At 64.3% G+C, this 54890-nt stretch carries 55 protein-coding genes and 1 tRNA gene (1 of these 56 running past the window's edge); 27 read left to right on the forward strand and 29 right to left on the reverse strand.

Annotated features, from left to right (window positions below; translation table 11 throughout):
- From coxB to RN01_RS19530, 6 genes are all read left to right on the forward strand, one after another.
- Positions 1-28, forward strand: partial view of a cytochrome c oxidase subunit II gene (coxB, locus tag RN01_RS19510; protein WP_008642668.1) — the 3' portion only. The gene continues 1241 nt to the left of window position 1, outside the view; 28 of the gene's 1269 nt are visible here — the last part of the coding sequence; its start codon lies off the left edge, out of view; the stop codon is at positions 26-28.
- A 42-nt stretch (positions 29-70) separates the two neighbouring features.
- The gene (ctaD, locus tag RN01_RS19515) at positions 71-1681 is read left to right on the forward strand and encodes a cytochrome c oxidase subunit I (protein ID WP_011515154.1); all 1611 of its coding nucleotides are present in this window, start codon (positions 71-73) and stop codon (positions 1679-1681) included.
- Positions 1682-1744: 63 nt separating this feature from the next.
- Positions 1745-1891 (forward strand): cytochrome oxidase small assembly protein, encoded by a 147-nt coding sequence (locus tag RN01_RS34355; protein WP_017511745.1) that lies wholly within the window; start codon positions 1745-1747, stop codon positions 1889-1891.
- 36 nt (positions 1892-1927) lie between these two features.
- On the forward strand, positions 1928-2524 hold the full coding sequence (locus RN01_RS19520; protein ID WP_017511744.1) for a cytochrome c oxidase assembly protein: 597 nt from the start codon (positions 1928-1930) through the stop codon (positions 2522-2524).
- Positions 2525-2526: 2 nt separating this feature from the next.
- Positions 2527-2754, forward strand: a complete 228-nt coding sequence (locus RN01_RS19525) for a DUF2970 domain-containing protein (RefSeq protein ID WP_011515156.1) — start codon at positions 2527-2529, stop codon at positions 2752-2754.
- A gap of 97 nt (positions 2755-2851) precedes the next feature.
- Positions 2852-3712, forward strand: a complete 861-nt coding sequence (locus RN01_RS19530; protein ID WP_008642679.1) for a cytochrome c oxidase subunit 3 — start codon at positions 2852-2854, stop codon at positions 3710-3712.
- Positions 3713-3812: 100 nt separating this feature from the next.
- Here RN01_RS19530 and RN01_RS19535 read toward each other — a convergent pair whose 3' ends face one another.
- A complete protein-coding gene (locus tag RN01_RS19535) occupies positions 3813-4022 on the reverse strand; it encodes a twin transmembrane helix small protein (protein ID WP_008642681.1) in 210 nt (69 codons plus the stop codon).
- A 99-nt stretch (positions 4023-4121) separates the two neighbouring features.
- Between RN01_RS19535 and RN01_RS19540 the strand changes: the two genes are divergently transcribed.
- The 5 genes from RN01_RS19540 to RN01_RS19560 all read left to right on the forward strand — a co-directional run bounded on the left by RN01_RS19540 (position 4122) and on the right by RN01_RS19560 (position 8249).
- The gene (locus tag RN01_RS19540; RefSeq protein ID WP_029700036.1) at positions 4122-4841 is read left to right on the forward strand and encodes an SURF1 family protein; all 720 of its coding nucleotides are present in this window, start codon (positions 4122-4124) and stop codon (positions 4839-4841) included.
- A 7-nt stretch (positions 4842-4848) separates the two neighbouring features.
- Entirely contained in the window at positions 4849-5505 is a 657-nt protein-coding gene (locus RN01_RS19545; RefSeq protein ID WP_008642686.1) for a hypothetical protein, read from the forward strand.
- Positions 5506-5511: 6 nt separating this feature from the next.
- Complete coding sequence (locus RN01_RS19550; RefSeq protein ID WP_017511742.1) at positions 5512-6615, forward strand: heme A synthase; 1104 nt, start codon at positions 5512-5514, stop codon at positions 6613-6615.
- Between the two features lie 8 nt (positions 6616-6623).
- Positions 6624-7550, forward strand: coding sequence for a heme o synthase (gene cyoE, locus RN01_RS19555; RefSeq protein WP_080672752.1), 927 nt, complete (start codon positions 6624-6626; stop codon positions 7548-7550).
- Positions 7551-7634: 84 nt separating this feature from the next.
- A complete protein-coding gene (locus RN01_RS19560) occupies positions 7635-8249 on the forward strand; it encodes an SCO family protein (protein WP_017511741.1) in 615 nt (204 codons plus the stop codon).
- Between the two features lie 53 nt (positions 8250-8302).
- Here the strand turns inward: RN01_RS19560 and rpoH are convergent, their stop codons facing one another.
- On the reverse strand, positions 8303-9238 hold the full coding sequence (gene rpoH / locus RN01_RS19565; RefSeq protein WP_008642691.1) for an RNA polymerase sigma factor RpoH: 936 nt from the start codon (positions 9236-9238) through the stop codon (positions 8303-8305).
- Between the two features lie 331 nt (positions 9239-9569).
- Here rpoH and RN01_RS19570 point away from each other — a divergent pair, with 331 nt between their 5' ends.
- The gene (locus tag RN01_RS19570; protein WP_017511740.1) at positions 9570-10445 is read left to right on the forward strand and encodes a pirin family protein; all 876 of its coding nucleotides are present in this window, start codon (positions 9570-9572) and stop codon (positions 10443-10445) included.
- A 40-nt stretch (positions 10446-10485) separates the two neighbouring features.
- On the opposite strand, the gene ybiB is transcribed toward RN01_RS19570, so the two are convergent.
- The 5 genes from ybiB to RN01_RS19595 form a co-directional block, all read right to left on the reverse strand.
- On the reverse strand, positions 10486-11475 hold the full coding sequence (gene ybiB / locus RN01_RS19575; protein ID WP_024569519.1) for a DNA-binding protein YbiB: 990 nt from the start codon (positions 11473-11475) through the stop codon (positions 10486-10488).
- 109 nt (positions 11476-11584) lie between these two features.
- Positions 11585-12388 carry an ABC transporter ATP-binding protein gene (locus RN01_RS19580; RefSeq protein WP_017516012.1) on the reverse strand — a complete coding sequence of 268 codons (804 nt, stop codon included), beginning with the start codon at positions 12386-12388 and terminating at the stop codon, positions 11585-11587.
- Between the two features lie 16 nt (positions 12389-12404).
- Positions 12405-13274 (reverse strand): nitrate ABC transporter permease, encoded by an 870-nt coding sequence (ntrB, locus tag RN01_RS19585; protein WP_051385285.1) that lies wholly within the window; start codon positions 13272-13274, stop codon positions 12405-12407.
- A gap of 110 nt (positions 13275-13384) precedes the next feature.
- Positions 13385-14689 carry a CmpA/NrtA family ABC transporter substrate-binding protein gene (locus RN01_RS19590; RefSeq protein WP_017514458.1) on the reverse strand — a complete coding sequence of 435 codons (1305 nt, stop codon included), beginning with the start codon at positions 14687-14689 and terminating at the stop codon, positions 13385-13387.
- A 377-nt stretch (positions 14690-15066) separates the two neighbouring features.
- Positions 15067-15702: an ANTAR domain-containing response regulator gene (locus RN01_RS19595; protein ID WP_024569516.1), complete on the reverse strand. Its 636-nt coding sequence runs from the start codon at positions 15700-15702 to the stop codon at positions 15067-15069.
- A 174-nt stretch (positions 15703-15876) separates the two neighbouring features.
- Here RN01_RS19595 and RN01_RS19600 point away from each other — a divergent pair, with 174 nt between their 5' ends.
- Together RN01_RS19600 and maiA are read left to right on the forward strand one after the other, a co-directional pair.
- Positions 15877-16578: a fumarylacetoacetate hydrolase family protein gene (locus RN01_RS19600; protein ID WP_017514460.1), complete on the forward strand. Its 702-nt coding sequence runs from the start codon at positions 15877-15879 to the stop codon at positions 16576-16578.
- A 4-nt stretch (positions 16579-16582) separates the two neighbouring features.
- Positions 16583-17230 (forward strand): maleylacetoacetate isomerase, encoded by a 648-nt coding sequence (gene maiA / locus RN01_RS19605; RefSeq protein ID WP_011515169.1) that lies wholly within the window; start codon positions 16583-16585, stop codon positions 17228-17230.
- 71 nt (positions 17231-17301) lie between these two features.
- On the opposite strand, the gene ftsY is transcribed toward maiA, so the two are convergent.
- Positions 17302-18564, reverse strand: a complete 1263-nt coding sequence (gene ftsY / locus RN01_RS19610) for a signal recognition particle-docking protein FtsY (protein WP_024569515.1) — start codon at positions 18562-18564, stop codon at positions 17302-17304.
- Positions 18565-18624: 60 nt separating this feature from the next.
- Here ftsY and RN01_RS19615 point away from each other — a divergent pair, with 60 nt between their 5' ends.
- From RN01_RS19615 to RN01_RS19635, 5 genes are all read left to right on the forward strand, one after another.
- On the forward strand, positions 18625-20139 hold the full coding sequence (locus RN01_RS19615; RefSeq protein WP_024569514.1) for a pitrilysin family protein: 1515 nt from the start codon (positions 18625-18627) through the stop codon (positions 20137-20139).
- A gap of 8 nt (positions 20140-20147) precedes the next feature.
- Complete coding sequence (locus RN01_RS19620; RefSeq protein ID WP_024569513.1) at positions 20148-21512, forward strand: pitrilysin family protein; 1365 nt, start codon at positions 20148-20150, stop codon at positions 21510-21512.
- 108 nt (positions 21513-21620) lie between these two features.
- Positions 21621-22253, forward strand: a complete 633-nt coding sequence (gene rsmD, locus RN01_RS19625; protein WP_024569512.1) for a 16S rRNA (guanine(966)-N(2))-methyltransferase RsmD — start codon at positions 21621-21623, stop codon at positions 22251-22253.
- Between the two features lie 211 nt (positions 22254-22464).
- Complete coding sequence (gene coaD, locus RN01_RS19630; protein ID WP_011515175.1) at positions 22465-22950, forward strand: pantetheine-phosphate adenylyltransferase; 486 nt, start codon at positions 22465-22467, stop codon at positions 22948-22950.
- Between the two features lie 66 nt (positions 22951-23016).
- Positions 23017-23277 carry a YfhL family 4Fe-4S dicluster ferredoxin gene (locus tag RN01_RS19635; protein ID WP_017511014.1) on the forward strand — a complete coding sequence of 87 codons (261 nt, stop codon included), beginning with the start codon at positions 23017-23019 and terminating at the stop codon, positions 23275-23277.
- 122 nt (positions 23278-23399) lie between these two features.
- On the opposite strand, the gene pth is transcribed toward RN01_RS19635, so the two are convergent.
- The 7 genes from pth to RN01_RS19670 all read right to left on the reverse strand — a co-directional run bounded on the left by pth (position 23400) and on the right by RN01_RS19670 (position 29628).
- Positions 23400-23996, reverse strand: a complete 597-nt coding sequence (pth, locus tag RN01_RS19640) for an aminoacyl-tRNA hydrolase (protein WP_011515176.1) — start codon at positions 23994-23996, stop codon at positions 23400-23402.
- Between the two features lie 174 nt (positions 23997-24170).
- Complete coding sequence (locus RN01_RS19645; RefSeq protein WP_017511015.1) at positions 24171-24782, reverse strand: 50S ribosomal protein L25/general stress protein Ctc; 612 nt, start codon at positions 24780-24782, stop codon at positions 24171-24173.
- Positions 24783-24952: 170 nt separating this feature from the next.
- Positions 24953-25906: a ribose-phosphate pyrophosphokinase gene (locus RN01_RS19650; protein ID WP_008650936.1), complete on the reverse strand. Its 954-nt coding sequence runs from the start codon at positions 25904-25906 to the stop codon at positions 24953-24955.
- A 95-nt stretch (positions 25907-26001) separates the two neighbouring features.
- A tRNA-Gln gene (locus RN01_RS19655) sits at positions 26002-26078 on the reverse strand.
- A 67-nt stretch (positions 26079-26145) separates the two neighbouring features.
- Entirely contained in the window at positions 26146-27024 is an 879-nt protein-coding gene (gene ispE, locus RN01_RS19660) for a 4-(cytidine 5'-diphospho)-2-C-methyl-D-erythritol kinase (protein WP_017511016.1), read from the reverse strand.
- On the reverse strand, positions 27021-27635 hold the full coding sequence (gene lolB, locus RN01_RS19665; protein ID WP_024569511.1) for a lipoprotein insertase outer membrane protein LolB: 615 nt from the start codon (positions 27633-27635) through the stop codon (positions 27021-27023). Before lolB ends, ispE begins: the two co-directional genes overlap by 4 nt.
- Before the next feature lie 85 nt (positions 27636-27720).
- Positions 27721-29628, reverse strand: coding sequence for a tetratricopeptide repeat protein (locus tag RN01_RS19670; RefSeq protein WP_017511018.1), 1908 nt, complete (start codon positions 29626-29628; stop codon positions 27721-27723).
- 270 nt (positions 29629-29898) lie between these two features.
- On the opposite strand from RN01_RS19670, the gene mutM reads away from it, so the two are divergent.
- From mutM to mutY, 3 genes are all read left to right on the forward strand, one after another.
- Entirely contained in the window at positions 29899-30792 is an 894-nt protein-coding gene (mutM, locus tag RN01_RS19675; protein ID WP_011515181.1) for a bifunctional DNA-formamidopyrimidine glycosylase/DNA-(apurinic or apyrimidinic site) lyase, read from the forward strand.
- Positions 30793-31123: 331 nt separating this feature from the next.
- Positions 31124-33067 carry a dynamin family protein gene (locus RN01_RS19680; RefSeq protein WP_017511020.1) on the forward strand — a complete coding sequence of 648 codons (1944 nt, stop codon included), beginning with the start codon at positions 31124-31126 and terminating at the stop codon, positions 33065-33067.
- A gap of 131 nt (positions 33068-33198) precedes the next feature.
- Positions 33199-34350, forward strand: a complete 1152-nt coding sequence (gene mutY / locus RN01_RS19685) for an A/G-specific adenine glycosylase (protein ID WP_017511021.1) — start codon at positions 33199-33201, stop codon at positions 34348-34350.
- Positions 34351-34371: 21 nt separating this feature from the next.
- Here the strand turns inward: mutY and RN01_RS19690 are convergent, their stop codons facing one another.
- From RN01_RS19690 to RN01_RS19740, 11 genes are all read right to left on the reverse strand, one after another.
- Complete coding sequence (locus RN01_RS19690; protein WP_011515184.1) at positions 34372-35025, reverse strand: LON peptidase substrate-binding domain-containing protein; 654 nt, start codon at positions 35023-35025, stop codon at positions 34372-34374.
- Between the two features lie 46 nt (positions 35026-35071).
- Positions 35072-35962, reverse strand: coding sequence for an RNase adapter RapZ (gene rapZ / locus RN01_RS19695; RefSeq protein WP_024569510.1), 891 nt, complete (start codon positions 35960-35962; stop codon positions 35072-35074).
- Positions 35963-36076: 114 nt separating this feature from the next.
- Entirely contained in the window at positions 36077-36418 is a 342-nt protein-coding gene (locus RN01_RS19700) for a PsiF family protein (protein ID WP_017511023.1), read from the reverse strand.
- A 205-nt stretch (positions 36419-36623) separates the two neighbouring features.
- A complete protein-coding gene (hprK, locus tag RN01_RS19705; protein ID WP_008650955.1) occupies positions 36624-37595 on the reverse strand; it encodes an HPr(Ser) kinase/phosphatase in 972 nt (323 codons plus the stop codon).
- 68 nt (positions 37596-37663) lie between these two features.
- On the reverse strand, positions 37664-38119 hold the full coding sequence (gene ptsN, locus RN01_RS19710; RefSeq protein WP_017511024.1) for a PTS IIA-like nitrogen regulatory protein PtsN: 456 nt from the start codon (positions 38117-38119) through the stop codon (positions 37664-37666).
- 475 nt (positions 38120-38594) lie between these two features.
- A complete protein-coding gene (gene hpf, locus RN01_RS19715; protein WP_008650960.1) occupies positions 38595-38948 on the reverse strand; it encodes a ribosome hibernation-promoting factor, HPF/YfiA family in 354 nt (117 codons plus the stop codon).
- Between the two features lie 50 nt (positions 38949-38998).
- Positions 38999-40477: an RNA polymerase factor sigma-54 gene (locus RN01_RS19720; protein WP_017511025.1), complete on the reverse strand. Its 1479-nt coding sequence runs from the start codon at positions 40475-40477 to the stop codon at positions 38999-39001.
- Positions 40478-40600: 123 nt separating this feature from the next.
- Positions 40601-41392, reverse strand: a complete 792-nt coding sequence (lptB, locus tag RN01_RS19725) for an LPS export ABC transporter ATP-binding protein (protein WP_011515190.1) — start codon at positions 41390-41392, stop codon at positions 40601-40603.
- Positions 41393-41417: 25 nt separating this feature from the next.
- The gene (gene lptA, locus RN01_RS19730; protein ID WP_011515191.1) at positions 41418-42062 is read right to left on the reverse strand and encodes a lipopolysaccharide transport periplasmic protein LptA; all 645 of its coding nucleotides are present in this window, start codon (positions 42060-42062) and stop codon (positions 41418-41420) included.
- Between the two features lie 62 nt (positions 42063-42124).
- Positions 42125-42751 (reverse strand): LPS export ABC transporter periplasmic protein LptC, encoded by a 627-nt coding sequence (gene lptC, locus RN01_RS19735; protein WP_017511026.1) that lies wholly within the window; start codon positions 42749-42751, stop codon positions 42125-42127.
- Positions 42752-42754: 3 nt separating this feature from the next.
- Positions 42755-43738, reverse strand: a complete 984-nt coding sequence (locus tag RN01_RS19740; protein ID WP_024569509.1) for an SIS domain-containing protein — start codon at positions 43736-43738, stop codon at positions 42755-42757.
- Positions 43739-43888: 150 nt separating this feature from the next.
- Between RN01_RS19740 and RN01_RS19745 the strand changes: the two genes are divergently transcribed.
- Positions 43889-45868 carry a monovalent cation:proton antiporter family protein gene (locus RN01_RS19745; protein WP_017511028.1) on the forward strand — a complete coding sequence of 660 codons (1980 nt, stop codon included), beginning with the start codon at positions 43889-43891 and terminating at the stop codon, positions 45866-45868.
- Here RN01_RS19745 and RN01_RS19750 read toward each other — a convergent pair.
- Both RN01_RS19750 and RN01_RS19755 read right to left on the reverse strand, forming a co-directional pair.
- A complete protein-coding gene (locus tag RN01_RS19750) occupies positions 45858-46286 on the reverse strand; it encodes a ribbon-helix-helix domain-containing protein (protein ID WP_017511029.1) in 429 nt (142 codons plus the stop codon). The two genes, RN01_RS19745 and RN01_RS19750, sit on opposite strands and share 11 nt — an antisense overlap.
- A 58-nt stretch (positions 46287-46344) precedes the next feature.
- The gene (locus RN01_RS19755) at positions 46345-46923 is read right to left on the reverse strand and encodes a DJ-1/PfpI family protein (RefSeq protein WP_017511030.1); all 579 of its coding nucleotides are present in this window, start codon (positions 46921-46923) and stop codon (positions 46345-46347) included.
- A gap of 126 nt (positions 46924-47049) precedes the next feature.
- Between RN01_RS19755 and RN01_RS19760 the strand changes: the two genes are divergently transcribed.
- Positions 47050-47622, forward strand: coding sequence for an adenine phosphoribosyltransferase (locus tag RN01_RS19760; protein WP_011515197.1), 573 nt, complete (start codon positions 47050-47052; stop codon positions 47620-47622).
- Between the two features lie 279 nt (positions 47623-47901).
- On the forward strand, positions 47902-49578 hold the full coding sequence (locus RN01_RS19765) for a Na/Pi cotransporter family protein (RefSeq protein ID WP_011515198.1): 1677 nt from the start codon (positions 47902-47904) through the stop codon (positions 49576-49578).
- Positions 49579-49631: 53 nt separating this feature from the next.
- Here the strand turns inward: RN01_RS19765 and uvrA are convergent, their stop codons facing one another.
- Positions 49632-52499 (reverse strand): excinuclease ABC subunit UvrA, encoded by a 2868-nt coding sequence (gene uvrA / locus RN01_RS19770; protein WP_024569508.1) that lies wholly within the window; start codon positions 52497-52499, stop codon positions 49632-49634.
- A 274-nt stretch (positions 52500-52773) separates the two neighbouring features.
- On the opposite strand from uvrA, the gene RN01_RS19775 reads away from it, so the two are divergent.
- The gene (locus RN01_RS19775; RefSeq protein WP_024569507.1) at positions 52774-54030 is read left to right on the forward strand and encodes an MFS transporter; all 1257 of its coding nucleotides are present in this window, start codon (positions 52774-52776) and stop codon (positions 54028-54030) included.
- 182 nt (positions 54031-54212) lie between these two features.
- Entirely contained in the window at positions 54213-54764 is a 552-nt protein-coding gene (locus tag RN01_RS19780; RefSeq protein WP_017514424.1) for a single-stranded DNA-binding protein, read from the forward strand.
- The last annotated feature ends 126 nt before the right edge of the window (positions 54765-54890 follow it).

Raw genomic sequence — 54890 nt, forward strand, 5'->3', positions numbered from 1 at the left:
CCTCGCGGGCAACCGCGTCGCAGGCTGACCCGCGGTAGCCCCGCATTCAGGAATTGATGGAGTCATTGCGATGAGTACCGCTACCCCGGAGACACTGGGCCATCCGCACGACCACGCGCACGATCACGATCATGCGCACGATCACCCGCATGGCTGGCGCCGCTGGCTGTTCGCCACCAACCACAAGGATATCGGCACGCTGTACCTGCTGTTCTCGTTCACCATGCTGCTGTCCGGCGGCGTGCTGGCACTGCTGATCCGCCTGGAGCTGTTCGAGCCGGGCCTGCAGTTCTTCCGCCCCGAACTGTTCAACCAGTTCACCACGATGCACGGGCTGATCATGGTGTTCGGCGCGATCATGCCGGCATTCGTCGGCTTCGCGAACTGGATGATCCCGCTGCAGATCGGCGCCTCTGACATGGCGTTCGCGCGCATGAACAACTTCAGCTTCTGGCTGATGCCGCCGGCCGCGCTGCTGCTGGTCGGCTCGTTCTTCGCGCCGGGCGGCGCCACCGCCGCGGGCTGGACGCTCTACGCGCCGCTGTCGGTGCAGATGGGCCCGGGCATGGACATGGCGATTTTCGCCATGCACATCATGGGCGCGTCGTCGATCATGGGCTCGATCAACATCATCGTCACCATCCTCAACATGCGCGCGCCTGGCATGACGCTGATGAAGATGCCGATGTTCTGCTGGACGTGGCTGATCACCGCCTACCTGCTGATCGCCGTGATGCCGGTGCTGGCTGGCGCGATCACGATGGTGCTGACCGACCGCCACTTCGGCACGAGCTTCTTCTCGGCCGCCGGCGGCGGTGACCCGGTGATGTACCAGCATATCTTCTGGTTCTTCGGTCACCCCGAGGTCTACATCATGATCTTGCCGGCGTTCGGCATCATCTCGCATGTCGTGCCGGCCTTCGCGCGCAAGCGCCTGTTCGGCTACAGCTCGATGGTGTACGCCACGGCCTCGATCGCGATCCTGTCGTTCATCGTGTGGGCGCACCACATGTTCACCACCGGCATGCCGGTGACGGGCCAGCTGTTCTTCATGTACGCGACGATGCTGATCGCGGTGCCGACGGCCGTGAAGATCTTCAACTGGATCGCCACGATGTGGCGCGGCTCGATGACGTTCGAGACCCCGATGCTGTTCGCGATCGGCTTCATCTTCGTGTTCACGATCGGCGGCTTCACGGGCCTGATGCCGGCTGTCGCTCCGATCGACATCCAGCTGCAGGACACCTACTTCATCGTGGCGCACTTCCACTACGTCCTGGTGGCGGGCTCACTGTTCGCGCTGTTCGCGGGCTTCTACTACTGGGGTCCGAAGTGGAGCGGGTTCATGTATGACGAGATGCGCGGCAAGATCCACTTCTGGGGCTCGCTGATCTTCTTCAACGTGACCTTCTTCCCGATGCACTTCCTGGGCCTGGCCGGCATGCCGCGCCGCTATGCGGACTACCCGACCCAGTTCACGGACTTCAACGCGATCGCCTCGATCGGCGCGCTGGGCTTTGGCCTGATGCAGGTGTACTTCTTCTTCTGCGTGGTCCTGCCGTCGTACCGCGGTGGCCAGGCCGCCGGCGACAAGCCGTGGGATGGCGCGGAAGGCCTCGAGTGGACCGTGCCGTCGCCGGCACCGTTCCACACGTTCGAAGAACCGCCGGTCGTCAAGTAATCCAGTAACACCGGCCGGATGCCAGCCCTCGGGGCAGGTATCCGGCCCGCTAACCAGATGCTCATGCAGCCCTCGGAAACAAGCCCATCACCGCAGGATCGCAAGGCCGCCCAGCGGGCCGCCAACCGCCGTCTTGGCTGGATATTGCTCTCGATCGTGGTGGTCTTCTTTCTGGGATTCTTTGCCAAGATGGTGTTCCTTGGCGGCTGATGTCCCGATGAGAACGATGAAGTAGGAGGCAGACGCGTGGACGGGCAGGACAAGGCAATCGAGAAGCGTTTCAACCGCGGCATGATGTTGCGCCTGCTGGTGGTGGTGACGCTGATGTTCGGCTTTGGCTACGCGCTGGTGCCGCTGTACAAGGCGATCTGCGAGGTTACCGGCATCAACGTGCTGACCACGCGCGATCTGTATGGCGGGGCGGCGTTGAAGAACTCGCAGGTGGACACGAGCCGCACGATCACGGTCGAGTTCGATTCCAACGCGCGCGGGCCGTTTGCATTCCGGCCGGTGAAGCATTCGATGGAAGTGCATCCGGGCGAGCTGACGACGATCGTGTACGAGGTGGCCAACGGGCAATCGCGGGACATCTCCGCGCAGGCGATTCCGAGCTACGCGCCGAAGCAGGCCACCGAGTACTTCAAGAAGATCGAGTGCTTCTGCTTCAAGCAGCAGACGCTCAAGTCGAAGGAAGCGCGCGAGATGCCGGTGGTGTTCGTGATCGACCCGAAGCTGCCTAAGGACGTGAAGACCATCACGCTGTCGTACACGTTCTTCGAGGTGGGCACGCCGGTGGCGCAGGCGCCGCAGGATGAGCAGGCCTCGGTGCAGAAGGGGAGCTGACGATGACCAACCGCGACGATTCGGTGGATCCGGTGCATCGCAAGGCGTCCTTCGCGCAGACCGTGCGCGCGGTGCTGTGGTCGTTTATCGGGCTGCGCAAGGGATCGGAGCATGAGTCCGATATGGCGCGGCTGAACCCCGTGCACGTGATCATCGCCGGGCTGATCGCGGCGGCAGTGTTCGTGACGGTGCTGATCCTGGTGGTGCGCACCGTGGTGAGTCAGTCGTAGCAGGAAACTAGCAGGGAAAAAGGACAGAGCCGCTGGCAACCGAAGCGAAGCGGATCTGGCGAATAACCATTAGAGACTCTGAGCTGGAGATAGAAGAATGAGTGCGAATCGCGCAAACGCCCCGTACTACTTCGTGCCGGGCCCGTCGCGCCATCCGATCACGGCGGCATTCGGCCTGCTGATGACCGGCGCGGGAGCCGCGGGTTGGGTCAACGGGCAGCCGTGGGCGCCGTACCTGTGCGGCTTCGGCCTGTTGTGGTTCCTCTTCGTGCTCAAGAGCTGGTTCGGTGACGCCATCCGCGAATCCGAAGGCGGCATGTACGGCAAGAACATCGACACCTCGTTCCGCTGGTCGATGGGCTGGTTCATCTTCTCCGAAGTGATGTTCTTCGCGGCGTTCTTCGGCGCCCTGTTCTACGCGCGCACCATTGCCATGCCGTGGCTGGGCGACCTGAACAACAAGATCATCTGGCCGGACTTCGCGGCCGTGTGGCCGAACATGGGCCCTGCCGGCACCGTGGAAGACTTCCAGACGATGGGCCCGTGGCCGATCCCGACCATCAACACGGCGCTGCTGCTGACCTCGGGCGTCACGCTGACCTGGGCGCACCACGCGCTGCTGGCCGGCAAGCGCAGCCAGCTGATTCAGGGCCTGGTCCTGACGATCCTGCTGGGCGCGATCTTCATGTGCCTGCAGGCCTACGAGTACATGCACGCCTACAGCGAACTGAACCTGAAGCTGACCTCGGGTGTCTATGGTTCGACGTTCTTCCTGCTCACGGGCTTCCACGGCTTCCACGTGACGATGGGCGCGATCATGCTGACGGTGGTGCTGATCCGCGTGCTGAAGGGCCATTTCACGCCGGAGCATCACTTCGCATTCGAAGGTGCAGCCTGGTACTGGCACTTCGTGGACGTGGTCTGGCTGGGCCTGTACGTGGTGGTCTACTGGCTGTAAGGATTTCGCCGCGCCCCCTGCGGGCGGCGTGCGGTATCGAAGAAAGCGAAGCGCCGCGGGAGAGAAATCTCGGCGGCGCTTTTTTTCGCGAGGATGCCTGTCAGGGCGACGTATGGATGCCCGTGCTCTGGATCCAGCCCATCCAGTGCGAGAACAGGATGAACAGGAACAGCGCCACCGAGAAGCCGACGCGGAACATCAGCGAACGCATCATGTTGGGCGTGCGGCCACGGTCGCGCATCATGAAGAACAGCGCGGAGGCCAGGCTGCCAATGATCAGGATGAAGGCGACAAGGATGACGAAGCGCATGTGGGGGCCCGTTCTGCGAAGCGCCCATTATCGCACTGCGATGCCCGGAGGGAACCCGTGACGACCCGCACGCTCTGGCGTTCGCCGGGCACGGTGCCGATGGTGGCCGCGCTCGTGGTGATCGTCGTTACCTGCGCGCTCGGCAACTGGCAACTGCGCCGCGCGCATGAAAAGATCGACCGTGCGGAGCGGCTGGCCACGCTGGCGAAGCAGGCGCCCGTCGAACTGCGCGCGGCCCAGACCGATGCCGCGCAACTGGTCGAGCGCCGCGTGCGCGCGCGCGGCACGTTCGACGCGGACAAGACAGTGCTGCTCGACAATCGTCCGCACGGCAACGGTACTGACAGCCGTGCGGGGTTCCTCGTGCTCACGCCGTTGCGCCTCGCGGACGGTGGCAGCGTGCTGGTGATGCGTGGCTGGCTGCCGCGCGACGCGCAGGACCGCACGCGCATCGCGCCGTTCCCGACGCCCGCGGGGGAAGTCACTGTCGAAGGCACCGCGCTGGCCGCTGTGCCGCGCGTCTACAGCCTCGGGCAGGATGCTTCCGCGGAGGCCGGACGCAAGATCCGTCAGAATATCGACCTTGCCGCTTTTTCTCATGAGATCGGGGCGTCACTCCTGCCGGTGGTGGTAGAACAATCGGGCGATGCCGGAGACGGACTGGCCCGCGATTGGGCCCCCGCCGATTTCGGCGCGGACCGACACTACGGGTACGCTGCCCAGTGGTTCGGGCTGGCCGTATTGACGCTGGTGCTGGTGGCCGTGCTCGGCTGGCGGCGCGCCCGGCTGGACCGGGCAGACGGCAATGGAAACCTATAAACGAACGATGAACGCACAGACGAACGCCATGCCGCAGCCAGATCCCACGGCTTCGCCGGACCCCCGCATCGACGCGCGCACGCGCCGCGGCCGCCTGCAGATGCTGATGCTGCTGCTGGTCTGCGCATCGCCCGTACTCTTTTCGTACTTCACGTACTACGTGATCAAACCGACCGGCGGAAGCACCAACTACGGCGTGCTGATCGACCCGCAACGGCCCATGCCGCCCGTGCAGGTGACCAATGAGCGCAACGAGTCGGTGCCGCTAGCGTCCATGCGCGGCAAGTGGCTGATGGTGATGACCGACCCGTCCGCCTGCGACGAGACCTGCGCGAAGAAACTGTTCACGGTGCGCCAGATCCGCGTCGGACAGGGCGAGGACCGCGAGCGGATCGTGCCTGTCTGGCTGATCCAGGACCGGGGCGATGTGGACGACCGGCTCGCCGCCGCCTACAACGAACCTTATGCGGGCGTGCGTTTCCTGCGCATGGACCGGGCCACGATTGCCCAATGGCTGCCGGCCGAGGACGGCGCGCGCGCCGAGGATGCGATTTACCTGGTCGATCCGCTCGGCAACCTGATGATGCGCTGGCCGAAGGACCCCGACCCCAAGAAGATCAGCAGCGACCTGAAGAAGCTGCTGAAGTATTCCCGTATTGGCTGAATTCCCATGCTGCTTCAGTTGGCCATCATTGGCATCCTGATTGCGCTGCTGCCCCTGTCCTACGTGATGGTGCGCGGCAATCGCGACAAATATCGCAGGCTCGTCTGGATCACGGCGTTCCTGACGCTGGACCTGATCATGTTCGGCAGCTTCACCCGGCTGACCGACTCTGGCCTCGGCTGCCCCGACTGGCCCGGCTGCTACGGCCACTCGAACCCGCACGCGGCGATGGAGCCGATTCGCGCGGCGGAAACGGCGCTCCCGAGCGGCCCGGTCACGCTGATGAAAGCGTGGATCGAGATGATCCATCGCTATTTCGCCATGGCGGTCGGTGTGCTGATCATCTCGCTGATGGTGCTGGCATGGGTCAAGCGCCGGGAACTGAAGCAGTCGCCGTGGTTCGCCACCGGTGTGTTCCTGCTGGTCTGCCTGCAGGGCGCGTTCGGTATGTGGACCGTGACGATGAAGCTGCAACCGATCATCGTCGTCACCCACCTGCTGCTGGCGATGGCGCTGCTGGCGTCGCTGATCCTGCTCGGGTCACGTAACGAACCGCCGCATGTCGTGGCGCCACAGGCGGCTTCGCTGCGCTGGGCCGGCCTGCTGGCCCTGGTGCTGCTGGTCGTCCAGATCTTCCTGGGCGGCTGGGTCAGCACCAACTACGCGGTGCTGGCCTGTACCGACTTTCCGCTCTGCAACGGCCAGCTCGTGCCAGAGATGGACTTCCGCCATGGCTTTACGCTGTGGCGCCAGCTCGGCATGACGGCCGACGGCGACTACATTCCGCACGCGGCGCTGGTGGCTATCCACTGGGTGCACCGTGGCTTCGCCTTCGTCGTGCTCGGTTTCCTGCTCTGGTTCGCGTTGCGCGCGCGCCGGATGGAAGGGCTGGCGCGGCATGCGCGGTGGTTGCTGGTCGTGCTGACGCTGCAGTTGTGCACCGGCATGTCGAACATCGTTTTCGACTGGCCGCTGGTCGCGGCGGTGGCCCATAACGGCGGAGCAGCCCTGCTGCTGATGTTGTTGCTCCGTCTCAACTACAATATCGGCCTCGCCACTCGCTCCGCCGGCGCCGCCTCGCAACCCTCGATTGCCGCGCGCGCCACATGAAGGACAAGATGCCCCCCGTCGTAACTGCTACCCACTCCCAATCCTCCGTGGGCCGATTACGCCATCTGGCCCGCCAATACGCCGCGCTGACCAAGCCGCGGGTGACCCAACTCGCCGTGTTCTGCGCCATCATCGGCATGTTCCTGGCCACGCCGGGCATGGTGCCGTGGTCGGTGCTGATCGGTGGCGCGGCCGGTATCTGGCTGCTGGCCGGCGCGGCTTTCGCCATCAACTGCCTGGTGGAACAGAAGATCGACGCGCTGATGCGCCGCACCGCGTGGCGCCCGTCGGCCACAGGCGAGATCACTACCACCCAGACGCTGATCTTCTCGGCCGTGCTGGGCGGTGCTGGCATGTGGCTGCTGCACGTCTTCGCCAACGACCTGACAATGTGGCTCACCTTCGCCACGTTCCTTGGCTATGCCGTGGTCTATACGATCCTTCTGAAGCCGGCGACGCCGCAGAACATCGTGATCGGTGGCCTGTCGGGCGCCATGCCCCCGGCGCTGGGATGGTCCGCGGTATCGGGCACGGTGCCTGCGGAGGCCTGGTTCCTGGTGCTGATCATCTTCACCTGGACGCCGCCGCACTTCTGGGCGCTGGCCCTGTACCGCCGCGCCGACTACGCCAAGTCCGGCCTGCCGATGCTGCCGATCACCCACGGCGAGCGCTACACGCTACTGCATATCCTGCTGTACACGCTGATCATGATCGCGGCCACGCTGCTGCCGTTCGTGTACGGCATGAGCGGCTACATCTACCTGGTGGCGGCGCTGGGGCTGGGCCTGGTGTTCCTGGGCTATGCCTGGAAGCTGTACCGCAACTACTCGGACGGTCTCGCCCAGCGCACCTTCCGTTATTCGATCCTGTACCTGTCGCTGCTGTTTGCGGCGTTGCTTGTGGATCACTACTTCAAGTTCGTGCCGCAGGTCTGACCGCCTGCGGCATCTTGCCGCGCCCGGAAGTCATCGCCGGCCCAATCGGCGATACTTTCGGGCAACTCCTCCCAATTCTTGCGCATGTCGACCTCTTCCCAAGGCCTCTGGGCCGCATTCCGCCGCTTTTGCCTGCTCGCGCTCTGCACGGCCCTGCTGGCCGCCTGCGGGCAGCCAAAGCCGTCTTTCCGCAACGTCGATATCTCGGGCGCCACCGAATTCGGCAAGGACTTCGCGCTGCTGGACCCCACCGGCAAGACCCGCACGCTGGCCGATTTCAAGGGCAAGGTGGTGCTGATGTTCTTCGGCTACACCCATTGCCCGGACGTGTGCCCGACCACGATGGTGGAGCTCAAGCAGGTGATGGAGCAGATGGGGCCGGATGCGGACAAGGTGCAGGTGTTGTTCGTCACCGTCGATCCGGAACGCGATACGGCGGCGCTGATGGCCCAGTATGTGCCGGCCTTCGACTCGCGCTTCCTGGGCCTGCGCCCGGCCGACGAGGCCGCGCTCAAGAAGGTGACCAAGGACTTCAAGGTCTACTACGCCAAGGTGCCGGGTTCGTCGCCGGACAACTACACGATGGACCACTCGGCCGGCAGCTACGTGTTTGACCAGAACGGCCAGTTGCGGCTGTTCATCCGCCACGGCCAGGGGCCGGAGCCGATCGCGCATGACCTCAAGCAGTTGATGTCGTAAATAAGAAAAGGCCGGTCGAATGACCGGCCTTTCTCATTGCGGGGTGCGTGGCCTCAGGCGAATGCCGCCAGCGCGCCCTTCATCTTCTTCATTGCCGCCGATTCGATCTGGCGAATCCGCTCGGCGGATACACCGAACTCGTCGGCCAGTTCGTGCAGCGTGGCGCCGCCCGAGCCATCGTCGTTGACGTCGAGCCAGCGCGCCTCGATGATGCGGCGGCTGCGCGGGTCCAGCTTCGTCAGCGCCTCTTCCAGGCCTTCGACCTGCAGACGGTCGTGGCGCTTGGCTTCCAGCACCTGCGTCGGCTCGTTGTGGTTATCCGCAAGGTAGGCGATCGGCGCGAATTCTTCCTCGCCATCCTCGATCTGGCCTTCCAGCGCCATATCGCCGCCCGACATGCGGGTTTCCATCTCCATCACTTCCTCGGGCTTGACGTTGAGCTCGCGCGCAACGGCTTCGATCTGCTCGGGCGTGAAGGTATGCGAGCCCTGCTTGTGGCTGCGCAGGTTGAAGAACAGCTTGCGCTGGGCCTTGGTGGTGGCCACCTTGACCATGCGCCAGTTCTTCAACACGTATTCGTGGATCTCGGCCTTGATCCAGTGCATCGCGTACGACACAAGGCGCACGCCCTGTTCGGGGTCGAAGCGCTTGACGGCCTTCATCAGCCCGATGTTGCCTTCCTGGATCAGGTCGGCGTGAGGCAAGCCGTATCCCAGGTACTGCCGGGCAATGGAGACCACCAGACGCAGGTGCGACATCACCATGCGGCGGGCGGCATCGACTGAGTCGTTGTCGCGCAGGTCGCGAGCCAGGCTGAGCTCTTCCTCGGGGGTGAGCATCGGGATGCGGTGGACAGCCTGAATGTAGCTGTCCAGATTGCCCAGTGTGCCGGGGAAGGTCAGTGCGAAGGCATTCGCGGCGGCATTCTGGGGCGCCGTGGGCAGACGGCGGGTAACTTGGGTTTGATCGGCAGACAGGACTGCGTTCACTATGACTCCTTTCGCATCCGGCGGTGGGTTGCCGGTGTGTCCCGAAGGGACACCGCATTGCAACGCATATTAGCACTCGAACCGGACGAGTGCTAAGTTAGAAGGTCTATAGGGTTGATAGTTCCAGGCAATCGGAAAAATCTTATGGATAGCCTGATGTCGCCTTATAGTGGCCCAGCCCAAGCCTGACAAGGCCTGGCGGGCAGCGCTCTCGGCGCACTGTTATTAGAGGGGGCAGCCCCGATTCGGTTTCGCAGCGATTTCGGGATGGTGTATTGCAGGATTCGCTACACTGAAGTCGTTTTTCAGACGCATCCCCCAGGAGCCCCACATGTCTGCTATCGAACACTTGCTGAAGCCTCATGTGCGAGACATCGGCGAGTTCACCGTCCGCCGATTGCTGCCCGCCGCTACGACGCAAACGGTCGGGCCATTCATCTTCTTTGATCACATGGGGCCGGTGGAGATGGAGCCCGGCGCGGGCATGGATGTGCGTCCGCATCCTCATATTGGACTGGCGACAGTCACGTATCTGTTCGAAGGCGAGATCATGCATCGCGACAGCCTGGGCAGCGAGCAGGTGATTCGACCTGGCGACGTGAACTGGATGACTGCCGGGCGTGGCATCACGCACTCGGAGCGCTCGCCGGACGGCGCGCGCTCGGCCGGACCGCACCTGCACGGCATCCAGACCTGGGTAGCCTTGCCTAAGGCGCATGAGAATGATCCGCCTTCGTTCCACCACCATCCGGGCGCTACGCTGCCCAAGATCGAACTGCCCGGCGTGCGGATGACCGTTATCGCGGGCGATGCCTTCGGCGCCGAGTCGCCGGTCAAGGTCTACAGCCGCACGCTCTATGTGGCGATCGAGATGGATGCTGGCGCAAGCCTTGTGATCCCCGCCGAACACGTCCAGCGTGGCATTTATCCGGTCGACGGCAACCTGGAGGTCGATGGCGAGACGCTGCCGGCCGAGCATCTGGTGGTGCTGGTACCTGGCGAGCCCGTGACGATCAAGGCGACGATGCCCTCGCGCGTGATGCTGCTTGGTGGCGATCCCACGGACGGACGGCGTTTCATCTACTGGAATTTCGTGGCGAGCAGCAAGGAAGCGATCGAAGAGGCCGCCCAGCGCTGGCAGGACGACCAGTTTCCGCACGTCCCGGGCGAGACGGAGCGCATTCCGCTGCCGCCGCGCCGGCCCTGATCGCGCTGGCGGGCCCTCCTGCATCCTGTAGCGGGAGGTGTTACAGCGGGCTGGCCCAGGTCACCCGCGTGGCCTGCGTCAGGCACTCCTTGATCGCCGCCACCTGGGTGGCAACGGGCGCGGGCACCGGTTCCGCGCCATCCAGCACCTTGCGAATCCACGCGGCCGTCTCGGCGATGTCCGTGCCCTGCGGCAGTTCGGGCACATCTGCGACCGAACCGCCGACCGGATCGACCATCGTGCGCTGATGGCCGTCGTGCAGCCAGTCGATACGGCTGCTGCGGCGCGCGTCGGCCACGACTTCCCCCTCGGTACCCCGGGCCAGCATCACGTTGGCGGGTTCGTGCGAGAAATACTCGGTCAGCGTTTCCCGATACTCGGGGTGGGTGTAGCTGTAGAGCCGCAATGCCTCGGCAGGGGAGTGTCCGCCCACCGGTTGCAGCATCTTGACGACCGTATGCGCCGAATTGCGCAGGCCGATGATCGCGCGTTTGTCGAGCAGTTGCGACAGCGCGGGCGACAGCACGTCGATCGGCAGCGCGGCCAGCGGATTCGATGCCGCGCCAAGCTGCGCCTCCGCGGACTGCGCGGTGGCGCATAGCGGCAGGCCCAGTGCCTCGAACAGCGCCATGCTGGTGACGCGGCCCGGAAACTCGCGAATGCCGTGGACCAGCGTCGGCACGCCATCGCGCGCCAGCAGCATCGCCAGCAGCGGCACCAGGTTCGGTTGCTTGCGTGCGCCGTTGTAGCTCGGAATCACCACCACGGGTTTGTCGGCCGGTGCGGCCAGTGGCGCGCAGTGATCGTGCGCGGCATCCAGCATGCCGGCCAATTCGTGCGGTGCTTCGCCCTTGATGCGATAGGCCAGCAACACGGCGCCAAGCTCTAGATCGGACACACGACCGGCGAGCATGGCATCGAACAGCGCCTGGGCGTCTTCACGCGGCAGCGCGCGCGCGCCATTGACGCCTCGTCCGATTTCCTTGATGTACTTGGCCGCCGGGAATGGCGCGCGGGATGCAGAGGTCATGATGCTGCGGGGATCGTGGGGTTGGGGTTCATGATAGCGGAGGCTCGCCGCTTATCCCAATGCCGTGAGTCAATCATGATCCCCGCGCCGGGCACGCGCCGGGCACGCGTCAGGCGGCTTCCTCCAGCGCCGGATTGCGCTGCTTGCGATACAGGAAGTCGAGCACGGCAGTGCGGCACGCGTGGAATGTCTTGTCGTCGGCCAGCGTCACGCGGTCACGCGGGCGCGGGATATCGACACGCAGGATCTCGCCGATGGTCGCCGCGGGCCCGTTGGTCATCATGACGATGCGATCCGCCAGCAGCACGGCCTCGTCCACGTCGTGCGTGACCATGACCACGGTGCTCCTGGTGCGCGCAACGATCTTCAGCAACGCGTCCTGCAGATGGGCACGCGTCAGCGCGTCGAGCGCGCCGAATGGCTCGTCCATCAGCAGCACCTTCGGCTGCATCGCCAGCGCCCGGGCGATGCCCACTCGCTGCTTCATGCCCCCCGAGATCTCGTGCGGATATTTGCTTTCCGCGTGGGTCAGGCCCACCAGGGCCAGCGTGTCGTGCGTGCGCGCCTTGAGTTGCGCCGGCGTCTCGCTTCGGCCGAACACACGCTCTACGCCCAGATGGACGTTCTCGAAGCACGTCATCCAGGGCAGCAGCGAGTGGTTCTGGAACACCACGGCCCGCTCCGGGCCGGGGCCGGCGATCTCGCGTCCCGCGCAGATCAGAGCGCCGGCCGTCGGCGCGGTCAGTCCTGCGATCAGGTTCAGCAGCGTTGACTTGCCGCAGCCCGAATGCCCGATCAGTGTCACGAACTCGCCTTCCGCGATCGACAGGTCGATATCGCGCAGCGCCACGAACGGCCCCTTGCGCGTCTTGAAGGTCTGCCCGACGTTTTCGATGCTGACGAACTTTTCCATGATGGTCGTCTCCGGATCAGGTGTTGCCGTAGCTGAAGCGGCGGGCGAGGGCCAGCAGCAGGTGCTCGAGCACCAGGCCCACCACGCCGATGATGAAGATCGCGATCACGATGTGCTCGACCTTGAGGTTGTTCCACTCGTCCCAGAGCCAGAAGCCGATGCCGGTGCCGCCCGTGAGCATTTCCGCGGCGACGATCACGAGCCACGCCGTGCCGATCGACAGCCGCACGCCGGTCAGCATGTACGGCAGCACGGCCGGAAACAGCACGTGCCGGAAGATCTTCCACTCCGACAGGTCGAGCACGCGTGCCACGTTCAGGTAGTCCTGCGGCACGCGGGTCACGCCCACAGCAGTATTGATGACCATGGGCCAGATCGAGCAGATGAAGATTGCCCAGATCGCGGCGGGGTTGGCGGCCTTGAACAGCAGCAGGCCAATCGGCAGCCAGGCCAGCGGGGACACCGGACGCAGCAGGCTGATGACGGGCGACGCCATCGCGTTCAGGAACGCGAAGCGCCCCAGCAGGAAGCCGGCCGGAATGCCCACGACCGCGGCCAGGCCAAAGCCCGCCGCCACGCGCGCCAGTGACGCCAGCACGTTCCAGCCGATGCCCTGGTCGTTCGGCCCGTTGCGATAAAACGGATCGGCGAATAGCGGCACTGCGGCGTTCCAGGTGGCGCCAGGTGTCGGGATCGACGGGATCAGCGTGGCGATGCCGTGCCACACCAGCACGAACAACGCGAAGCCGATCAGTGGCGGCACGCACTTGAGTACGAACGCGGCAAACGCGTCGCGGCGCGCGGCGCGTTGCTCCAGTGCGGCGATCTCCTGCGCGCGGCGGCGCGACTGTTCCTTGGCGTCCGGATCGACGGCCTCCGGATTCATGGGCGTGGCGCCTTCCGGCGATGACTGGGCGAGAGCATTCACGGCAAGCTCCTGTTCGTGTGGATGGGGCTGGATGGGGCAGGACCGACCGGGCCGGTCCGTGCGGCGCGTCAGGCCTTGATCTTGAATCCGTCGGCGTAGGCCTTCGGGTCCTTCGTCGCATCCCACGTCACGCCGTCGATCAGCCTGGCGGTGCGGAAGTCGCTCTTCGGTAACGGCACCTGCGCGGCGGCAGCGGCCTGCTTGTAGACGTCGATCCGATTTACCTGCTTGGCCACGGCCAGATAGTCCGGATGCTCTTTCAGCAGCCCCCAGCGCTTGTGCTGGGTCAGGAACCACATGCCGTCAGAAAGGAACGGATAGTTCGCCAGGCCGTCCTGGTAGAACTTCATCGAATCGGGGTCGTCCCAGGTCTTGCCCAGGCCGTTGGTGTAGCGGCCCAGCATCCGGTCCAGGATGATGTCCATATCCGTGTTCACGTAGGACTTGGCGGCGATCGTCTCGGCGGTTTTGCGGCGGTTGGATGCGGAAGCGTCGATGAACTTCGATGCATCCAGCACGGCGGCCACCATCGCGCGCGCCGTGTTCGGGTACTTCTGCACGAACTCGGCCGTGGTGCCCAGCGTCTTCTCCGGGTGGTCCTTCCAGATCGCCTGGGTGGTCTCGGCGGTGAAGCCGATCTTGTCGGCGATCGCGCGCGCGCCCCAAGGCTCACCGACGCAAAAGCCATCCATGTTGCCCACGCGCATGTTGGCCACCATCTGCGGCGGCGGCACTGTGATGGCCTTGGCATCGCGCATCGGATCGATGCCGTTGGCGGCCAGCCAGTAGTAGAGCCACATCGCATGGGTGCCGGTCGGGAAGGTCTGCGCGAACACGTAATCGCGCTTTTCCCTGGACATCAGCGCCTTCAGGCTTGCGCCATCCTTGACGCCTTTTTCCGCCAGTTTCGAGGACAGCGTGATGGCCTGGCCGTTGTGGTTCAGGTTCATTAGCACGGCCATGTCTTTCTTCGGCCCGCCGATGCCGAGCTGCACGCCGTAGATCAGGCCGTACAGCACGTGCGCGGCGTCCAGCTCGCCATTGACCAGCTTGTCGCGCACGCCAGCCCACGAAGCCTCCTTGCTCGGCGTGATCTTGATGCCGTACTTCTTGTCCAGGCCCAGCGTCGACGCCATCACCACCGATGCGCAATCGGTCAGCGGAATGAAGCCGATCCTGACCTCCGGCTTTTCCGGCGCATCGGAGCCGGCGGCCCACGCACCGCTGCGCACCAGCGGATCGACCAGCGTCATCACGCTGGCGCCGGCGATGGTGGCCAGCGCGCGACGGCGGCCGTGGCAGGCGGGGGCGGCATCCGCGGCAGCGGTGTCGTTGGCGCGCTGGGGCTTGAGGACTTTGAGGCGAGAAGGCATGCGATACGCTCCAGAAAGAGAAAAGGCGTCCCGATCCCCGGCCCGGACACCTGGCCAGGAAGGCCAGTGTCCGGGGCGGGGTTCAGGACGCCGTTGTCCGATGCCTCGCGGTCGACGTTGATCGCGGGCACACATGTTGTGAGGTGCTTCCGGGTGATGCGCGGCCGTCGTTGGCCGTGCCTTGGGTAACGCAAGCGCTATGCCAGCGCTTTTTGGGGTGTCGGAGGGGAAATGGCGGGGCCGGTGGTGCCCGTTTCACTGTCGGGATGCGCTGCCTGGGAATGGCGCCGCGCCAGTCTTGTGCAACGCACCAACGGCGTGCCGCGCACCGCGTCTGTGTGTCGCGTCCATGTGTCGCGCCCGCCAGCGCGGAGGGATCAGGCCATCACATCGATCACGCGCTGTGCGGCATCCACGAGCCGGATACCGCGCTCCATAGCCATCGAGCGCAGCCGCTTGAAGGCTTCGTCCTCGCTGATGCCGCGTGCCTGCATCAGCAGGCCCTTGGCGCGCTCCACCGTCTTGCGCTCGGCCAGCTTGAGCTTGGTGGCGTCGAGTTCGGCGCGTAGCTGCTGGTCCAGCTGGAAGCGGGCGTAGGCCACGTCGAGGACTGTCTTCACCCGTTCCGCACGCAGGCCGTCGACGATGTACGCGGTGATGCCGGCCGACAGGGCGGCCTTGATGCGCTGAGCGTCGTCGTTATCCGTGAACAGCACGATGGGGCGCGGCGCATGCTGGGTGGAGACGCAGACATGTTCGATGGTGTCGCGCGCGGCCGATTCGGAGGCAATGATGACCAGGTCCGGCTGGCTGGCCGTAATGGTGTCCGGCAGGCGCAGGTCCGCGTCGACGGTTTGCACCTCGGTGAAGCCTGCCTGCGCCAGACCGGCGCGGATCGTCTCCACGTTGAGCGGATCGGCCTCATGCGGATCACGAACCAACAGGATGCGCAGGCTCCGGCTCGTGGTGGCTGGCGGTGCTACGGCGGAAGGGGGCGGATGGCGTCGGGTCATGGAGGGCGCTTGGTTGCGGTGCAATATGCAAGATTCGCGCCGGGTCTGCTTCCACTGTATGCCACCGTATTCAAGGTGTATCCTTTGCCCCTGCCGCGGCCCACCCGACTGGGCACGACCGGACACGACACCGGGTGCGGCGTTCCATCAAAAAAGAGAAAGCTGGAGAGTTGGATGACCGAATTCGTCTTCGCGCCGCAAGCCCCCGTCGGTGTTCCCGTGCGTGGTGGCAGCGCAAGTTTCCCCGTGCGCCGGGTCTACTGCGTGGGCCGGAACTATGCCGCCCATGCCCGTGAAATGGGTTCGGACCCCGACCGCGAACCGCCGTTCTTCTTCTGCAAGCCGTCCGACGCGGTCAGCTACGTGGCTGACAAGACCGAAGGCGCCTTCCCGTACCCGCCGGGCACGGGCAATTGCCACTACGAGGTGGAACTGGTTGTCGCCATTGGCAAGGGCGGCCGGGACATCCCGGTCGAGCAGGCCGCCAGCCATGTCTTCGGCTATGCCATCGGCCTCGACATGACGCGCCGCGACCTGCAGAACGAATCGAAGAAAACCGGCCGCCCTTGGGAAACCGGCAAGGCATTCGACAAGTCCGCGCCGATCGGCCCGATCGTGCCGGTCTCGGCCATCGGCCACCCGGAAAAGGGTGCCGTGACGCTCGCCGTCAACGGCGTGGAGAAGCAGCGTGGCGATCTGTCGGACCTGATCTGGTCGGTGCCTGAAATGGTGTCGTATCTGTCGAAGCTGTTCGAACTGCAGCCGGGCGACCTGATCTACAGCGGAACGCCTGAAGGCGTGGGGCCGGTAGTGAAGGGCGACGTCATGCAATGCCACATCGAAGGTGTGGGCGACCTGACCGTCAAGGTGGTGTGAGGCGATGCTCGAACTCCATAGCTACTTCCGCAGCTCGGCGTCGTTCAGGGTGCGTATCGCGCTGAACCTGAAGGGCTTGCCCTATGACTACAAGGGCGTGCATCTGCTGAAGGAAGGCGGCATGCAGCTGAAGCCCGAGTATCGCGCGCTGAATGCCGATGGCGTGGTGCCGACGCTCGTGGTCGATGGCAGGCCGCTGATTCAGTCGATGGCGATCATCGAGTATCTCGACGAAACCCATCCGGAGCCTGCGCTGCTGCCGAAGGATCCGTTCGAGCGTGCCGTCGTGCGCGGCCTGGCTCAGGAAATCGCCTGCGAGATCCATCCGCTCAACAACCTGCGCGTGCTCAAGTACCTCAAGCACGAGCTCAAGGTGTCGGAGGAAGCCAAGGATGCGTGGTACCGCCACTGGATCGAACAGGGGTTTGCCTCGCTCGAAGTCAATCTGTCGCAACTGGGGCGTGTGGGTCGCTTTGCGTTCGGCGATACGCCGACATTGATCGACTGCTGCCTGGTGCCGCAGGTATTCAATGCGCAGCGTTTCAATGTCGATGTGAGCCGCTTCCCGACGATCGCGAAGATCCATGCCACTTGCATGGAGCTGGACGCGTTCCAGAAGGCCGCGCCCGGGGCGCAGCCGGACAGCGAGTAAGCGGTAGCGTTGCCAGAAACAAAAACCCCGGTGTCCTCACCGGGGTTTTTGTTTTTGCGTGCCAGCCGGACTCAGCCCAGCAGCGCCTCGGCGAACTCGTCCGCCTTGAACGGCTGCAGGTCCTCGACCTTCTCGCCCACGCCGATAAAGTACACCGGTACCGGACGCTGGCGCGCGATCGCGGCCAGGATGCCGCCCTTGGCCGTGCCGTCGAGCTTGGTCACGATCAGGCCGGTCAGGCCGAGCGCGTCATCGAACGCGCGCGTCTGGGCCAGTGCGTTCTGACCGGTATTGGCGTCGATCACGAGCAGCACTTCATGCGGTGCGGTCGGCATCGACTTGCCGATCACGCGCTTGACCTTCTTGAGTTCCTCCATCAGGTGAAGCTGCGTGGGCAGGCGGCCAGCGGTATCTGCCATCACGATGTCGATCTTGCGCGCGCGCGCCGCGTTGACGGCATCGAAGATCACGGCGGCTGGGTCGCCGCTTTCCTGGGCCACCACGGTCACGTTGTTGCGCTCGCCCCAGATCGTGAGTTGTTCGCGCGCGGCGGCGCGGAACGTGTCGCCGGCGGCCAGCAGCACGGACTGGTGATAGGACTGGAAATGCTTGCAAAGCTTACCGATGCTGGTGGTCTTGCCCGCGCCGTTGACGCCGGCAATCATCATCACCAGCGGCTGCTCGCGGCCCAGTTCCATCGTCTTCTCGAGCGGCTTGAGCAGTTGCGTCAGCAGATCCTTGAGCGCGGCCTTCACGCCTTCGGCCGTTTCGATACGATCATTCTTGATGCGGCGGCGCAGTTCGCCCAGCAGGTACTCGGTGGCCTCCACGCCGGCATCGGCCATCAGCAGCGCCGTTTCCAGTTCCTCGAACAGCGCCTCGTCGACCTTGACGCCGACGAACAGCACGCCGATGTTGCGGCTGGTCTTCGACAGGCCGGCACGCAGTCGCGACATCCAGCCGCGCTTGGCTTCGGCGGTTTGCGCGGGCGGCGGGGTCAGCTCCAGTTCCTCGATGACCGGCGGCGTGTAGCTGGCCGGAGGCGGAGCCGACGCCACGGGCGGCACGACCGGTGGCGCCACGGGTGGCGCCACATGGACGGGCGCCGGGGCGGGCGTTGGAGCTGGCGCAGGTGTTGAAGCCGGGGTCGAAACCGGGGTTGCAACGGGTACCGCTACAGGGGGGGCGACAGGGGTTACCGCAGGTGCCGCAGCCGGGGTGGGGGCGGGAAGCGGGGCCGGCGCAGGAGCAGGCGCCGGTGTGGGGGCGGCCGCGGGCGGCTCGACCGATTCGGGAGCCGGTTCGGCCTTGCGCTTCTTCCAGAAACTAAACATTGGGAAAGGGGTCAATACCCCGGTAGAATCAATCGGCAAAATTCTAGCAGACGGGGTCGCATGAACCATTGCGCTGACGTGTCCGGAGCGGGTGTCGCGAAATTTCCGCGGCGCATTCTTTCTTCTCTCATTCTTGCTTCCCTGATCGGCCCCCTGGCCGGCACTGCGTGGTCCCAGACCCCAGGCGAAGCGCCCAGTGCCGCCACGTCAGCCTCGCCACGACAGGGGCCACCACCAACACAGCCCACGGCGACAGTCGGCCAGGCCCAGGCCGGCACGACCGAATTCCGCCTGTCCAATGGCTTGCGCGTGATCGTCAAGGAAGACCATCGGGCGCCCACGGTGGCCCATATGATCTTCTACCGCGTGGGCGGATTCGACGAGGTCAGCGGCACCACTGGCGTAGCCCACATGCTCGAACACATGATGTTCAAGGGCACACCGAAGGTACCGGTGGGTGAGTTCTCGCGCCAGATCGCCCTGCTGGGCGGCCGCGAGAACGCCCTGACCAACCGAGACTTCACGCTCTACTACCAGCAGATCTCCAAGCAATACCTGCCGAAGATGATGGAGCTCGAGGCCGACCGCATGGCCAACCTCATCTTCAAGAAGGAAGAGTTCGAGCGAGAGATGAAGGTGGTGATGGAGGAGCGTCGCCTGCGCACCGATGACTCCCCCCGCGGCACCGTCTACGAGCAGTTGCTGGCCACGGTCTACACGGCGATGCCGTACCGGCACCCGGTCATCGGCTGGATGGACGACCTCGTCAACATGCGGGTCGAGGACGTGCACGACTGGTACAAGACCTGGTACGTGCCCAACAACGCCATGGTGATCGTCACCGGCGACGTCAATCCGGCTGAGGTGCGCGCGCTGGCCGAACGCTACTACGGCAAGCTGAAACCGCATCCGCTGCCGCTGCGCAAGACGCAGATCGAGGCGCCGCAGAAGGGCATCAAGCGCATCTGGGTCAAGGCGCCCGCCGAGAACCCCTACATGGTGATGGCCTACAAGGTGCCGCGCCTGCGCGACGTGGAAAAGGATGTCGATCCGTACGCGCTGGAAGTCCTGTCCGCCGTGCTGAACGGCTACGACAATGCGCGTCTGACACGTGAACTCGTGCGCGAGCGGCGACTGGCCGATGACGTGAACGTCGGCTACGACAGCATCAACCGCGCGGACTCTCTGTTCGTGCTGGACGGCACGCCCGCCAACGGCCACACCACGGAAGAGATCGAGGCCGCGCTGCGCGAGGAGATCCAGCGCATTGCCAAGAACGGCGTGTCCGAGGAAGAGCTCAAGCGCGTCAAGGCCCAGGTCGTGGCAGGCCAGATCTACAAGCGCGACTCGGTGTTCGGCCAGGGCATGGAAATCGGCGTGTCGGAAATCTCTGAAATCTCCTGGCGCCAGATCGACCGCATGCTCGACAAGATCAAGGAAGTCACGCCGGCCCAGGTGCAGGCCGTCGCCGCCAAGTATTTCAGCGACGACAACCTGACCGTGGCCACGCTTCTGCCGCAGCCGATCGACCCCAACAAGCCCAAGACCCCGGTCCCCGAAGGCCTGCGTCACTAGGAGCAACAATGTCCTTGTCTGTTATGACGATTGCGTCTCCGCGCCTGTTGCGCCGGCTTGCCGGCGCGGCCTTCGGGGCAGCGGCGCTGCTGGCCAGCGCTGTTGCCCACGCAGCCATTCCGATCGAAAGCTGGACGGCCTCCACGGGCGCGAAGGTGTTCTTCGTGCCGAGCCCGTCGATCCCGATGCTTGACGTCAATATCGACTTCGACGCCGGCAGCCGGTATGACCCGCCCGGCAAGGCCGGCCTTGCCACGCTGACCGCGGCGCTGCTCGACAAGGGCGCCAGCGCGCAGGATGGCCAGCCGGCCCGCAATGAGGCGCAGATCGCGGATGCCTTTGCCGATACCGGCGCCGATTTTGGTGGCGCAGCGGGCGGCGACCGTGGCGGCATTGGTTTGCGCACGCTGACCGCTTCGCCGGAACGTGAGCAGTCACTGCGTCTGGCGGCCCAGCTAATCAAGGCGCCGACCTATCCGGACGCCGTGGTGGCACGCGAAAAGCAGCGCCTGATCACGGCCATCCGCGAGGGCGACACACGGCCGGGCGTAATCGCGGACAAGAAGCTGTCGAAGGCGATCTATCCGAGCCATCCATATGGCGTATCGGCCACAGCCGAAACTGTCGGGTCGATCACGCATGACGACCTGGTCAAGTTCTGGCAGGACAACTACACGGCGAAGCGCGCCGTGGTGACGTTGATCGGCGCGATCGACCGCAAACAGGCCGAACAGATCGCCGAGGAACTGACGCGTGGCTTGCCTGCCGGCGCGGCCCCGCCGACGATGCCGGACGTGCAGATGACGATCCCGGCCAGCGAGCAACGGATTCCCCATCCGGCCCAGCAGGCCAGCGTGGCGCTCGGGCAGCCGGCCATCGCGCGCGGCGATCCGGATTACTTCCCGTTGCTGGTCGGCAACTACGTGCTCGGTGGCGGCGGCTTTAGCTCGCGCCTGACCGATCAGGTTCGGGAGAAGCGCGGACTCACCTACGGCGTGGACAGCTACTTCTCGCCGTCCAAGCAGCCGGGGCCGTTCAGTGTCTCGCTGCAGACCAAGAAGGAAAACACCAACGAGGCGCTGGCGCTGGTGCGCGAGATCGTCGCGAAGTATGTGGCGGAGGGGCCCACGGATGCTGAACTGCGCGCGGCCAAGGATAATCTGGTCAATGGTTTCCCACTGCGCATCGACAGCAACCGCAAGCTGCTGACCAACGTGGCCAATATCGGCTGGTATGGCTTGCCGCTGGACTACCTGGACACGTGGACGAGCCAGATCAACAAGGTCACGCGCGAACAGGTGCGCGCCGCATTCCAGCGGCATGTGCATCCGGACGCCATGGCGACGGTGATCGTCGGCGGCCCGGAAAAGTGACGCGTCGGACGTGATTTCGCGTGGCTTGGCGCCCATGTGTGGGCCGGGCCACCCGCGGCGGCGGCTGACCTTGCTGTGCCGGCGCGTGGCAGGCTCTACAATCACGGCATGAATTCGCAATCCCGACCTTCGCCCGCACCGCGCGGGCGAACTTCTGTTCCCCGCAAGTCCCCCACCCAGGTGCGCATCATCGGCGGGCGCTGGAAGCGATCGCTGCTGCCGGTGCTCGAAGCCGAAGGGCTTCGTCCGACGCCTGACCGTGTGCGCGAAACGTTGTTCAACTGGCTTGGCCAGGACCTGTCCGGCCTGACCTGCCTCGACCTGTTCGCCGGTTCGGGCGCGCTCGGCTTCGAGGCAGCGTCCCGGGGGGCCAGTGCCGTGACGCTGGTCGAAGCCAACCCGCACGTGGTGCGCCAGCTCCGCGATAACCAGTACCGGCTCGATGCCTCGCAGGTGAAGATCATCCACAGCGACGCCTTCGCGGCAGCCGCGCAGATGCCGGCGGCCAGCTTCGACGTGGTATTCCTGGACCCGCCCTTTGCCGAAGACTGGCTCGGGCCGGCGCTCGAACACGCGGCGCGTCTGTCACGTCCGGGGGGAGCCATCTACGTCGAAACGGATCGAGCGCTGATCGGCCCGGATGCGCCGATACCGGCGTCCCTGGAGATCGTTCGCCAGGCGCGCGCGGGGGCGGTGCATTTCCATCTGCTGCAGCATCGCCTCGCCAACGGCGCTGGTTGACCTGGGTCGTACGACCTCTTTGGTATGCCAGACAAGGGTTTGCGGGCCTGCTGCGGCGCGGCAGAAATGCGGTCTGATGGACTTCCAATTGCCCCGTTTGGGGTTACACTACGCCGCTGTTGTTTGTTCAACGCCCGTCACGCAGCAAGAATCACATTGACTCGGCCCCGCTGATTTGTGGGCCGGCAACGGGCAGCCCAAAGGAGGAAACATGGTCGTCGCCGTCTATCCCGGTACATTCGATCCCATGACCCGGGGACACGAGGATCTCGTCCGCCGTGCGTCGAATATCTTTGACGAACTCGTGGTCGGCGTGGCGCATAGCCCCAACAAGCGGCCGTTCTTCTCGCTCGAGGAGCGTATCGGTATCGCGCGTGAAGTGCTTGGCCACTACCCGAATGTGCGTGTGGAGGGTTTTTCGGGACTTCTCAAGGACTTTGTCCGCAAGAACAACGCGCGCGTGATCGTGCGCGGCCTGCGCGCCGTCTCCGACTTCGAGTACGAGTTCCAGATGGCGGGCATGAACCGTTACCTGCTGCCGGACGTCGAAACGATGTTCCTGACCCCTTCGGACCAGTATCAGTTCATTTCGGGCACGTTCGTGCGTGAAATCGCGGTGCTGGGTGGCGACGTCAGCAAGTTCGTCTTCCCCTCCGTGGAGCGCTGGCTTCAGGAGAAGATCGGCAAAGCCGAATAGAATAGAGGCCTTCGATGCCGTCTCCGTGGCCAGTCGGGCGCGGGCGGATCGCAGGAAGGAAATATCATGGCGCTGATGATCACCGACGACTGCATCAATTGCGACGTTTGTGAGCCTGAGTGCCCGAACGAAGCCATCTCGATGGGGCCCGAGATCTATGAGATCGACCCCAACAAGTGCACCGAGTGTGTCGGCCATTTCGACGAACCGCAGTGCCAGCAGGTATGCCCTGTGGCGTGCATTCCGAAAGACCCGAACCACGTCGAAACGCACGAGGTGCTGATGCAACGCTATCGGCTGCTCACGGCAGCCAAGCACGTGGCCTGAAGCCGGACTTTTATCCGGCTGCTATCGTTCCGGCCCCCGCAGGCAAGAGCAGAAAAGAGAAACCCCGCGAAACCGTCAGGTTTGCGGGGTTTTTTCTTTGGAGCCGGCTGTCGGGGCGCGTGCTATCGGCCCGTGTGCAGTTCCATCATCGCGCGCTCGCTCTCGCCGCGCGCAAGCGTGCCCAGCGGGCCGATGCAGCGGTCGATCGCTTCGTCGATCGCTTGCTGCTCTTCCTTGCGTGGTGGCTTGAGCACGAAGTTGACCACGTCTTCGCGGCCACCGGCCGCGCCGCCCGGCGCGTTGCGCGGATGGCCGACGCCGATGCGCAGACGCCAGTAGTCCTGGGTAGTCAGGTGCGCCGAAATGTCCTTGAGGCCATTGTGGCCACCCGAGCCACCGCCGCGCTTGAGCTTGGCCGAGCCGGCGGGCAGATCCATTTCGTCGTGGGCGACCACGATCTCGTCGGGCAGAATCTTGTAAAAGCGCGCCAGCGACACCACGGACAGGCCAGAGCGGTTCATGAACGTGGAAGGCTTGAGCAGCCAGACATCCTGATCCCACAGACGGGCGCGTCCGGCCAGGCCGTGAAAGCGGCTTTCCACGCGCAGGGTTGTGCCACCCATGCGGGCGAGTTGGTCGACAAGCCAGAAGCCGGCGTTGTGCCGGGTGGCTTCGTACTCCGCCCCGGGATTGCCGAGGCCGACGATGAGCTTGATCATGCGTTGAGAACGGAATGCGGTAAATCGGACGCCTGAGGGCACCGTGGAACGCGACACAGGATACGCGAAAAAGCGTACGAAAAAGCCGCGCGAAAAAAAACCGCCGGCGAACCGGCGGTCTTTCTTGATGCGCCAGCGGTTGCGAGACCGCTATGGCATCTGGCGCGAAGACGCTTAGGCAGCGGGCGTTTCTTCGCCGCCTTCGGCAGCTTCCGACGACTGAGCGCCAGCCGGCAGCGTGATGCTGGCGATGGCCGGGTTTTCGTCGCCATGGGTGATGGCGGTCACGCCCTTCGGCAGCTTCAGGTCCGACAGGTGGATGGTCTGGTTCAGCTCGGCTGCGGCCAGATCCACTTCGATGAACTCAGGCAGGTCGGCCGGCAGGCACGACACTTCCAGATCGTTCAGGATGTGGCTGACGATACCGTGGCCCAGCTTCACGCCAGGAGCGGTTTCCTGGTTCATGAAATGCAGCGGCACCTTCACGTGGATCTTCTCGGAGGCCGACACGCGCTGGAAGTCAACGTGCAGCACCAGCGGCTTGAACGGGTGCATCTGGAATGCACGCAGCAGGGCCTTCTCGGACTTGCCAGCCACTTCCAGATCCAGGATCGACGAGTGGAAGGCTTCCTTCTTCAGGGCGTGCCACAGCGCGTTGTGATCCAGTTCGATCATCTTCGGTTCGGCGGCGCCGCCGTAGATGATGCCGGGGGTCTTGCCCGAATTGCGCAGGCGGCGGCTCGCACCCGTTCCCTGTACGCTACGCTCGAAAGCGACAACTTTCATTTTCAACTCCAAATGTGAAGAAGGCTGTCCGCGACCAGACAGCCTCGACTGGCGACGCGCATCATGAGATTGCGCCGCCTGAATCACGTTGGCCGCCCATTCAGGCGGCCAACGCAGTAAAGCCAAATATTCTAGCAGGTATCTGCCAGTACCGTCCCGATCAGTGTCGATCAGGCGTCGGCGAACAGCGACATGATCGAGTCGCCCCGGACGATCCGGGTGAAGGTCTCGGCCAGCAGCGGGGCGGTCGTGACCTGACGGATCTTGCCGGTCTGACGGGCTTCGTCAGACAGCGGGATCGTGTCGCACACTACTACTTCGTCCAGCGCGGACGCGGCGATGCGGGCAACCGCGCCACCCGACAGCACCGGGTGCGTGCAGTACGCGAATACCTTCTGGGCGCCACGTTCCTTCAGCACTTGCGCGGCCTTGCACAGCGTGCCGCCGGTGTCGATCATGTCGTCCATGATCACGCAGTTGCGGCCGGCGACTTCACCGATGATGTTCATCACCTCAGACACATTGGCCTTCGGGCGACGCTTGTCGATGATGGCCAGGTCGCAGTCGAGCTGCTTGGCCAGCGCACGGGCGCGCACCACGCCGCCAACGTCCGGAGACACTACCAGCAGATTGCCGTAGTTCTTCTCGCGCAGATCGCCAAGCAGGACCGGGGATGCGTAGATGTTGTCGACGGGGATATCGAAGAAGCCCTGGATCTGGTCAGCGTGCAGGTCCATCGTCAGCACGCGTTCCACGCCGGCCACTTCCAGCATGTTGGCCACGATCTTGGCCGAGATGGCCACGCGCGCCGAACGCGGGCGGCGATCCTGGCGGGCATAGCCGAAGTAGGGCATGGCTGCGGTGATGCTGCGTGCCGAAGCGCGCTTGAGCGCGTCGACCATCACCATCAGTTCCATCAGGTTGTCGTTGGTCGGCGCGCAGGTCGACTGCAGCACGATGACGTGCTTGCCGCGAACGTTTTCCTGGATTTCTACCTGGACTTCACCGTCTGAGAAACGGCCGACCAGAGCCTTGCCGAGCGGAATGCCGAGGTGCTGTACGACAGCCTCCGCGAGTTTAGGGTTGGCATTGCCGGTAAATACCATCAAGCCTTCGACGCTCATTCGGGGCACCTGTCTTGCTACTGGGGGGGCTTTGCGCCACCGGCAATGCCGGCAGCGAATTTCTGCATGTCCGCTCTGGACACTATAGGAAGTAATGGCAGGGGAAGAAGGATTCGAACCTTCGAATGCCGGAATCAAAATCCGGTGCCTTGACCAACTTGGCGACTCCCCTACACAACCTTTAACGTCTGTCGTTGCGCTGACCTTAAACTGTCAGTGCATCGCCAGGCGAAAACCTGCTATGCGAACGTTGCGAGCGGGTGATGTGACAAACTTTTCACACACCTGCCATCCCACTCGGATGGCAACCTTTCCATCACTCTCTGCGCAGTCTGCTCGTCTTCAAAGCGGGCAAATACGCAGGCTCCGGAACCGGTCATCCTTGCATGTGGACTGTAATTTTTCAGCCACTCAAGGGCTCGGGCAACTTCGCCGAACTTCGCTGTTGCTATCGTTTCCAGATCGTTGCGACCGAAAGCGAATTTGTTTGTGCAAGCAGCGAAGTCCGCAACTATAGAGATTGGAGAATTCCTTGTCAAGCGTTCGTCCGAAAATATTGCTGCGGTCGGCACATGTTGCCGTGGATGGATGACCACGAACCAGCTGTCTGGCAGCGCCACGGGCGTCAATTCCTCGCCCACGCCTTCGGCGAACGCGTTCTGGCCGAACACGAATACGGGCACGTCCGCGCCGAGCGAAAGGCCGATTCGCATCAGTTCTTCGCGCGGCAGGTTCACGCCCCACAGGTGGTTCAGCGCCAGCAGCGTGGTCGCGGCGTCGGACGACCCGCCGCCGATGCCGCCACCCATGGGCAGGATCTTGTCGATGGCGATGTCCACGCCGAAACGCGTGCCGCTGGCCGCCTGCAATGCGCGGGCCGCGCGCACGACGAGGTCGGTATCGGACGGCACCCCGGGGATGTCGGTAACACGCGTGATCACGCCATCGTCACGGCGATGAAAGTGCAGCGTGTCAGACCAGTCGATGAGCTGGAACACGGTCTGCAACGTGTGGTAGCCGTCGGGGCGGCGGCCGGTCACGTGCAGGAACAGGTTGAGCTTGGCTGGGGCCGGGCAGTTGCGCAGCTCCGGTGGCGGCAGGGCCGTGCCGACGGTCATTCTTTGTTCTCCGGGTCGATTACGAGCCGCACCGACAGCGGCGATTCATTGCCATCGCGTGCCATGTCGATACGGCGGGGCAGCGTGGTCGTGGGCGTGGCGTTCTCGGGCGTGTCCTGCCAGGCCAGGTAGCGCACGGTCCAGCCACTCTGCCGCAGGGTGTCGGGGCGGCCGTTCGCGTCGCGCGTGATGTTCGATGGTGTGCCCGGCGCGGCGCGGCCATGCAGCCAGTCACGCATGCCCGATACCGGCAACGAGAATCCGAGCGCCTGCTCCATCAGGCTGTCGACCTCGGGCGCATTGCGCGGTGCCTCGTTGGGCAGGTCGAGCGTGGCCCCGGATGGGGTCGCCGTGATGATGGCCAGCGTCTGACCCAGCGGCGAAACGAGATCGAGCCGCACGTTGCGGCCTTGTTCCTGCCAGCGGAAGCTGCCCTGCACGCCTTCGTTACGGCCGTAGCGGACGTAGTTGGCGGAGAACCGGCCGGTGTAAAGCTGGCTGGCGGCGGTTTCGCCGGCATCGAAGCCGCGCGTTGGCGCGACGCTGGCGCACGCGGCGAGCCAGAGCGGTGTGGCCAGGCAGAGCAGGGCCAATCGACGGGATCGGAGCATGTTCAAGTGTTGGGATAAATGGCGCACGCCAGAACGAACCGCCCGGGCACTGGCCCGGGCGTGCGACGTGCTTGCCTGATGTGAACTACTTCGACAGCAGGACGTTCTGGTTGTAACGGCGCAGGGTGTCGATCAACGTCTGATTTTCCGGCTCGACCTTCGCCGCCTCGTTCCACGTCTTGCGTGCCTCGTCGTGCTGGCCGAGCTGCCAGAGCACCTCGCCCAGATGCGCGCCGATTTCGGCCTCGGGGGCCTTGGCAAACGCGTTCTTGAGCAGATCAGCCGCGGGCTGCAGTTCGCCCTGACGGTATTTGACCCACGCCAGGCTGTCCATGATGTAGGGGTCATCCGGTCCGAGCTCGGATGCGCGTTCGAGCAGCTTGCGCGCTTCCGGCAGACGCTCGTTACGGTCGGCCAGCGAGTAGCCGAGTGCGTTGTAGCCCTGCTTCTGGTCAGGCTGCAGCGCGATCACTTTGAGCAGCCCACGCTCCATGCTGTCGTAGCGCTTCTCGCGTTCGTCGAGCATCGCCAGTTCATAGATCCAGTCCGCATTGTCGGGTTCGGCCTTGACGCGCTCGTCCAGTACCTTGCGCGCGCGGTCGTACGCCTTGCCGTCCATCAGCGCGGCCACCTCGGCCTGGCGGATCGCGGACATGCGCAGGGCGCGCTGTGCGGGATCGGGGATGTCTTCGGCGTCGGCCAGCATGTCGCCAAACACGGCCTGCGCATCGTCGAGCTTGCCCATGCGTGCCAGCAATTGGCCGCGCTTGGCCTGCGCGGCCAAGGTCAGGCGCGGGTCCTCGATGCGGTCGAGCCAGTCGATTGCCGCGGGATAGTCCTTCTTTTCCTCGGCGATCTGCGCCAGGTACTGGTACGCGATGTCGGGGTTGGCCGCCGGCGACTTCTCCGCCATCTGCAGGTACTCCTTCAGATAGCGTTCGGCATCGTCATAACTGCGCGCCTGCAGGCTGGTCAGTCCCAGAGCCAGCGGCACGCGCGGATCGGTCGGCGCAACCTTGCGCAGGACCTCGAACTCGGCACGGGCCGAATCCATGTCGTTCTGTTGCAGATACAGCCTTGCCAGCGTGATGTGGCCGTTGACCGACGAGGGCGACTTGGCCAGGAAGCGCTTCATCACCGCGATCGACTTGTCAGGGGCCGATTCGGCTTGCATTTCCGCAGACATGAGCGCGGCAGCCTCGAGATTCGGCTTGAGCCGAAGTGCCTCATCAAGCTCGGTCAGTGCGCCCTGGCTGTTTCCGGCGATCTCTTGCGCACGCGCCAGGGCCAGGTGGGTTTCCGGCAGCTTCGAATCGTTGGCGGTCAGGCGCTGGAGCACGGCGACTGCGCCTGCGGGGTCACTCGTGCGCGACATCTGCTGCTGCAATTGCAGGATGGCGTCCCCACGATGCGCGGCTGGCGCCGTCGCCAACTGGCGGCTCAGCAGGGGCTCGGCTTCCTCCCAGCGTCCGTTGAGCACGAGCAGAGTTGCCAGGACCTGGCTTGCCGCCGGCGATTTCGGCGCCAGTTCGGACCAGAGCCGGGCGCCATCCAGCGCCTGCTGCGAACTGCGCGCGTTGAATGCGATTTCGGTGGCGCGCTGGGCCAGTCTCGGGTCACGCGTTTCGCGAGCGAGATCAATATAGGTCCGGTATGACGCGCCGGCCATCCCACGTTGCAGTGAGATTTCCGCCGCCAGCACTCGGTAGAGGATGTCCGGCGACAGCGAAACATTGGGTAGCGGCGTCCGCTGCACGCGTGCTGCCGACGACGGCGCCGGAACGTCGATGACCTCGTCATCGTTCTGGGCAACCTTGGCCGGTGCGGCATGGGAAGCGAGCGAAACCAGCGCCAGGCACGCGGCCACGCCCAAGGCGCGCGCATGGCGACGGAAACGTCCGGCGGGGGAAATCGTCGGACCGGTGACAGTGAAAGCTTTCATTTGCGAAGATTCCGGGCGCATGGCCTGAAAGGACGAAAGATGGTCCTGCATGAAATCGATGCTCCGGCGCGCGGGGGCGTTGCAGTCAATGGAGGCATTGTAGCCTGCCGCTACAATGCGCTGCTTGCCTTGCCCGGCGCCCTTGGGTTGGCTACGTACGGCAACCCGCACAATGCGCGCCGCTTCCGGTCACATGGCAGGGCAAATCCTGCCTCGTTGGATCAGAAAAACAGGCAAGAGGTTCTTGGGAACTGATTAGATAAGGGCTGATAAGGGTCCGGAAGCCTGCTGCCGGCCGGCGGATGGACTAAAGGGGGGGCGATGCCAGAACTGCCGGAAGTCGAGGTCACGCGGCGCGGATTGCTGCCGCACGTAGTGGGCCGCCGCATTGCCGACGTGATCGTGCGCCACCGGGGCTTGCGCTGGCCGGTCGAGCCGGAGTTGGAGGCGCGACTGACGGGCCGCATCATCGGCCGTATCGAGCGACGCGGCAAGTATCTGCTGCTGGAATGCCTGCCGCCGGCCGACGCGACCCGGGCGGGGACAGGCGAGGACGCCGCGCCGGGCTGGCTGCTGGTGCACCTGGGCATGACGGGCACGCTGCGCGTCTATCCTGCTCCGCCCGCGCCGGGCGCGCACGATCATCTCGACCTGTTGCTGGCTGCCGGCCCAGATACCGCGGAGGCAGAGCCGGTTGTCCTGCGTTTCCGCGACCCGCGCCGCTTCGGCGCCATTCTCTGGACTCCGCTTGCCGAATCGGACCTGCCCGGGCATCCGCTGCTGAGCAGGCTCGGCATCGAGCCCTTCGACCCGCGCTTCGACGGCGCCTGGCTTCATCGAGGCATGCGCGGGCGCTCCATGGCGATCAAGCAGGCTCTGCTGGCGGGCGACGTGGTCGTCGGCGTTGGCAACATCTACTGTTCCGAGAGCCTGTTTCGCGCCGGCATTCGGCCGACCACGCAGGCTGGGCGGCTGAGCCTGGCGCGTTGCGAGAAGCTGGCCGTGGCCGTGCGCGAGACGCTGGCGGAGGCCATTGCACGCGGCGGCAGCACATTGCGCGACTTCGTAGGAAGCGACGGCAGCAGCGGCTATTTCCAGCTCGACTGTTTTGTCTACGATCGTGCCGGCGAGCCATGTCGTATTTGCGGCACTCCGATCCGTCAGATCCTGCAAGGCCAGCGATCGACGTTCTATTGCCCGCACTGCCAGCATTGATCGGTCACCGGGGCGCAAAGCCTGTCCGGGCCGGTCTGGCACGCGCCGAACCGGTCTGGATTTCTTGTTGAAATCGCCTGCCGATGGGTCGGCGCAACACTCGCGCAAGTGGAATGCCGTAAGGGGCGTGAATTCCACAAAATCGTGCAAGAAACCTGTATCGTGTGCGCAGACATAAAAAGTTACAAAATGCGCCAAGCCACCCTGCCAATGGGACATGGACCTGGCCGTCGACTTGCCAAGGGACCGCAGGGTCAGTGGAACCATCCCGGGGCCAGTTGTGCAATACGAGCCCGAAACCAATAATCCGAGCCGAAAAGCGAACCACTCCATGACGAGCCTCGCACAGCAATTCGAACAATATGGCGCCTGGAGAACCGGGGTTCTTCATTCTCTCGCCGACTTCCAGTCCTGGCTGCAGCAATACGATCTTTATGACGCCACCGCGGAAGACCGCGTGCAGCGCATCCAGAACGTGCTCAGGAGCGACCGGCTCAAGGTCGCGTTCATCGCCGAGTTCTCGCGCGGCAAGAGCGAACTGATCAACGCCATCTTCTTTGCCGACTACGGTCGGCGCATCTTGCCGTCGTCGGCGGGCCGCACCACGATGTGCCCGACGGAGTTGCGCTACGACGAGAACGAGGTGCCGTGCATCCGGTTGCTGCCGATCGAGACGCGTCTGCAGGACGCGTCCACGGCGGACTTCATGGAGCCCGGTTCGGCGAATTCTCACTGGACCACGGTACCGCTCGACCCGTCGTCGCCCGAGGGCATGCTGGCCGCGTTCCAGCACGTGGTGGAGACCACGCGCGTGAGCCCGGCCGAGGCCGAGGCGCTGGGCCTGTACAACGAGAACGATCCGGATGCCGCCTGGGCAGTGGACGCCGATGGCATGGTGGAGATCTCGCGCTGGCGCCATGCGGTGATCAACTTCCCGCATCCGCTGCTGCGCCAGGGTCTGGTGATCCTGGACACGCCGGGCCTGAACGCGATCGGTACCGAGCCTGAACTGACGCTGCGCCTGATTCCCGATGCGCACGTGGTGGTATTCGTGCTGGCCGCCGATGCCGGCGTGACCAAGAGCGACCTCGATCTCTGGCGCAGCCATGTGGGCGCCGGCCATCGCCGCGGCTGCCTGGCCGTGCTGAACAAGATCGATGGTCTCTGGGACCCGCTCAAGTCATCATCCGAGATTGCGTCGGAGATTTCGCGCCAGGTCCGTACGACCGCGCAGACACTCGGCATCGAGGAACGCCGGGTCTACCCGGTATCGGCACAGAAGGGCCTGGTGGCCAAGGTCACCAACGACGAGCCGATGCTCGTGCGCAGCAACCTGATGCAGTTCGAGCACGTGCTGTCGGATCAGCTCATTCCGCAGCGGCGCGAGATCGTGGCCGATCAGGTACAGCGCCTGGTGCAGGAGATGTCGCGCGGCGCCCAGCAACTGCTGCAGAGCCGCCGGCGCGATATCGTCGAGCAGTTGTTCGAGTTACGCGGCCTGCGTGGCAAGAACCATGCGATGGTCAAGCACATGCTGATGCGCGTGCAGAGCGAGAAGGAGGAGTTCGAGCAGAGCATCGCGAAATTCCAGGCGCTGCGGTTGGTCTTCGGGCGGCATAGCGCGGACATCATCAAGAGCCTGCAACTGCGCGACGTGCGCCGCACGATGCGCGATGCGCGCGAGCAGATGAAGGAGCGCTTCTTCTCGCGCGGCCTGCGCGAGGACATGGAAGCGCTGTTCGGCCAGCTAACCGCGTTGATTACCGACGCCGATCAGAAGATCGTCGGCCTGCATCAGCTCGTGGAAAGCATGTATCGGCGCTTCAATGCCGAACATGGTTTCACGCTGCCTTCGCCGATGCACTTCGTGACATCGCGCTATACCAACGAACTGCAGGAAACGCTGCAATTGGTGAACACGCATTTCGGCGCCGTGCACATGCTGACGCGCTCGCGTCCGCAACTGGTGCAGAACGCGTTCGCGACGATGGCCAGCCGCGTGCTCGAGAACTTCCGTGATCTGAATCGCGATATCGAGATCTGGCTGAAGTCGGTGATGACGCCGCTCGAGGCGCAGGTACGCGAGCACCAGAAGCAATTGCGCCGACGCGTCGATTCGATCGAGCGCATCCACGAGGCCACGGACACGCTGGAATCGCGCATTGCCGAACTTGAGGAAGTGCTGAACGGCCTCGATGAGCGGAGCACCAAGATCGAGAGCTTTGCGCGCAGGCTGGTGGACGCGCCCCCGGAAGCAACGGCGCGCGCGGCGTAGTCGGGAGCGTTCCCCCCTCGTCCACTTGTGGGGGAGGGGGCAGGCCCGGCCGTCTGGGAAGGGTATTGCAACTGCCGATGTATCATGTGGCGCCGCCTTTGAGCGGCGCTTTTTCTTTTCAAGATCCCGCAATGCCCCGCAAGCCTGCCGCCGCCCCCGCCATGCCCGAAACCTTCGCCGTGCCATCCGATTTCGGTATGCGCGTGGTGACGTGGCAGCGCCAGCACGGCCGACACGACCTGCCCTGGCAGAACACACGCGATCCGTACCGCATCTGGCTGTCCGAGATCATGCTGCAGCAGACGCAGGTGGCAGCGGTGATCGAGTATTTCCAGCGCTTCGTTGCGGCGCTGCCCACGGTTGCCGCTCTGGCGGCAGCGTCTGCCGACGAGGTCATGGCATTGTGGGCCGGGCTGGGCTACTACTCGCGCGCGCGCAATCTTCATCGCTGCGCCAAGACCGTGGTGGATGAGCACGCTGGCGTGTTTCCGACCGACCCCGAGGTGCTCGTGACGCTGCCCGGCATCGGTCGCTCCACGGCTGCGGCGATCGCGGCGTTCAGTGCCGGCGTTCGTTCTCCGATCCTCGACGGCAACGTCAAGCGCGTCTTCGCGCGTGTGTTCGGCATTCACGGTTATCCCGGCGAGCGCGCGATCGAAAATCGGATGTGGGCGCTGGCCGAACAGGCGCTGCCGCCTGCCGGACGTCATCAGGCAGATCACATGGTGGCCTACACGCAGGGATTGATGGACCTCGGCGCCACGATTTGCTCGCGCGGCAAGCCAGCCTGTCTGGCCGACGCAGAGGCGTGCCCGCTCGTGGCCGATTGCGTGGCCCGCAAGGACAACCTCACCGCCGTGCTGCCCACGCCGAAGCCACGCGCGGCGATTCCGGAGCGCAGCACCGTGATGCTGATCGTCCGGCATGGACGTGATGTGCTGGTGCAGTTGCGTCCCAGCAGCGGCATCTGGGGCGGGTTGTGGAGCCTGCCCGAAATGCCGGTCGACACGGTACCGTTCGATTCGGAGGCCGCCGAGGAGTCGGCGCTGGAGTTAGCCCGCGCGTATGGCTCGCCTGCGCGCGCGTATCTGGCTGGCGAGCTGACGCACGTGTTTACCCATTTTCGCTTGCTGATTCGCGCGATTCGCGTCGATCTGGACACTGTCGCGCTTGAAGGTGATGCCGCGAGCCGGTGGCTGTCTCTTGACGATCTCGATATGCTTGGCACCCCGGCCCCGGTGCGCAAGCTGCTGGAAGATCAGGCGAGGTTCGGACTCTTCTGATTTGCCCGCTCGGAAGGCGGCTCAGACGATGTGGTGCTGTCGCATGTAGCGATGCACGATCTCGATGCGCACGCCGGCATCAGGTAGCTCCATCAGCATCTGCTTGGCCTTGAGTGGCACCGGCAACAACTCGCACAGCCGGTTGACCACCCAGCTCGGATCGTCCCAGAGATAGGGCTCTCCGAAGGGCAGTTTCGGCTTGTCGGGCTGATCCGTGTGGAGCGAGGTCACGATTCGACGCAACGCGGCCAGGCACTCGCCCAGCAATTCCAGCTTGCAGTCGATGACATCCGGAGGCAGCAGTTCCACGTTCGCCACGAGCAAGCCGTCATCGCGCGTGGCGTGGGACAGCACCCGGAAGCGTTGGCGTCCGCGCGTTTCAATCAGCAGGACGCCGAGTTGCTCCACGTTGCAATCGACGATCTCCGCAAGGCAGCCGATGGATTCGGGTTCGGTGGTCTGGCCCGGCTGCGCGACTTCCTCTCCGGTGGCAATCAGACAGACGCCGAACGGCAGATGGTCGCGCATACAATTGCGCACCATGTCGACGTAGCGTTTCTCGAATACACGGAGAGGCAGACGGCCGTCTGGAAACAGGACCGTGTGCAAAGGGAACAGCGGCAGCGCATCCAGGGTAGCGGAATCGGATGCGGTGCCGGAAAGAAAGGTCGACATGCGGTTGGCCGGCTCCAGTCATGGGAAAACGGCGGGGCGCCGCGCGTCAGCTAGCGGGGGCCAACTCGCGGTGTCTGACCAGCACATTACCATGTGCCCGGAAGTAGTTGGCAAGTCTTTCCGCGATGAACACGGAACGGTGCTGGCCTCCGGTGCAGCCGATGGCGACTGTCAGGTAGCTGCGGTTGTCCGCAATGAAACTCGGCAGCCACTTCTCCACATAGGCGCGGATATCCTCGGCCATGGCCAGCACCATCGGCTGGCTCTGCAGGAAGTCGATGACTGGCGCATCGCGCCCAGTGAGCGGGCGCAGCGCGAGATCGTAATAGGGGTTCGGCAGGGAGCGCACGTCGAAGACGAGATCGGCGTCGCTGGGCACGCCGTGCTTGAACCCGAACGACTCAAACAGCAGCGTGAGCTGCTGGCTGTTCTTGTTCTCGTTCTCGTCTTGAATCAGTTCCTTGATCCAGCTGCGCAGCGTATTGGTACGCACGTTGCTGGTGTCGATGCGGTGGGCCGATTCCGCCAGCGGGCTTAGCAGCTCCCGCTCCTTCTCGATGGCCTCGATCAGCGAGGTATCGTTGGGCGTGCCAGCGGCCGTGCCAACTTCGACTTGTGCCGAAAGCGGGTGGCGCCGGCGCGTTTCCGAGTAGCGCTGAACCAGCGCATCGGTGCTGGCGGTCAGGTACAGCACCTGTACCTGATGGTTCGCGGCCAGCTCTCGCACCGTATCGGGCAGTCGCGCGAGCGATTCGCGGCTGCGGATGTCGGTGGCGACACCAAGCTGTGAGTAGCCCTGATCCGCCAGATAGCAGGCGAGTTCGGGGATGAACTGGGCCGGCAAGTTGTCGACGCAGTAGTACCCCGCGTCTTCCAGTACGTTCAGCGCGACTGACTTGCCCGAGCCGGAAATTCCGGTGATAAGGATGATCCGCATAGCGATGCAAGCATAGCATCGCGTGATGGCGGCGTCATGACACCTTCCTTAAAGCAAAATGGCGAATCGTCGCCGATTCGCCATCATTGCCATGGGATCTGTCAGATCTGGCGATCAGGCCGCCGGCTTTGACAGGCAATCGCTCATGGACTTCTTGTAGTCGTCGCCCTTCTTGCCCTTGTTTTCCTTCGAGCAGGCCGACATCTTTTCCTGCTGGGTCTTCGGTGCGGCCGGCGCGGTGGCTGCCGCGCTGCCCGACAGGCAATCGCTCATGGACTTCTTGTAGTCATCGCCCTTCTTGCCCTTGTTCTGCTTGGAACAGGCCGACATCTTTTCCTGCTGCGCGGTCGGGGCCTTGCCAGACTTTTCAGCGGCCGGGGCCGAGGCGCCTTGGGCGAACGCGCCCGTGGCGAACAGAGGGGTAACCAGCACGCACATCGCGATCAGTTTCTTCATGCTTCTCTCCTGGCTGTGGAAACACATCATGGCCGGACGCCGACCTTCAGGATGCAGCACGGCGGCTGGCGGTACCGGACTGGGCTCGATGCCCATTGAAGCACAAAACGGCGCGCGCCCAAAGCGCGTTGACGAGGGGAGGCCGGCCGCTTGTAAGCAATTGAAAGCGACGCCGGCGTTTCACAAAACCGCCGGAATTGTCTGATCAGAGCAGCCGACCCTGGCCGCGGGAAACCACGTCAGCCTGCATTGCTGCCCGCTGACGGTCCATGAAGTCGCGCAGGGTATCGATGCCACGCAGGCGCAGTATCGTGTTGCGGACAGCGGCTTCCACCAGCACGGCGAGGTTTCGGCCGGCTGCCACCTGGATCTTCACCATGTGGATCGGGAGGCCAAGAACGTCGAGGTACTGGGAATCAAGCGGCAGGCGCTCGAACTCGCCGTCGTTGCGGCGCACCAATTGCACCACGAGCTTGAGCTTCATCTTCCGCCGCACGGCGGTCTCACCGAAGATCGTCTTGATGTCGAGCAGGCCCAGGCCGCGGACTTCAAGCAGGTTCTGCAGCAACGGCGGGCAGCGGCCCTCAATGAAATCCGGGCCAAGCCGCACAAAATCGACGGCGTCGTCGGCCACCAGGCCATGGCCGCGCGAGATCAGTTCCAGGCCCAGTTCGCTCTTGCCAAGGCCCGACTCACCCATGATCAGCACGCCCATGCCGAGGATGTCGAGGAACACGCCGTGCATGGTGACGCGCGGCGCGGAGATGCGCGACAGGTACAGGCGGAGGTGGTCGATGACGGCCGCCGAGGATACCGGCGTCGTGAACAGCGGAGTCGACGAGCGCGTGCAGCGCAGTTCCAGATCGGGCGGCGGCTCCATGCCATCCGCTACCACCAGGAATGGCGGCTCGAGCAGGATCAGCTCGCCCATCTGACGCTTGCGGGGTTCGTCGTCGAGGCGCTGGTAGTAAAGGATCTCGGGTTTACCGAGCACCTGAATCCGGTTTGGGTGGATGAGGTTCAGGTGGCCGACCAGATCGGCAGCCGATGTTGCCTCCCGCGCGAATTCCACGTCGAAGGCACGATCGGCCCCTTCCAGACCGGCGACCCAGGAGAGTTTGATGTCGGCTGCGTTATCGTCGAAGATCGACTGGGAGGTGACGCCGGTGAGTTCCATGCGGGATGACTTTTCGGGAGGGGCTGTATCGCGGGTATCGCGTCAGGCTGCGCTGGCCTGCCGTCGTGTCAGGGGTGCCACTGGGTCAGTAACTCGTGGACCGCTTCGGGCGTGGGTAACGTGGCCAGTCCTTCACGCATTTCGCGGTCCGACAACAACTGGGCGATTTCCGAAAGAATCTCCAGGTGCTGCTGGGTGGCCTGCTCGGGAACAAGCAGGAAGATCAGCAGCGACACCGGTTTGCCGTCGGGCGATTCGAACGGAATTGGCTCGGCCAGGCGCATGAAGGCAGCCAGAGGCTGCTTGAGTCCCTTGATGCGGCCATGCGGAATGGCGACGCCGGCGCCAAGACCGGTAGACCCGAGCGATTCGCGCGCGAACAGGTTGTCGGTCACGGTGGCCCGGGCTACGCCATGGTTGTTCTCGAACAGGAGCCCGGCTTGCTCGAAGACCCGCTTCTTGCTGGTGACGGTGACGTCGAGATTAATGTTGCCGGGTGGCAGCAATTTGGCCAAACGATTCATGGGCGATGCACGAGGAGTCAGAAAGGCGAGCCGACGCACATGAGTCGTCCCGCTGCGTTGGGCAATTCAGGCTATTGAGCGCAAAAGGACGCCCGCATTGGAGCGTCCGGCCATTATAGAGCAGGGCCACTGCGCACTTGTGCGCTGCGGCGCCGGCGCCGCGAGTGGTGCCGCGAGCTTGCCGGTCGGATTGCCCACCCAGAAAACTGCGCCCGCTATCGCGTGATCTTTCGCCACGCGGAATGCCGGGCCGGTTGTCCGGGGCCGTCCTGTCTGTAGTTGTTGTATGGCGCAGCATACACCGAGCGGCGTCAGTTGCGAACACCCTCGGCTGACCAAATGTTGCAGGGCTGGTACTTGGGTAACGGGTGCGCCAGCGGCGCGTCCGCCTCGCGCCCATCAAAAAAGCCGCGCAGATGCGCGGCTTTGCTCTTCCTATCTATCCTCTAAGGGGCGACCTGGTGTCGCCGCCAACTTATTGTTGTTGTAGTTGTTCGGCAGCCATCTGGTACTTGACCGCTTCCCGGTCATGCCCTTGCACGCGGTCCTTGTAGCGGATCACCTGGCGGTCGAGCTTGTCGACCAGGCAGTCGATTGCAGCATAAAGGTCTTCATGATGCGCTTCGACGAAGATGTCCTTGCCCTTGAGGTGCAGGTTGATTTCCGCGTACTGACGCTTGTCCTTTTCCTTATGGTTGTCTACGGATAGCAGCACGCTTACGCCAATGACCTGATCGAAATGTCTGACAATTCGCTCCAGTTTCGTTTCCACATACTCACGCAGCGGCGGCGTGATGTCGAGGTGGTGTCCACTGATCTTGAAGTTCATAGCGCTTCTCCTTCTGAAAGAGCCGCACCAGGCAGGCGGTTGCGGCTCGGCTACAAAGTCTTGCGGAGATTGACTGCGGGGATCTTCAGCGCTTCGCGGTACTTGGCCACCGTGCGGCGTGCGACCACAAAGCCCTGTTCGCCCAGCAACTCGGCGATGCGGCTGTCGGAAAGGGGATTCCTGGGTTCTTCGGCTCCTATCAGTTGCTTGATCAGCGCGCGGATCGCCGTGGATGAGGCCGCGCCGCCAGTCTCCGTGGAGACGTGGCTACCAAAGAAGTACTTCAACTCGAAAGTACCCATCGGCGTGGCCATGTATTTATTCGTAGTCACCCGGGAAATGGTCGACTCGTGTAGACCCAGTGTATCGGCAATCTCCCGCAAAACCAAGGGGCGCATCGCGATTTCCCCGTGCGAGAAAAAGTTCCTTTGACGTTCCACAATTGCCTGCGCAACACGCAGGATCGTGTCGAAACGCTGCTGAATGTTCTTGATGAGCCACCGCGCCTCCTGGAGCTTCTGCTGCAGCCCGGCCGCACCCGCTTCCCCTTTTGCACCGCGCAAAATCTGCGCGTACATGTCGTTGATGCGCAGACGCGGCATCACGTCGGGATTGAGCTGCGCGATCCAGCTACTGCCACTCTTGCGCACGAACACATCCGGTACCACGAAGTCCGCTTCCGGACGGCTGTAGGCATGTCCGGGATACGGTGCAAGCGAGCGGATCAGATCGTGCGCGGCCTTAAGTGCAATTTCGTCAACCTGCAGGGCTTTCTTGAGCCGCGTGTAGTCACGCACGGCCAATAATTCCAGGTGGTGGTTGACGATCGATAATGCAAGGTCCCGCTGCGGATGTTGCAGACGGCGCAGTTGCAGGGTGAGGCATTCCGCCGCGTTGCGCGCACCCACGCCAGGCGGGTCGAAGCTCTGCAGCAGGGTCAGTATCGCCTGCACTTCATCGACTTCGAATTCGAGTTCCTTGGGCAGTTCCGAACAGATCTCGTCGAGCGTTGCGCCCAGGTAGCCGTCGTCGTCGAGCGACTCGATCAGGAAGATGGCCAGGCCCTTGTCACGCGTGGAGATCTTCAGCGGCGTGAGCTGTTCCATCAGGTATTCGCGCAGCGTGGGTTCCGCTTCGCGAAGCTGCATCGGCGACTTCTCGTCATCGTCGCCCTGAGGGCGGCGAGCGAAATCGTCCAGGCTCCAGTCGCTGCCGTAATCGTCACTCGCGCTGTCGCCGTAGCTGTCGTCTTCGCCATTGGCGCCGTTCGTGCGATCGTCGCCGTTACCTTGCGGTTCGGAAGATGCTGGCGCCGGGGCGCTTTGCAAGTTGACCGACCCGTCCGCGGCCACGCGCAGCGGGCTTTCGATCCAGTCGTTCTCGCGTTCGAGCAGCGGGTTCTCGGTCAGCGCCTGCTCGACTTCCTGTTGCAGCTCCAGTGTGGATAACTGCAGCAGCCGGATGGACTGCTGCAGTTGAGGAGTCAGAGCCAGATGCTGGGAAAGTCGAAGCTGAAGCGATGGTTTCATGCGACCTATTCTATGCGCATCTTCCCGTTGTTGGAACGGAAATTGCTATCACCTATCGCTGGCACTTCGTGATCGCCAACGGCAAGTTGACGAATGCTGCAAAGCGGCGTCGCGGCCGCTTGATCACATGCGGAAGTTCTCGCCCAGATAGACGCGTCGCACGGACTCGTTGGCGATGATTTCCTCGGGCTGTCCCTCGGCCAGCACGGTGCCTTCGCTGATGATGTATGCGTGGTCGCAGATGCCCAGCGTTTCGCGCACGTTGTGGTCGGTAATCAGCACGCCGATGTTGCGTGCCTTCAGGAAGCTGACGATGCGCTGGATCTCGCCCACGGCGATCGGGTCCACGCCCGCGAATGGTTCGTCGAGCAGGATGAAGCGCGGCGCCGACGCCAGCGCGCGCGCGATTTCCACGCGGCGGCGCTCGCCGCCCGACAGCGATAGCGCCGGGTTGTTGCGCAGGTGGGCGATCTGCAGGTCATCGAGCAGCGAGTCGAGCCGGCGATCGATTTCCTGCTTGGGCAGTGGCTTGCCGTTGACCACTTGTAGTTCCAGCACCGCGCGGATGTTCTCCTCCACGTTGAGCTTGCGGAAGACCGAGGCTTCCTGCGGGAGGTAAGACAGTCCCATGCGCGCGCGCTCGTGGATGGCCAGGCCGCTGATGTGCTGGCCATCGAGCACGATATCGCCTTCGTCCAGCGCGACCAGTCCGACGATCATGTAGAACGACGTGGTCTTGCCCGCGCCGTTCGGGCCGAGCAGGCCGACGACCTCGCCGCTCTTGACGTCGAGCGAGACGTCCTTGACCACGGTGCGCGAGCCATAGCGTTTCTTCAGATGGCGCACGACCAGCGTGCTGCTATCCGTGGATGGGGCGGAAGAAGCCTGGTCGGCGAGCGTGGCGGTATCGTTCATCGGGTACGGATGGAGCTTGAAACGGTCAGGGCTTGGCCGGCTGCGAGGACGGCTTCAGGTCGAGCGGCGCGCCCGCAGGCGCGCTGGCCTGGTTCGCGCGCGGCGACAGCACGGCGCGCACGCGGCCAGAAGGGTTCCCGGCGGACGCGTTGTTGTCGCCGCCGGTTGCGGTATAGAACTCATTGCGGCTGTCGTACGTGATTACCGCGCCGCGGATTTCATCCAGGATCTTCGCGCCGACACCGGAAACGCGCGCCGCGCGTGCATTGCCGATCAGCTTGTTGATCTCCGACTTGCCGTCGTATTCGATGCGGTCGCCCCAGCCATCGATGTACTCGTCCACGCCGTCGCGTTTCTGGCGGATATAGGCTTGGCGGCCCGGCTTGGAGGTGGCGATGGCGTACTGATAACCCTCGGGGTCGGTGCGCAGTTCGGCGGCATCAGACTTCAGCACCATCGTGCCCTTGGTCAGCACCACGTTGCCGGTCAGCGTGTAGATCTGCTTGACGTCATCGTAGCTGGCATTGTCGGCTTCCAGCACCAGCGGCTTGGTCTGGTCCGCGCGCTCGGCGAAAGCAGGCTGGGCCAGGAACAGGCCGATGGCGGCGATGGCCGCCATCAGGGCGGGCGCGGTGCGGCGACAGGACGATGTCGTCAGGGAAGCAGTCATTTTTGGCTTTGCTGAAAGGGGAAGGCAGCAGTCAGGCGGACGGTGGGGCGCAAATCCCGATGTCACTGGGCGCTGGCCTGCCCCGGCGAATTCATGATGATGGTGCCGCGAACGTTACCCAGCAATTGTACTTCGCGGGTGACGTTGTTGAAGATCAGGCCGTTGGCGTTCATTACCGACGGTCCGCGCGTCAGTTCCACGGGCTTGTCTGTCTTGACGATGTCGTCGTTGACCAGTAGCTGAAAGTACTGCGACGCCGCCGTCATGCGTGGGTCCTTCGACACATCGGTACCCGCCTGACGCACGATGAACGCATTGCCGTACAGGTCGATGATCGAACCCTCGGCATTCATCACGCCGCGATTCGCGTTGGCGGTAACGGGCGGGCGATCCGGCTCGTAGTTGCGCATGGCCGGCGTGGTCACCTCGTAGGTCTGGTCGTCCTCGAAATGGACCATCTTCACGCCGGTGAAGCGGATCTTGGTATTGCCATCCTCGGCCAGCTCCGTGGCCGAGAAGCGGTCCATATAGTAGTCGGGGACGTGCCGCTTGACCTGCGCCTGCGCCGTGGCTTCATGCGGCGAGTTGATCTGCACGAGCCAGAACGTGCTGCCGGCCACGATCGCCATCAGCAGCAGCGGCAGCAGCCGCATGACCAGGCCGGTGATTCTGGACAGGAAGTCTGGCATTGATCAGATGACCTTGGCCCGGGTCAGGTCATGGATGTGGAGCGCGCCCGCCAGGTGGCCATCGTCATCGACGACGAGCAACTGGTTGATGCGGTTCGTTTCCATGATCTGCACGGCTTCCACGGCGAGCTTGTCGAGATGCACGGTGTGGGGGTTGCGGTGCATGACCTCGCCGATCGGCACGGTCTTCCAGTCGCGCGGCGTTTCCAGCAGGCGGCGCAGGTCGCCGTCGGTGAACACGCCCACGGCGCGGCCGTCGGGGTCCACCACGGCGGTCATGGCCATGCCCTTGCGGGTGATTTCCATCAGGGCCTGGGCCAGCGGCGTGCTTTCACGCACCGCGGGCACCGCATTGCCGGTGCGCATCACGTCGCGCACGTGGGTGAGCAGCTTGCGGCCCAGCGCGCCGCCGGGGTGCGAGCGCGCGAAGTCGTCTTCGCCAAAGCCGCGCGCGTCGAGCACCGCCACGGCCAGCGCGTCGCCCAGTGCCAGCGCGGCGGTGGTGCTGGCGGTCGGGGCCAGGTTCAGCGGGCAGGCTTCCTGTGCCACAGCACCATCGAGATGGGCGTTGGACAGTTTGGCCAGGTTTGATTCGGCGTTCCCGGTAATCGAGATCAACCCGGCGCCAATGCGCTTGACGATCGGAATGATCGCCAGCAGTTCGGCCGTTTCACCGGAATTGGAGAAAGCGATCAGGACGTCGTCGCGCGTGATCATGCCGAGGTCGCCATGGCTGGCCTCGGCGGGATGCACAAAGAAGGACGGCGTGCCGGTGGATGCCAGCGTGGCGGCCACCTTGCGGCCGATATGGCCCGACTTGCCGATGCCGGACACGACGACGCGCCCGGTGCAGCCGAGAATCATCTCCACCGCCTTCGTGAACGCGGGCGTGAGCCTTCCGGCCAGCGCGGAAACGGCCTCGGCTTCGATTTCAAGGGTTTGGCGGGCGAGCCGGAGTGCTCGATCCGCATCGAAATTGGCTATCATGGCGTCGGAGTATACCAACGAATGCGATGGCGTCTGGCCCGGCTTTCCAGCCTTTTGCCGCCTTGACGACCGCCGCGCTTGCCGTGTTTCGCCGGCAGGGCGCAAATGCCGGGACGGCGCGCGTGCCTGGCTGGTACTTTTCAATCGCCGATGCATTCTCCGCTGGAACTGACCCTGGTGCTGCTGGCCGCTGCCGTTTTTGGCGTGGTGGCGTTCCGCATGTTGCAACTACCGCCGATGCTCGGGTATCTGGCGGTCGGTATCCTGATCGGCCCGCACGCGCTCGGCCTGGCCAGCGATTCGGGCCAGACCAAATACCTGGCCGAATTCGGCGTCGTCTTCCTGATGTTCTCGATCGGGCTCGAATTCAGCCTGGCCAAGCTGCGCGCGATGAAGCGGCTGGTGTTCGGGCTGGGTGGATCACAGGTCATCCTGTCGATGCTGGCTGTGGTGCCGGCGAGCTGGATGTTCAACTGGCTGTTCCCGCTGTCCTGGCAGGCATCCGTGGCCCTGGGTGGCGCGCTGGCCATGTCGTCCACGGCCATCGTTTCCAAGATGCTTTCCGAGCGCCTGGAGCTGGAAAGCGAGCACGGGCGCAACATCATCAGCATCCTGCTGTTTCAGGATCTGGCCGTGGTGCCGCTGCTGATTGTGATCCCAGCGCTGTCGCGCGATCCGGGAGACCTGGCGTTCGCGCTGGGGCTGGCCACGGTCAAGATCGCCGTGGCCCTCGGCGCGATCTTCTTCCTGGGCCAGCGCCTGATGAGTCGCTGGTTCCACGTCGTGGCGGCGCGCCGGTCGCAGGAACTCTTCATGCTGAACCTGCTGCTGGTCACGCTAGGCATGGCCGCGCTGACAGAGCGGCTGGGCCTGTCGATGGCACTCGGCGCGTTCATGGCGGGGATGCTGATCTCGGAAACGCCCTACCGCCATCAGGTGGAAGAGGACATCAAGCCGTTCCGGGACGTGCTGCTCGGGCTGTTCTTCGTCACGATCGGCATGTTGCTGAACGTACGGGTGGTGTTCGACCACGTCTGGCTCGTGCTTGCGCTGCTCATCGTGCCGATCCTGTTCAAGCTGGTGCTGATCGCAGCGCTGGCGCGGCTGTTCGGCTCGCGCCAGGGGGTGGCGATCCGCACCGGCCTTGGGCTGGCGCAGGCGGGCGAATTCGGTTTCGTGCTGCTGAACCAGATCGATGGCATGGGGCTGGTGGACCCGGTGCTGATCCAGGTGATCCTGGCGTCGATGCTGCTGTCGATGCTGGCCGCGCCGTTCCTGATCCAGTACAGCGACGCGATCGTGTTGCGGTTTGCCGCGAACGAATGGCTGTTGCAGTCGCTAAATATGACCCGGATCGCGGCGCAGAGTCTGCAGACCGAGAAGCACGCGATCATCTGCGGCTACGGCCGCAGTGGCCAGAACCTGGCCCATATGCTGGAACGCGAGGGCATCACCTACGTGGCGCTCGACCTCGACCCGGATCGCGTGCGAGACGCGGCGGCGGCGGGCGATACGGTGGTTTATGGCGATGCCGGCCGGCGCGAGGCGCTGATCGCGGCCGGTATCCACCGCGCGGCGCTGGTGGTGGTGACCTATGCCAATACGCCGTCGGCGGTGAAGGTGCTGCACCATGTGCAGGAGCTGGCGCCGGCGCTGCCGGTGCTGGTGCGGACCGTCGATGACTCCGAACTGGACATCTTGCAGAAGGCGGGCGCGACCGAGGTGGTGCCGGAAATTATCGAAGGCAGCCTGATGCTGGCTTCACACGCGCTGGTGCTGCTGGGCGTGCCGATGCGTCGTGTGGTTCGGGGCGTGCAGCAGGCGCGCGACGCGCGCTACAGCCTGCTGCGCGGCTATTTCCACGGCCGTGACGACGAGGAAGACATGGTGGAGCGGGACACGGTGCGGCTGCACGCGGTGTCCCTCGGGCCAGAACACACGGCCGTGGGGCGTCGCCTGGGCGCGCTGGGGCTGGAGCGGATCGGCGTGGAAGTCACGGCGGTGCGCCGGCGCGGCATCCGCGCCTTCGACCCCGAGCCGGACACCGTGCTGGAGCCGGGCGACATCGTGGTGCTGCGTGGCACGCCCGAGGCGCTGGAGTCGGCCGAGGAACGGCTGATCAAGGACTAGAACTAGAGGCAGAGGCGTGCTCGCCTCTGGCTGATCGTGGCAACGGCGAACTGCCAGCCTCCACCCACGACGCGGGCAGACTATCCAGCACGGCTCGCGCATCGAGTGACCGAATCGACACACTGGTATCGGCCGGGATGCGCCCCTCGTTTTGCAGAAGCAGGTAGCGCATGCAGCACACGCGCAGGAACGAGGCAAAGTTGGCCGACAGCGACGTCTCGCCGCGATGTTCGGCAAGTTCGTCGTGTAGCCGCGTCAGCAACTGGTTGACGGTCATGCCGTCGCGCTGCGCCAGTTCTTCCAGGACCTCCCAGAACAGGTTTTCCAGCCGGATGCTGGTGGCCATGCCGTGCAGGCGCAACGATCGGGACTGGGTCTGGTACGAATCCGGATTGGCCCGGATGAAGATCTCACACATGGATACCTCCGTGCGGCGCGGCCGCGGGCCCGATGGCCCGCGCCACGTTCGGAAGCCTCTACTCTACGATTCGCGTCCCAAGCACTGCAAGGAACTGCGCCAGCCAGGCCGGATGGGCAGGCCAGGCCGGCGCCGTTACCAGGTTGCCGTCGGTATGGGCCTGGTCGACCGGGATATCTGCATATTTGCCGCCGGCCAGCCGCACCTCGGGCGCGCAGGCGGGGTAGGCGGAACAGGTGCGACCTTCGAGCACGCCGGCTGCCGCCAGTAGTTGCGCGCCGTGGCAGACCGCGGCGATCGGCTTGTTAGCCTGGGCGAAGTGGCGCACGATCTCGAGCACGCGGGCATTCAACCGCAGGTATTCGGGGGCGCGGCCGCCCGGAATGACGAGGGCGTCATACCGCGCCGGATCGATGTCCGCGAACGTGGCATTCAGCGTAAAGTTGTGGCCGCGCTTCTCCGTGTAGGTCTGGTCGCCTTCGAAGTCATGGATGGCGGTGGCGCAGTGGTCGCCAGCCTTCTTATCCGGGCAGACCGCGTGAACCGTGTGGCCCACCATCTGCAGTGCCTGGAACGGCACCATGGTTTCGTAGTCTTCGGCGAAGTCGCCAGCCAGCATCAAGATCTTCTTGGCCACGGTTGTCTCCTGTATCTTTGCGGGTTGCGGATGTTCAAACTGCCGGGCCATTGTGCGGCGATGGTTTTGGACACGGGTGGTAGCCCGTTACCGCATCGCGCGTAATTTCACTTTCCAGTTTCTTTCATGTCGAACTCCATCATCCAGTCCCCCGATCTTGGCGATGTCACCGGTTACCTGCGTGACCGCATCCGCACCGTGCCGGACTGGCCGCAGCCGGGCGTGATGTTCCGCGACATCACGCCGCTGCTGCAGAACCCCAAGACGCTGCGCGTGCTGATCGACGTCTTCGTGCACCGTTACATGGACCAGAACCTGGACCTCGTGGCTGGCATCGACGCGCGCGGCTTCATCCTCGGATCGATCATCGCGTACGAGCTGAACCTGGGCTTCGTGCCGATCCGCAAGAAAGGCAAGTTGCCGTTCCAGACGGTGGCCGAGGAATACGAGCTCGAGTACGGCAGCGCCACCGTGGAGATCCATGCCGATGCCTGCAAGCCGGGAGACCGCGTGCTGCTGATCGACGACCTGATCGCCACGGGCGGCACGATGATGGCGGGCCGCAAGCTGCTGGAGCGTCTTGGCGCAACGGTGGTGGAAGGCGGGGCGATCGTCGACCTGCCTGAGCTCGGCGGCTCCAAGCTTTTGCAAGCCAGCGGCCTGTCGCTGTTCACGGTCTGCAATTTCGACGGCCACTAGGAAGCCCTGGCAAGCCATTAGGAAGTCGTTTCAAAAGGATTCCGGCGTCGTTGCGGGGCCTTGCCATGCCGCTTGTACTGTCTGCGGCCCCGCTCCAGGCCAGAACCGCTTCGCTTCATCCTGAGGCAGCTTCCAGGATGGCTCGAATCGCCGCCCCCTCCCGGGTTTGCTCCCTTCGGCAGGGGGGCGCATAATGCCTCCTTGAAATAACAAGGCGATGACCGGGCTGCGCGCCTCGCTTCCGCCCCTCGCGGCACCGGTCACGAAGAAGGCTGCACTATGGGCGTATTGCTTCATCTTCTCTCCGGCGTGGCGCTCCTGATTTGGGGCACCAACATAGTCAAGGTCGGTATCCTGCGCGTGTACGGCGCCAATCTGCGCCACGTGCTTTCCGTCAGCGTGTCCAACCGGTTTGCTGCGTTCCTCGCGGGCGTCGGCGTGACCGGTCTCGTTCAGAGCAGCAATGCCACGGCCGTGATCGTCAGTTCGTTCGTCGGACAGGGACTGATCGCGGTGGCCCCCGCGCTGGCGATCATGCTGGGCGCGAACGTGGGTACCGCGCTGATGGTGCAGGTGTTCTCGCTCGATCTGTCCTGGCTGTCGCCGCTGCTGATCTTTATTGGCGTGATCCTGCATCTGTCATGGAAGGGCAGCAAGGCCGGCCACGTGGGGCGCGTGCTGATCGGGCTGGGTCTGATCACGCTGGCGCTGGAACTGATTTCGATCGCCACGCGGCCCGTGGTGCAGGCGGCCGGTGTCAAGGTGCTATTCAGCACGCTGACTGGCGACGCCGCGCTGGACATGCTGATCGGCGCGGTGCTGACGATCCTCTGCTATTCGAGCCTGGCCATGGTGCTGTTCTGCGGCGCGCTGGCATCGGCCGGGGTGGTGTCGATCCACGTGGCCATGGCGCTGGTGCTGGGCGCCAATCTCGGCTCGGGTATCTCGGCGCTGATGTCGACGTCGGGCAACAACCAGCCCGGTAAGCGCGTGACGCTGGGCAACCTGCTGTCGCGCCTGCTCGGTTGCGTGATCGCGTTGCCGCTGCTGACGAAGGCCGAGGAACTGCTGGCGCTGGTTGGCAGCGAGCCGCAGCGGATGATCGTGAACTTCCATCTGCTGTTCAACGTGGCGCTGGCACTGTTGCTGCTGGGCGCTACCGCGCCGCTGGCGCGCCTGTGCGAGGCCATTCTGCCGGGCCGGAACACCGGCGACAGCCAGGTCACGCCGCGCCACCTCGATCCGGCCGCGCTGTCCACGCCGACGCTCGCGTTGTCTAACGCCGCGCGTGAGGTGCTGCGCATCGGCGATCGCGTCGAACAAATGCTCGACAACCTGCTGCGCGTGCTGCGGACCAACGATCTGAAGCTGGCCAATGCCACCTGTCGTATCGACAACGAAGTCGACGATCTCTACACCGCAATCAAGCTCTACCTGACGCAGATCAGCACCGAGGCGCTGGATGAGCACGATGGCGAGCGCTGGACGGAAATTATCTCGTTGACGATCAACCTGGAGCACGCGGGGGATCTGATCGAACGCGTGATCGTCGACACCAAGGAAAAGAAGATCGCGCACAACCTGTCGTTCTCCGAGGCCGGCATGCAGGAGATCGCCGAGATGCACGCCCGCGTGGTGGCGAACCTGCGTCTGGGACTGTCGGTGTTCCTGACCGGTGATCTGCGCAGCGCCCAGCAACTGATGGCGGAGAAGGCGGCCTTCCGCGATCTGGAGCGCGATCTGTCGCGCTCGCACCTGCAGCGTGTGGCCGTGCAGACCGTGGAGAGCATCGAGACCAGCTCGCTCCATCTGGATCTGATCGCAGAACTGAAGCGGCTCAATTCGCTGTTCTGCTCCACCGCATATCCGGTGCTGGAGCGGGCGGGGATGATGAACCGCAGCCGGATGAAGGAGGATCCGGAGGAGAAGGTTGCGGCGGTAGCGGGCGCTCGCTAGCGGGGTTGGGGGAGAGGGCAGGGCGCGTCGACTTCCGACCACGCCCTGGAAACCTACCCCTGCTTCTTCAACAGAGGCGCCAGATACTTGCCCGTGAAGCTCGCCTTGCTGGCGGCCACGACTTCCGGGGATCCCTTCGCGATTACCTGGCCGCCACCCGCACCGCCCTCCGGGCCCATGTCGATCAGCCAGTCCGCCGTCTTGATGACGTCCAGGTTGTGCTCGATGATCACGACCGTGTTGCCCTGGTCGCGCAGCTTGTGGATGACCTTGAGCAGCAGTTCGATATCGTGGAAATGCAGGCCCGTGGTGGGCTCGTCGAGGATGTACAGCGTGCGGCCGGTGTCGCGCTTGGACAGTTCCAGCGACAGCTTCACGCGCTGCGCTTCGCCGCCGGAGAGCGTGGTGGCCGACTGCCCCAGCCGGATGTAACCCAGGCCCACGTCGAGCAGCGTCTGCAGCTTGCGGCGCACCACCGGCACGGCGTTGAAGAACTCGTGCGCCTGCTCGACGGTCAGGTCGAGCACCTCGGAGATGGCCTTGCCCTTGTACAGCACCTCTAGCGTCTCGCGGTTGTAGCGCTGGCCGTGGCAGACATCGCACGGCACGTAGACGTCGGGCAGGAAATGCATTTCCACCTTGATCACGCCATCGCCCTGGCATGACTCGCAGCGGCCGCCCTTCACGTTGAACGAGAAGCGGCCCGGGTCGTAGCCCCGTTCCTTGGCGGAGGGCACGCCCGCGAACAGTTCGCGGATCGGCGTGAAGAGGCCGGTGTAAGTAGCCGGATTCGAGCGCGGCGTGCGGCCGATCGGGCTCTGGTCGACGTTGATGACCTTGTCGAAGTGCTCGAGGCCTTCGATGCGGTCATGCGGCGCGGGCTCCGCAGTCGAGCCATACAGATGGCGTGCCACCGCGTGGTAGAGCGTGTCGTTGATCAGCGTCGACTTGCCTGAACCAGAAACGCCAGTGACGCAGGTGAGCAGGCCCACCGGGATTTCGGCCGTAACGTTGCGCAGGTTGTTGCCAGTGGCGTTGACGATGCGGAGCAGCCGCTCGTCGTCGGGCAGGGCGCGCGTCTTCGGCACCTCGATGCGGCGCTGGCCGGACAGGTACTGCCCCGTCAGCGATGCCGGTGAGCTCTCGATCTGGTCCGGCGTGCCTTCCGCCACGATCATGCCGCCATGCACGCCCGCGCCCGGGCCGATGTCCACCACGTAGTCGCACGCGCGGATCATGTCCTCGTCGTGCTCCACCACCAGCACCGAGTTACCGATGTCGCGCAGATGCTTGAGCGTGCCGATCAGGCGGTCGTTGTCGCGCTGGTGCAGGCCGATCGACGGCTCGTCGAGCACGTACATCACGCCGGTCAGGCCGGAGCCGATCTGCGAGGCCAGGCGGATGCGCTGCGCCTCGCCGCCGGACAGCGTGTCCGCGCTGCGCTCGAGCGACAGATAGTCGAGCCCGACGTTGTTCAGGAAGTTCAGCCGGGCGGTAATTTCCTTGACGATCTTGTCCGCGATCTCGCGCTTGGCGCCATGCAGGTCCAGCGTCAGGAAGTACGTCAGCGCGTCGCGCAGCGGCCAGCCGTTGATCTCGAAGATCGCGCGGGCCTGATCGGCCTCGCCCACTTTTACATGGCGCGCCTCGGTGCGCAGGCGGGTGCCCTGGCAGACCGGGCACGCCTGATTGTTCTGGTACTTGGCCAGTTCCTCGCGCACGGCCACCGAATCGGTTTCACGATAGCGGCGTTCGAGGTTCGGGATGATCCCTTCGAACGCGTGCGCGCGCAGTGTGGTGCGGCCGCGTTCGTTGATATACGTGAACGGGATCTCGGTTTCGCCGGAACCGTGCAGGATTACCTGCTGCACTTCGGGTGGCAGTTCCTCGAACGGGGTTTCCGTGTCGAATTCGTAGAACGCCGCCAGGCTCTGCAGCATCTGGAAATAGAACTGGTTGCGGCGATCCCAGCCCTTGATCGCGCCCGAGGCCAGCGAGAGGTTCGGAAAGGCCACCACCCGCTTCGGATCGAAGAACGTGATCTGGCCCAGGCCGTCGCAGCTAGGGCAGGCGCCCATCGGGTTGTTGAACGAGAACAGGCGCGGTTCCAGCTCCTGCAAGGAGTAGGAGCAGATGGGGCAGGCAAAGCGCGAGCTGAACACATGCTCGCGGCCGGTGTCCATCTCCATCGCGATCGCGCGGCCATCGGCCAGTCGCAGTGCCGTTTCGAACGATTCGGCCAGGCGCTGCTTGATGTCGGCGCGGACCTTGACGCGGTCGACCACCACCTCGATCGTGTGCTTTTCGGTCTTCTTGAGCTTGGGCAGCGCGTCGACATCGTAGACCTTGGCCTCGGCCTCATGCGCGGTGCCGCCGCCGGAGCGGATGCGGAAGCGCACGAAACCCTGCGCCTGCATCGTGTCGAACAGGTCGGTGTGCTCGCCCTTACGGTCCGAGACCACAGGCGCCAGGATCATCAGCTTGGTGTCTTCTGGCAGCGCCAGCGCCGCATCAACCATCTGCGACACGTTCTGCGCCTGCAGGGCGATGCCGTGGTCGGGGCAGTAGGGCGTGCCGGCGCGGGCGAAGAGCAAGCGCAGGTAGTCGTGAATCTCTGTGACGGTGCCGACGGTCGAGCGCGGATTGTGGCTCGTGGCCTTCTGCTCGATCGAGATCGCCGGGGACAACCCCTCGATCAGGTCGACGTCGGGCTTTTCCATCAGTTGCAGGAACTGGCGGGCGTAGGCGGACAGCGATTCGACATATCGGCGCTGCCCCTCGGCGTAGAGGGTGTCGAATGCCAGCGACGACTTGCCTGACCCCGACAGCCCCGTGATCACCACAAGCTTGTTACGCGGCAGGTCGAGATTGATGTTCTTCAGGTTGTGGGTACGCGCCCCACGGATCTTGATTTCTTCCATATCCCCGTCAATGTGCCTTGCGCAACGCCTGGGGCGCCCGAAACAGGGGCGCCAGCCTGCCGCGACACGCGATTTCCGGGCCCGCCGAAAGCGGAGCGTGATGCGGAAAGCGCGGGAAGCAAACCTGCTAATATACCGAACTTCGGTTTCCGGGGTTGCCCGGCGCCAGACTGGCGAATGACAACGGGGTGGAGACAGCCCCGCGTCAGCAACTTCCCGGCGTTCGGACGATCGAAGCTGTCGCCGACCGGACCAGATTCCTTATACGACCGCAATGCCGTCGATCCCGCCTTCTTCCCAGCCCGCATCCCTTGCCGACGAGTCCACCCGGACCGAGCCCGTGCGTGACCGCATGACCAAAGGCGAGTTGCGCGCCAGCCTCACACTCGCCAGCATCTTTGCCCTGCGCATGCTGGGCCTGTTCCTGATCCTGCCGGTCTTTGCCGAGTACGCGCGCACGCTGCCCGACGGGCACGATGCCCAGCGGGTTGGCATCGCGATGGGGATCTACGGGCTGATGCAGGCTTTCCTGCACATTCCATTGGGCTGGCTGTCCGACCGGGTCGGGCGCAAGCCGGTCATGGTCGCGGGGCTGCTGCTCTTCGTGGCCGGCGCGCTGGTTGCAGCGTTCTCCGATACCCTGACTGGCATCATCATCGGCCGCGCATTGCAGGGCATGGGCGCGATCTCGGCGGCCATCACGGCCTGTATCGCGGATCTGACGCGTGAACGCCATCGCACCAAGGCCATGGCAATGGTCGGCGGCAGTATCGGCCTGACGTTCGCGCTCTCACTGGTGATTGCTTCGCCACTTTTGCATTCGATCGGTATGTCGGGCATCTTCAGCCTGATGGCCGTATTCGGCGTGGTGGCGATCGGCGTGACGCTGTTCCTGGTGCCTGCGCCGCCGCCGCCGCATCCGGTGCGGTTGCCGTTCCGCCAGGTGCTGATGAATGCCGACCTGATTCGTCTGAATGTCGGCGTGCTGGCGCTCCATGCGAGCCAGGTGGCCATGTTCATGGTGGTGCCGGCCATGCTGAGCGACGCGGGGATGCCGCTGGACCAGCACTGGAAGGTCTATCTGCCGGTCGTGCTGGTGTCGTTCCTGCTGATGCTGGCGCCGATGATGGCGGCCGAGCGCTACGGCAAGGTGCGCCCGGTGCTGCTGGCCTCGGTGGCCCTGATGACGGTCGTCCAGATCCTGTTCGCGTCGGTCCACGGCCTTTGGCCGATCGTCGGCGTGCTGCTGCTGTTCTTCGTCGCGTTCAACGTGCTGGAGGCGATGCAGCCGTCGCTGGTGTCGCGTTACGCAGCGGTCAGCCGTGGCGCGGCGCTTGGCGTCTACAACACGACCCAGTCGCTGGGCCTGTTCCTCGGTGGCGTGGCCGGCGGCTGGCTGCTCCAGCACGAAGGACGCAGCGCAGTGTTCATAGGGTGCGCGGTGGTTCTGGTGCTCTGGCTTATAATCGCGTGGAGCATGAAGGCGCCCCCGGCCCGTAGCCAAGGGAGTACTTCTGCGGTGGCGGCTTAGGCACAGTTTTTTTCGTATCGGTATTAGTCCGCTACGTTTTCCTGCTGTATTGGCGTTAGCATGAACACGCGCTTGACGGTTCATCCGTAGGGCGCGTGATGTCGTTTACGTCCCAGCTTTTTTTGCACGTTCCTTACGTTTAGTACCGCGCTGAAAGGGCGCGGTCCCTGGAGATCATCTACATGGCATCGGTCAACAAAGTCATTCTCGTCGGCAACCTGGGCGCCGACCCCGAAACCCGCTACATGCCCAGCGGCGATGCCGTGACCAACATCCGGCTGGCGACGACCGACCGCTACAAGGACAAGCAGTCCGGCGAATTCAAGGAAGCCACCGAGTGGCACCGCATCGCGTTCTTCGGCAAGCTGGCCGAGATCGCCGGCCAGTACCTGCGCAAGGGTTCGTCGGTCTATATCGAGGGCCGCATCCGCACGCGCAAGTGGCAGGACCAGTCCGGTCAGGAAAAGTACAGCACCGAAATCGTCGCGGACCAGATGCAGATGCTGGGTGGCCGTGGCCAGGGCGGTGGTGGCGGTGGCGATGAAGGCGGCTACGGCGGCGGTGCCGGTGCCGGTGCGGGCGGTGGCGGTGGCTACAGCCGCGAATCGCAAGGCGGTGGTGGCCGCAGCCAGGGCGGTGGTGCCCAGGGCGGCGGTCAGCAAGGCGGCCAGCGTCGCCAGCAACAGGCACCGTCGAACGGCTTCGAGGATATGGACGACGATATTCCGTTCTGATACCTCGTAACGGAAAGCTGTAAAGAAAGGGTATTCGGAATAGCCGGTTGATGAAGGGAACTTCTAACCGGCTTCCGAAGGCGGTGTAGTGATGTTGATGGGAGGCTCCAAGAAGCGCTCCAAGAG

Source organism: Cupriavidus sp. SHE, assembly GCF_000812445.1.
GTDB lineage: Bacteria > Pseudomonadota > Gammaproteobacteria > Burkholderiales > Burkholderiaceae > Cupriavidus > Cupriavidus metallidurans.

Bases quoted from the DNA above. Each gene is read 5' to 3' on its own strand.
- RN01_RS19760 (WP_011515197.1), top strand. From the start codon at position 47,050: ATGTCGAACTCCATCATCCAGTCCCCCGATCTTGGCGATGTCACCGGT.
- maiA (WP_011515169.1), top strand. From the start codon at position 16,583: ATGCTCGAACTCCATAGCTACTTCCGCAGCTCGGCGTCGTTCAGGGTG.
- lolB (WP_024569511.1), bottom strand. From the start codon at position 27,635: ATGCTCCGATCCCGTCGATTGGCCCTGCTCTGCCTGGCCACACCGCTC.
- rsmD (WP_024569512.1), top strand. From the start codon at position 21,621: ATGAATTCGCAATCCCGACCTTCGCCCGCACCGCGCGGGCGAACTTCT.
- RN01_RS19740 (WP_024569509.1), bottom strand. From the start codon at position 43,738: ATGATAGCCAATTTCGATGCGGATCGAGCACTCCGGCTCGCCCGCCAA.
- RN01_RS19570 (WP_017511740.1), top strand. From the start codon at position 9,570: ATGTCTGCTATCGAACACTTGCTGAAGCCTCATGTGCGAGACATCGGC.
- RN01_RS19590 (WP_017514458.1), bottom strand. From the start codon at position 14,689: ATGCCTTCTCGCCTCAAAGTCCTCAAGCCCCAGCGCGCCAACGACACC.
- uvrA (WP_024569508.1), bottom strand. From the start codon at position 52,499: ATGGAAGAAATCAAGATCCGTGGGGCGCGTACCCACAACCTGAAGAAC.
- pth (WP_011515176.1), bottom strand. From the start codon at position 23,996: ATGATCAAGCTCATCGTCGGCCTCGGCAATCCCGGGGCGGAGTACGAA.
- RN01_RS19615 (WP_024569514.1), top strand. From the start codon at position 18,625: ATGAACCATTGCGCTGACGTGTCCGGAGCGGGTGTCGCGAAATTTCCG.
- RN01_RS19540 (WP_029700036.1), top strand. From the start codon at position 4,122: ATGGTGGCCGCGCTCGTGGTGATCGTCGTTACCTGCGCGCTCGGCAAC.
- RN01_RS19720 (WP_017511025.1), bottom strand. From the start codon at position 40,477: ATGAAACCATCGCTTCAGCTTCGACTTTCCCAGCATCTGGCTCTGACT.
- RN01_RS19595 (WP_024569516.1), bottom strand. From the start codon at position 15,702: ATGACCCGACGCCATCCGCCCCCTTCCGCCGTAGCACCGCCAGCCACC.
- ntrB (WP_051385285.1), bottom strand. From the start codon at position 13,274: ATGAATCCGGAGGCCGTCGATCCGGACGCCAAGGAACAGTCGCGCCGC.
- RN01_RS19535 (WP_008642681.1), bottom strand. From the start codon at position 4,022: ATGCGCTTCGTCATCCTTGTCGCCTTCATCCTGATCATTGGCAGCCTG.
- RN01_RS19765 (WP_011515198.1), top strand. From the start codon at position 47,902: ATGGGCGTATTGCTTCATCTTCTCTCCGGCGTGGCGCTCCTGATTTGG.
- RN01_RS19780 (WP_017514424.1), top strand. From the start codon at position 54,213: ATGGCATCGGTCAACAAAGTCATTCTCGTCGGCAACCTGGGCGCCGAC.
- ispE (WP_017511016.1), bottom strand. From the start codon at position 27,024: ATGACCGTCGGCACGGCCCTGCCGCCACCGGAGCTGCGCAACTGCCCG.
- lptA (WP_011515191.1), bottom strand. From the start codon at position 42,062: ATGACTGCTTCCCTGACGACATCGTCCTGTCGCCGCACCGCGCCCGCC.
- RN01_RS19580 (WP_017516012.1), bottom strand. From the start codon at position 12,388: ATGGAAAAGTTCGTCAGCATCGAAAACGTCGGGCAGACCTTCAAGACG.
- RN01_RS19670 (WP_017511018.1), bottom strand. From the start codon at position 29,628: ATGCAGGACCATCTTTCGTCCTTTCAGGCCATGCGCCCGGAATCTTCG.
- RN01_RS19635 (WP_017511014.1), top strand. From the start codon at position 23,017: ATGGCGCTGATGATCACCGACGACTGCATCAATTGCGACGTTTGTGAG.
- hprK (WP_008650955.1), bottom strand. From the start codon at position 37,595: ATGGAACTCACCGGCGTCACCTCCCAGTCGATCTTCGACGATAACGCA.
- cyoE (WP_080672752.1), top strand. From the start codon at position 6,624: ATGCCCCCCGTCGTAACTGCTACCCACTCCCAATCCTCCGTGGGCCGA.
- mutY (WP_017511021.1), top strand. From the start codon at position 33,199: ATGCCCCGCAAGCCTGCCGCCGCCCCCGCCATGCCCGAAACCTTCGCC.
- RN01_RS19680 (WP_017511020.1), top strand. From the start codon at position 31,124: ATGACGAGCCTCGCACAGCAATTCGAACAATATGGCGCCTGGAGAACC.
- RN01_RS19545 (WP_008642686.1), top strand. From the start codon at position 4,849: ATGAACGCACAGACGAACGCCATGCCGCAGCCAGATCCCACGGCTTCG.
- lptB (WP_011515190.1), bottom strand. From the start codon at position 41,392: ATGAACGATACCGCCACGCTCGCCGACCAGGCTTCTTCCGCCCCATCC.
- RN01_RS19550 (WP_017511742.1), top strand. From the start codon at position 5,512: ATGCTGCTTCAGTTGGCCATCATTGGCATCCTGATTGCGCTGCTGCCC.
- RN01_RS19775 (WP_024569507.1), top strand. From the start codon at position 52,774: ATGCCGTCGATCCCGCCTTCTTCCCAGCCCGCATCCCTTGCCGACGAG.
- RN01_RS19690 (WP_011515184.1), bottom strand. From the start codon at position 35,025: ATGTCGACCTTTCTTTCCGGCACCGCATCCGATTCCGCTACCCTGGAT.
- ftsY (WP_024569515.1), bottom strand. From the start codon at position 18,564: ATGTTTAGTTTCTGGAAGAAGCGCAAGGCCGAACCGGCTCCCGAATCG.
- rapZ (WP_024569510.1), bottom strand. From the start codon at position 35,962: ATGCGGATCATCCTTATCACCGGAATTTCCGGCTCGGGCAAGTCAGTC.
- RN01_RS19645 (WP_017511015.1), bottom strand. From the start codon at position 24,782: ATGAAAGTTGTCGCTTTCGAGCGTAGCGTACAGGGAACGGGTGCGAGC.
- RN01_RS19530 (WP_008642679.1), top strand. From the start codon at position 2,852: ATGAGTGCGAATCGCGCAAACGCCCCGTACTACTTCGTGCCGGGCCCG.
- ptsN (WP_017511024.1), bottom strand. From the start codon at position 38,119: ATGAATCGTTTGGCCAAATTGCTGCCACCCGGCAACATTAATCTCGAC.
- RN01_RS19525 (WP_011515156.1), top strand. From the start codon at position 2,527: ATGACCAACCGCGACGATTCGGTGGATCCGGTGCATCGCAAGGCGTCC.
- RN01_RS19600 (WP_017514460.1), top strand. From the start codon at position 15,877: ATGACCGAATTCGTCTTCGCGCCGCAAGCCCCCGTCGGTGTTCCCGTG.
- RN01_RS19560 (WP_017511741.1), top strand. From the start codon at position 7,635: ATGTCGACCTCTTCCCAAGGCCTCTGGGCCGCATTCCGCCGCTTTTGC.
- lptC (WP_017511026.1), bottom strand. From the start codon at position 42,751: ATGCCAGACTTCCTGTCCAGAATCACCGGCCTGGTCATGCGGCTGCTG.
- mutM (WP_011515181.1), top strand. From the start codon at position 29,899: ATGCCAGAACTGCCGGAAGTCGAGGTCACGCGGCGCGGATTGCTGCCG.
- hpf (WP_008650960.1), bottom strand. From the start codon at position 38,948: ATGAACTTCAAGATCAGTGGACACCACCTCGACATCACGCCGCCGCTG.
- RN01_RS19650 (WP_008650936.1), bottom strand. From the start codon at position 25,906: ATGAGCGTCGAAGGCTTGATGGTATTTACCGGCAATGCCAACCCTAAA.
- RN01_RS19745 (WP_017511028.1), top strand. From the start codon at position 43,889: ATGCATTCTCCGCTGGAACTGACCCTGGTGCTGCTGGCCGCTGCCGTT.
- RN01_RS19750 (WP_017511029.1), bottom strand. From the start codon at position 46,286: ATGTGTGAGATCTTCATCCGGGCCAATCCGGATTCGTACCAGACCCAG.
- RN01_RS19700 (WP_017511023.1), bottom strand. From the start codon at position 36,418: ATGAAGAAACTGATCGCGATGTGCGTGCTGGTTACCCCTCTGTTCGCC.
- RN01_RS34355 (WP_017511745.1), top strand. From the start codon at position 1,745: ATGCAGCCCTCGGAAACAAGCCCATCACCGCAGGATCGCAAGGCCGCC.
- ybiB (WP_024569519.1), bottom strand. From the start codon at position 11,475: ATGACCTCTGCATCCCGCGCGCCATTCCCGGCGGCCAAGTACATCAAG.
- coaD (WP_011515175.1), top strand. From the start codon at position 22,465: ATGGTCGTCGCCGTCTATCCCGGTACATTCGATCCCATGACCCGGGGA.
- RN01_RS19620 (WP_024569513.1), top strand. From the start codon at position 20,148: ATGTCCTTGTCTGTTATGACGATTGCGTCTCCGCGCCTGTTGCGCCGG.
- ctaD (WP_011515154.1), top strand. From the start codon at position 71: ATGAGTACCGCTACCCCGGAGACACTGGGCCATCCGCACGACCACGCG.